Raw genomic sequence first — 57,671 nt, 5'->3', positions numbered from 1 at the left:
AAGAAGTCTTCCAATGAAGGCAAAGTGGTAGTTATACGTATGGGCAATCTTCAGGATGGAGAGATTGATTGGAATAAACTCGCCTATTCAAACGATGAAGAAGATATAGGTAAGTATTTACTTCAGCCTGGAGATGTGCTTTTTAACAGAACGAACAGTCCAGAGTTAGTAGGGAAAACATCGATCTATAGGGGGGAATACCCTGCTATATTTGCTGGTTACATTATAAGGCTAAAATACGACAACCAGATCAATGGCGAATATCTGAACTATGTTATGAACTCAGTTCGAGCAAAAGAATACTGTAATGCTGTGAAAAGCGATGGTGTCAATCAGTCGAATATTAATGCAAAAAAAATAGCAGCTTTTACTTTGCCTGTCCCATCACTTGAAGAGCAACAAGAGATAGTACGAATATTAAATAGACTATTTGACAGTGAAAAGTATGCTAATGGAATTATAGATGTTATTGATAAAATAGAACAAATGAAAAAAGCAATCCTTGCTCGTGCTTTTCGTGGTGAACTGGGAACGAATGATCCAAGCGAGGAAAATGCACTGGAATTGTTAAAAACAGTAGTCGTGACCCAGTAATTCTTGATGAAGGAGTATGGGGTTAATCGAGTTTACTACGGGCGATCCTTCAGGTGACATTAATATGTGCCTACGACTGTAGAGCGAATGTATTTGTGCCGCAGCAGAATCTTGTGATAACAATTATGATCACGAACCTTAGATTATCATCGGAAATTCAAGGTAACATCAAAACAGAACGAAGTCCGAAAACCCGCACTACAGCAGGCTTTCGGACACTTTGGTGCATTGCAGGACACTGCACATACCACACTGTCAGTGTAGGAGTCTGAAGATCAACCCAATAACTTAAACAATGGAACATCCATCTGTGGAGTCCCCCTGATTAATAATGGACATAGCGTATTTGTTTATCATGACTGGGGACACAGATTGAGTCATAAAACATCGTTGTAGGGCGCATCACTACTGGCTTTGGAGGGCCTTTTGTTGGTGACAAATTTGGTGCCAAGTCCTAGTTTTCCTTGGTGCCATTTTGGTGACACCCGCTAAACTAGGTTCAACCTATCGTTTTGGTTATTTTGCAAAATGGCTCTACAATGCGGTTTGTACGAAACGTATGGTTGTACCATCACGGACTGAATGAGCGGATTTTACGACTCCCACTGTTGACAGGGTGGGGGTCGCTGGTTCGAACCCAGTCCGGATCACCATAACAGAAACGTTAAAAGCCTTGATTATCAAGGCTTTTTTTGATGTAACAGGGTTGTTTAATTTACTAGTACAGGCTCTAAAAAATACTAACTTGGGGATAGATTGGGGACGAAACTTTTTTGTCCTCTTTTTGTTGTCTAAAATTTGAGTTATTTCTTCGGTAAAATATATATGGAAAGTATTATATTTTTAAAGGATTTTCTCACTAAAGGCATTTTCATCTCTGTAGAAAGACACATGCCGGATATCCCATCTCAGGGATTGGCTGTTTTACTTAAGTGATAGGTATAATTTAAGCAGAGGAATAACCCGGTGCCTTGGGATAAAAAATGCCTGGAATTTTAAAATAGCTCTCTTATTAAATAAACCTATGTTTATTTAATCGTTATTTCCTTTGCCCAAAGAAAAGACGCCCTTTTATTTAGGAGCGTCTTTTTACGTTTATAAAGTGAAAGCTTGAGCTCTTTAAAAATTCCATTTGAATGTAGTAGTGATGCACTTATAGTACGATGATTTGCAATTGCTTCATTCATTAGATTTTTTGAAAAAATATATTGTTATCTAATGTTATGTATTATATTCTATAAATGTAATAAAATGTAAAATATAGGAGGGCATGAATATGAAAAAAAGAGCTTTCAAAGGCTTGGTAGCCGTAATGATGGTATTCGCATTAGTTCCTTCTGTACAAGCAGCGCCTAGTAAATCAGTTGAGGCTGTTCAACAACAAAAAGTGCATCCATTCGAAAATTATTTGTTTAATTTTTGGCATAATGGCTTAGAAGCTAACAGCTATTGGAGAGATGCACCAATAAGGGCGACTGTTGGTTCTACATTATGTGGGACGCTCAATGTTAATCAAACTCCATCCGATCCTCAAAGAAGTGGCTCTTTTAACACATCTGTTAATATAATAGGGGACAATGGACAAATTTATTTTTTTGATGGGATATATTCAATGGGAACTACTTCAAAACAATTTTGTCTACAACCTGGAACATACACTGTAAAGTATATAAATAATGCAGGTTTTCCAATCAATCTTCTTGGATATTTTACCTATTGAGAATCTGAGCTTTTGGCTCTGTAGACACCTCAAAAAGTGATTCAAATGATGAGGAAAGTCCTCTTTTGAGGGCTTTTTCTCAACTTCTTGAAGGCTTGGGGCTAGCTGTTTTATTGAATCTTCCGAATGACAGGGTTAACGACTATGTTCAACGTATTCAACAATAGCTCCATCAAGATGCTGGACAGTCATGTTTTTTCCTGTTGGCACCTGTTTAGGCTTTCGAATGAATGGAAAACCGTTTTCTTTAAAATATGCTGCAAATTCATCCAGAGAATCTATAACCAAGGTCGCTATTGTAGCTTTAAAAGGAGCAAGGGCTTTCTCCGATCCGGAAAGTAATAAAAAATTCCCTACTGAAGCAATTTCCAAATTCATTTCAGGATATGTAAATAAGATGAGGCAGCGAAGAAATTGTTATTGTGCATGCTCGGGCGTTCAGATAAGAATGAAAATGGAATGAGCAGTGGGGTCAGAAATTTTTTGCCAAGAAATAGACAAGCAGTGTGTAATAATGATACAAGAGGGATTAGAATTTTGTCCGTCGTGCAATGGACTGGGAGAGACGGGCAAAGAGAGACATGACCAAGACGTAAGATTTGAGATTGATTGTTTTTTGAGGAGGAAGGAAGAGTGAAGGCAATTACGATACATCAACCATGGGCTACGCTTATTACCCTAGGAGAAAAGGAATTCGAGACCCGGGGCTGGCGCACGAAATATCGAGGAGAATTAGCAATCCATGCTGGCAAGAAGGTGGATAAGGACGCATGTAAGCAGGAGCCATTTCGATCTGTTTTAGCCAAATATGGATTAACCGCGGATGACCTGCCGACTGGAGCTATTGTTGCGACATGCCTGATTACAGAGTGCTTGCAAGTGAAAGCACATTCTGGCTTTTATGCCTTAGCTGGAGATTCAAACCACCGGATAGAGGGAAATGAATACGCTTTTGGATGGTATGAACTAGGGCGATTCGCTTGGAAATTGACGAATGTAAAGCAGATAGAACGAATCTCAGTGAGAGGAAGACAAGGATTGTGGAATTGGAATGAATAAAAAAGCTTCCTTCTAATACATGTTCTTTAGCGGTAAGAAGATGTAAAGACAGCTATTCAGCAGCAATCCCTGAATCTGGATCAGGTGATGAAGACTACATATTTTAAGTGAAAAATCCAACCGCTTACATGAGGGGAAAATGGAGTTTTACTTTTTATCATAATGGATGAAAACAAACAAGAAAGCTCTCTTTACATGTAAGAGAGCTTTTTCTATATGACTACTGATCATACTTAATATTTCTGGAATAACTCTTGTTGCCCCACCAGTACCATTCATCCTCAAACAACTGTTGATCGACAGGATCACCGTTTGCAACCGTTTGACTGAAAACCTCGTTTGCATAAGCATAGAAAAGATTTTTCTTATTCGTTAGAGCCGCTCCACCTATGTTTGCCTTCTTATTTTTCACATCATAGGTAACATATAAGGCTCGATTATAGTTCCCTTTGGCAAAAGTGCTTGCTGCATCTGAAGTAGCTTTATGATCCATATGATCCCCAGGATTATAATTACTATCGTTATCTGCCACATTTACCCAAGGATGCTTTGCTCCGACTACATTTGTTTCATAGTCCATGATTTCCTTTAACGTATGGGTAAAGTCTGACCAGCTAGTGTATGTGGTTGATTTATCCACTGCTGTTATTGATTGATTGCTGTCTCGTAGCTTACTTAATGATTCGTTATTATATTCTTTAGACCCAGACCCATCCATTCCATCTGGTAATCGTAAAAAGTAGCTTACGGAATTGCCGGATGTATAGCGGACGATAGGATGATCATTAAATTGGGCGATATCTATTGTTAATGGAGTTGGCTTAAGTGCTTTTCTAATAGATGCGACTGCCCCGCGTTCCCGGGCTTCCCACCAACCTTTTACAGAACCAGCGTCACCTGCTGTAGTATAAATAAATACTACTTTGGTTTGTGGGGCATGCAAATCGTTATAAGCATATTCACCGCGGAATAACTGCCAGTCATCAGGATGAGCTTGTAAATAGAAGGATATCGATTTGTAATCAGAGGCTGCAAAGGAAGCCTGATGCGGTAATGCCGTGCAAATAAGAGCGAACAAAAAGAAAACTTTTAAAATGAGCTTTGACTTAACAAATCTTTTAGAATCCCACATAGCAATTCCCCTCCTAGCTAGCGCTTAGTAAAACGATGTAATTTTTTACCAATAATTTACTTTCATAATATCACTACTTATTTCATAGGACAACAATTATTTATATCTATACTCGTAACTTCGTTCGGAAGAAACACTTGGATTGATACGTACAGGTCTAAATTTTTTGAGTTTAGGCCTATTGAGATTTTCAGTATATGGTATTTTTTTATATTGTAGTGTCACAAATCGACGGCCTCAGGGTTTATACATTGTGAGAGGAGGCAAACAAGTGGACAAAGTAGAGCTAGAGAATCTGATCGTAGAGATCAAAAACGGTTCTCTTGATAAATTCGAAATCATCATTGATCATTTTCAACAGCCCATTTTTACCTACTGCTATCATATGCTTGGTCACAAACAGGAAGCAGAAGATGCTGTTCAGGATGTTTTGTTCAGGGCATATAAGAATTTGGATCGGTATACATACTCCTTGTCCTTTTCTGCATGGCTGTACAAAATCGCCTATAACTATTGTGCGAAGCAATTGAGGCGTAGGAAGTTAAATCGCTTGCTACCTTTTTTCTACAACAGGGATCAGGAAGGTCGCAACTATGTGGAGGAAGAGATTGATCATCATTACCTTGGCGAACCGTTATCCAGCATCTGGAGAAGGCTATCGACGGAAGAGCGAACCCTTCTGATTCTAAGGGTGTTGGAGGAAAAGGATTATAAGGAGATTGCAGAATTGATGAACAAGAATCCTGCAACCCTACGCAAGCAATTTGAGCGGGCTTTGAAGAAATGCAAGCATTACTTTGTCAAAAAAGGAGGGATGCTCGATGAAGGACAGAGAACCATATGAGCAAATACAGGAACTGCTTACATCGCAGCCAGTCCCCAAAATTGATGTTAAAAAGAAGCTAATGAAGGCGATATATGCAGATCAAAGACAGGAGGAAAAGAAAGTGAAAAAGAAATTAGGCCTATTGTTGACTGTAGGATTGCTGGTAGGGGCATCATCCGTGTGGGCGGGCATCCAGACGATTGAGCTGAAAAACGATAAGGGTGAAGTAGTGTCCCAAGTCACAAAACGAAGTGAATATCAGCAAGAACAAATGATGAAAAATTTGCAACCAGAGGTTAAGGAAAAACTCCAAAATAGATCTGAAGAGTTATATAGGCAGCTTGATATTGGCAACGAGATTCTCACAAAAGTGAAACCTGGATCGGCAGTTGCCATCTATTGGCCTATTACAGAACTTCAAAAGCAAAACGAGTTGAACCCACGTCCTTTTATTGACGTAAAGTCCAAACCATTCACCTTTACAACGTGGAAGAACATGGAACAAAAAGTAGGGAATCTGTTCAAGCTACCCTCCGAGCTAGGTAATGGTTTTCTTTTCACAAAGGGGGAAGCAGTCTATGACCCGAGCGATAAATATGATCAAGCATGGATGAAAGCAGAACAAGAGAAAACGAAAAAAGAATATATCGTTCAAGAAATTCCGATAACAGATAAGCTTCATGATGCAGAGGCGGAGTACAAAGGGGAAAAAGGAAGCGTATATGTACAGGTAAATATTAGAAAAGAAGGGAAATCCAGCAGAGGAACTTTTGCCAATACCTTGGAAAAAGTAAAGGTGGAGGATAATGAAGCGGTTTACTCCGTCTTTTCCTCGAAAAATGGGGACAGCAGTCACAGCTTACAGTGGGTAAAAAATGGAACAAAGGTGGAATACTCTCTTAGAGCCAAGATGAATCTAGTTACGAAAGAAGAGTTATTCACAATGGCAAAACAGGTGAATCAGGCGAAGTAATAAGAGCAAGGCTCATCATCAAGCCTACGTCAGAGGGACTTGCTTATCGTGTAGACATTGCAACAATAGAAAAGCAGAAGAAAGGGCGAAACTTGTCGTTTCGTCTTTTTTCTTTACATTTTGTAAGCAAAAAATGTCGTAGGATGAAGGAATATGTAGATGGAACGAGAACTTCTATTCAATAGGCTGAATTTACCAGCCATAATGAATCAAATAGAGAGGAACGAGGTTCTTGTTTTTACGTGTATATACCATCTTGATAGCTGTTTGTTTCCTGCTTTTACTAATGCCTCAATTGTCTGCTCAGGCGGCCACCCATGTGGAGGTAACTGTTGATAAACTAAATATTCGCAGTGCCCCAGGTACAACTAACCAGATAGTCGGAACCATCAACAGAGCTGCACGGCTACCGATCCTTACGCAGAAGAATGATTGGATACAGGTGAAGCTCGCCAACGGGAAACCAGGCTGGGTACTAAATAAATATGTTAAAAAGATTGAGATTCCGCAGGTGAAATATGTAAAGAGTAATGTAGATATGCTAAATGTTCGGGCTGAGCCGAATGCAACTGCCCAAATCTTGCAGATCATCGACCAAAACGGTGTATTTTTGCAAATGAAAAAACAAGGGGATTGGACTCAGATCAAGCTGTCTAATAATGTTAGCGGCTGGGTAAATGCACGTTTCTTGACGGAAACGGCTGCACCAGCGCCCAAACCGATTCCTGATCCAGCCCCTAATCCAATAGCTGTTTCAGCTCCAGTCTCATCCTTAGCACCTTCTGAACCGGTTGTTCCTTCACAGCCTTCTGTTACAGAGGTGGGACAAGTAGTAGGGACAATTGTGTTATCGGAAAGCTATAATGTCTATGCTGAGCCAAATGGTCTAAGTACAGTCATTGGTCAGCTACCTGTCAATACAACAATCAACCATTATGGATATGAAAATGATTGGTACAAGATCAGCTTCAACGGCACAGACGCATTTATTTTTAAACCAGCTTCTCAGGAGATGGCGGTTCAGGTACAGCTAACTGATATACCGGGGGCGCCTACTCCTAGTACAGGACAGGCTGCTGAAGCAATGATACGTGTAAGAAATCCCGATACTAATCTGCGATCTGGGCCTGGAACCAATTACGCGGTCGTCGGAAATGTTCAGCCAGGGCAAGTCTACCCGGTTGTCCAGAACGAAGGAGACTGGTATGTCATTCGATTGGCAGACAACTCGACCGCCTATATTGCTAGCTGGATAGTAGATCTCGTCCAGCCAGGCACGAATCAGCCAGTAAATGTACCTAATACCTCTGGAATAGAGTATAACACTGGCATGGTCGGAAATGAAAAAGTCTATATCTATCACACGCATAACCGCGAGTCGTGGCGAAATGTCGCCAGAAACACAAGCGGTAGCTCAGTAGATGATCCCGAAATCAATATCACATTGGTCGGAAAACGGCTAGGTGAGCTGTTGCAAGCACAAGGGATTCAAGCGATGGTGAATCAGGATGACTTTGCCAAAAAGCTGGCGGAGCAAAAGAAAAGCTATTCGCTTTCCTATGCGGAATCATACAAAGCAGTAAGCGCAGCGGCAGCAATGAATCCAAACCTACAATATATTTTTGACATTCATCGGGACAGTAACGAGCCTCGCAGTAAGGTAGCCTTGACCTTACATGACAAGTCGTATTCACGAATTTTGTTTGTCATTGGCACAGCTCACCCGAACTATTTGCAAAACAAGAAGCTCGCGGAAAATCTGCATGCCCGTTTGGAAGCCGCGTATCCCGGCTTATCCCGGGGAATTATCCTGAAAGGGAAGAACCAAGGGAATGGCGTGTATAATCAGTCTATCTCCGAGGGAAGCCTGTTGCTTGAATTTGGCGGCACTAACAATACATTGGAGGAATGCTACAATACGGCAGAAGCATTTGCCAATGTGCTTGTCAATTATATGTTTGAATCGCAAATTGCAGTAAAGTAAAAGAATAATGCTTACAGGGCAATGGGTAAAGAAGCATGTTTTATGAGATATGTTCCGATCAGCGGTATGATATACCGGAAGTAAGGGACTGTATCCTGTGAAAAGTTATTCATTGTCTCGTAGGTATAAGAGAAATCACAAGAAAAAATCCTCCATAGTGAGGATTTTTTCATTTTTTGTTCCCTGTTGCCAAAAAATTTTTAAAAAGGTGTGACACGAACCGCAGCTCATGGATCAATATAGGTGAGCGGACAGAGGAGTAACGCCATGGAATTGGAATTGCATGAAACCAACGAAGCCATCATGGAAAGAATTATGAACGAATATGGAAGGAGAGTCGTACATCTTGTTTATTTAATTGTAAAAAATCGGACATCTGCTGAGGATATTGCGCAGGAGGTATTCGTAAAAGTATATCGTCACCTGCCTTCTTTTCGAGGGGAATCAAGTATTCAAACATGGATTTATCGAATCGCCATAAACGAAGCCAAGAAGCATGTCCGATCCTGGTACGTTAGAAACATCTTCCCATCTTTGTTTGGAGAATATCTGCATACACAAAAAGAGCAGGATGAGACAGAGCCATTGGTTATGAAGCAAGTGGAACGGAAGGAATTCGTACAGCTCGTACTGAAATTGCCGCTCTCCTACCGTCAAGTCATCATTCTTCATTATTATCAGGACTTATCCATTGAGGAAGTAGCTCATGTTCTGGAAACCTCTCAAGGTGCAGTGCGAAACAAGCTTTACCGGGGACGAAAAAAACTAAAACAAATGCTTGAGCGGGAGGGATTGTCATGGACATCGATCAAGAATTAAAGGAATTTCAATATAGTGATAAAGGTCCGATCCTTTCCGAGCTAACATTTACCCATGAAATGAAAAATCATGTACGGGAGAAAATGATCATGACATCAAAACCAAAGCGCAGAATCTGGTACTGGACGACCTCCATTGCTGGATTCTTGATTATCCTGCTGGCAATAACGGGAATGCCTAGTGCGGACACCATAAAAAATCTGTTTCCCACACTTACCAATACTCCGCGTATCAGTGCCTTTGTGGCATACGGTGATGAAGAGCTGAAAGCCTTTCATGAAAAAGGGTTGACTGTTCCTTATCATGTAAGCAAAACCGATCAAGGAGTGACCGTCACAATAACCGATTTATTCTTTGACGGACACCTATTGGCCATTGGGTATCTGGTTCAAATGCCGCCGGAGAAAGATCTCAATAGGGATTTGTTTTCTGATTATCTTGCTGATTTTAAGGAACTTACTTTGAATGGAAATGGAGAATCTTTTTTAAACGGTGGAAGTAAAGACGTAACACGAATCGGGGATCATTTGTATGCAGGGATTAACTCTGCTTATTTAAAAGAAGGGGTACCAAATGATTTTAAACTCCACGCACAGATAGAACGAGTGGGTTTAGTAGGAGGAAGCGGAAAATGGCAGTGGGATCTTGAATTTAAAATGCCCGATTCTCTAAAAGCCTTGCAACGAACAGTTCCTCCACATTTTGAAAAGGATCGGAACGGACTCCAGTTCAAAGCTGAAAACATTAGGAGAAATGCGACAGGAACCACCTTACAACTTAAAGTGAAGGGTCCTAAAGAGAAGCTGGAAAATCTTCTACTCAGGTTCTATGATCAATATATGACTGAACTATCATTTTCTTCGAATTATGGTTACTTAAATGAGAATACCTTAGAACACTTACTTTCATTATCTTACCTAAATGGAGAAGATCCATTTATTTACATGGATCCCCGTGTGTTAGCAAAGAAAGATCCAGAGCTGGAGAAGTCAAAAACTAACAAAAATCCTCCAAAGGATGCAGAGATTGATCTATCACAACCATTACCGTATGTACTATCCGAACAACAAGGAGACTTTATTCTAAAAAAGGTGGATTTCCTTTCCACAAAAACGGTTATACATTATGAGGTTAAAAATCCCTTCAATCAAAAACCTTTATTAACAATAAAAGATGAAAAGGAGAACGAATACAAAAGTTTACCAGAAAAAGATGCAAAAAGAGAGTTTACTGACTCCTATTCGTTCATAGAAGAATTTCCACCCTTTCCATCTCCAAAAAACTTGAAGCTAGTCGTTCCTACAGATGTTATGAACAAAGAAGAGCAAAAGATTCGTGAACAGAATTTAATCAAGATTCCTTTACTTTAAATGATACCAGGCATGGTGAATAGTGATTGTCATTCTGATTGGAGCAGTACAGCTTGCTGGAAGAACCGGAGAGAAATTCCAGCAGTATCCTCTTTTAATAACCACTTATGTTTTATAGATTTGAAGCGAGAAAAAAGTCCTGAGGCTAAAAGGCTGTCAGGACTTTTTTGCATGTTTATATACGTGAAATGAAACATTCAGTACATAAAAAAGGGGAGGTTTTCCAGATAATAAACATCCCGTCCCACTTCTAATAATTGTGGAACGGGATATCTTTATGTTAATTTTTATTCTTATAGAGTCATTACCTTAGGTAGTCGACAGAAATTTTAAGTTAATTTACATAAACATCATGTATTCTTTCAAGATTTCCATTGTAATATTCATATAGGTATCCACGCGTAGCACTCTTTGAGGCATACAAATACCATGTTGAGCCAACTTTCGAAACCGCTAAACCATCACCACTAACCGTATAAGAAGTTGCTGGTGAAGAATACAATGCTGTCTTTCCGCCTCCAGTTACATCAACATTTGGTTGAACCTTTAATACTTGAGAATTTGTTTCTTTTGCAGTGTTCTCAGTGGCTGCAAAAGTAGGAACAGCTAAAGCACCAGTAAGAACCGCGAAAGTAGATAAAGATGCTAACAGTTTCTTCACAACAAATCACCTCAAAATTTATTTGGTAATATTTACCATATTCTTATGTTAGCACCCCGAGTCCTGTGTGTAAACTGTTTTGGTAATTTTTGTAATAATCAATTTATTTCTTTAAACTAAAAATTAAAATACCAGTCATTTGATCCATCGGGTAGTTCCAGCGATGGCTGAATTTGGCTTCGATTTGACGGGAGCTTCTTTCAAATCGAATCCCATCTATAGCAATCTACTGGAAGAAGCAGAATACGTAGCAAAGTGGAAAAAGGAGAGATTGAGGTTATAACTGAAAATGGATTTCTTGGTAATTTTTATCTAAGGACTCCTGAGCAAACATCAAGTTAGGAAAGAACTTACGGAGCAAGAGTTAGAAGAAAGAGCGGTGACTTATCTACAGACATACTTTTAACTGTTATATGGGGTAAAGGGAGGTCAAAAGGTGATAAAAGCAGAGATTTAAGGCCTAGACGAATTAAATTTTCTAGTCATGGTTTGTCTTCCAACGACAGGAGCGAAGCCTTGGCAAATCTTTCCCATCTGCAAGGCTTCGCTCTCCTATTAAAAAATTCTATACATCTAGGTAAAAACTTGTTATCAAAACTGCTTCGACGAAAAACATATGTAGCATATAAGCAGTGAATCCACAAAAAGCCTACTTATACTTACTTTCCAACATTCATACCTAGCTTAGCAATTATTTGGGTTAAGCGGATCTGTGCATTCATAAATAATGCTGATGTTAGCAGCCGGGGACGCAGCAAATACAGAAGTAGAAACTGAAAGAAGCATAAGCGCAGTAAGTCCCATTACCAACCACTTTTTCATATAATCACAAATTTTTCTGAATAATATGATAATAATGCAGCATAAAAAGTTCAACTTCGGTAGTTTAATAAATTGCTTACTTATATAAGGATTTAATCTAGTAATTGATCAAGGCATTAGTCTAGAAGTAGCTAAATGATATTGAAAAAGGAAAGAGCTAAAAAGAGCGAGAGATATAGAACTGCATGATCTCTCATACTAAGTGGGACAAGGCACTTTTTGATCGAAAAACTACACAGTAAATTCGCAACACAAATCTATTTTGATCAGGACCTTGTTCAAAATGGATTTTTTATTGTCCAATACTAATGGAAATGTAAAAACAATTTGATATTTATTGTTTCTGTATTACAATGATAATGTAAAAGGTTTTTGATATTTGAAATAAGAGTCATAGGAAATATGAATCTCGATAACAAGAAAAGCTATAGTGGTACTTTCCTGAGAAAAATGCAGAGGAAAAAAAGCGCAATAATCCTAGCGGTTGTATAAGTGTTGAAGGAATTTATTACACGCTTGGGTTATTTCCTTTTATGAGGAGGAAAAAATATGAGAAAAAGATGAAATGGAAAAATCTCATAATGAGAAATCAGCAAGAAATACCTTTATGTTTTATACGGTAGCTTTATTAATTTGGTCTTTATATGATCTTGTTAAGACTGGAAGTGCTGGAATTCAATTTACAATTTTACTTATTGGTACGGCAATATTTTATTGGACAAGAGTGTACTTACATCGTAAAGTTCAAGAGTAGAACAGGTCTTTATTGCGAATATCCTTTCAATATTTAAGTTTATCGTTTGACCGTGAGGATGCTGTAGCATCTTACGGTCATTTTTGTTAGAGCTACAAGAGAAATCTTCACGGAAAGGAGTTAAGATGCGGCTACTTATGATAGGTAGTGATTAAATAAGGAAATATTTACTTTAAATGTAAAAATTTATATAATACAAATTGTAAGCTATGTATTAGGAATAATGGGATACTATATATTTCTTTTCAGAGCTTACACATACATTGGTAAAGGGGTAGTTAGCGTGAGTAGAGCACTATTATGCAAAGCTTTTATAGCAGCGGTATTAACAATTCCACTTGCATCTTCTGTACAAGCAGCACCAGTAGAGCCTGTGAAGCAAGTAAAGCAACAAGATTTGAGATATATCGGATGGTTTAAATTTGAGAAACTCACGAGTATTGTAGGGTTGGAGGACTATTTAAAATTTTCAGTCGGTCCTGGTCAAACAGTCAGAATTGTACTCAACCAAACGAATCATTCTTCAATCGAGCCACTTGTTGAGTATAGATTTTACGAAATAAACGCCCAGGTTTCACCTGACAAGATTTTTGAGATATCCGGTAATGGAAGTCATCAACGGTCTATTACTTTGCAACCTGGTACGTATAGCATCGCAGCTAGATTGCATTCTCTTGACCCTTCTCGAAATCCAGTTGATATCTCAGGATCCATTTATTTTGAATAATTAAATAAATATGAATAGAAACAAGTCTAACATTCTGCTGTAGGTGCTAGACTTGTTTCTTGTTTTATTTTATCTTATTTGACCTGACCTAGTGATAGCTTACTAGGATATGTGTAATTGCCAGCTAAACACTGTCTGATTAATTTATAAACTGACATGGTAGCTCTTTTTATTTTTTCGAAGCTGGGGAACCTGCCAATAGGTAACGATACGCCATACCCATTCCATCGGTCCCATTGTAAAGAAGTTCATCCAAATTACACTAAAGAAAATTTGAATGACATAGACAAGGACACAGAGGTACAAGGTTTGTATATAGGTAATCTGCCCAAATAAATGACATAGATGCCCAATAGCCAAAAGTATAAAGGTTTGGCCCAGATAGTTTGTTAATGCCATACGTCCATAAAGCTTCAGGGGATGAAGCAAAACTTGAGCGAATTTACTTTGCAGGGATAGGATAATGACACCGACATAGACACTGGATATAATTGGTCCAATCATAATGCCTATCTGTAAGAAATGATTTGCTTGTTCGATAGTAGGATCTCCTGTACCACCTAAAATCATAGGGGGAAAAGGGAGGGCAGGTACCTGTGCGTATTGATATAGAATGCCAGCTATGCTAATAAGCAACAAAAAACCTGTACCTATAGCGATTTGCTTCGTTTTTTCTGTAAGGCATTCAAAAAAGCGGTATTGACCGGCTGCCAAACCCAGTAGCATAAGTGGCAGTGTGATCAATGCTTTTATGGCAAAAAAACAGGAAATAGCTAATCCTATCAGCCCGATAACGATGTTTATCTGTTTCTTTACTTTGAAACATAATAATAAAATGAATCCGTAGATGGCATATTCTCTTAATACTTCTCCACCTAGAAACAGTCCATGAACATATCCAATAGCAAATAAGGCTAGAAGTCGTCGTAAAAATAAGAGATATCCATTGTTACCTTTGGCATTTGCCCTTGTCATAAATAGATAAAAGCCAACACCAAATAAAAATGAGAAGATGGTAAAAAATCTACCTTCTACAAATAAGAATAAAAATCGTTGGTAGGAAGCATCTTTCGTGTTTGCAATCGGATCGCCAATCGTAAGTACAGCAATAATGTTAATAAGTAAAATACCTACTAAAGCAAATCCACGTAAATAATCTAAAGTATCAATTCTCTTGTAGCTTTGCAGTTGCTTCATTTCTCTGTCTTTCTCCTTTGTACATAATGATCTCTTGTAGCGTACAAAAAATATGCAGTAGTTAGTATGACATTACCTAACAAAAAGCTTACAGTATTGTAAGATTCCTGAAAAATTACATACCAAGAGAAGCTCGAATCCACTGAATGAATGTGAGCTGAGTGGTAATCTGAAGGAGTAAAATGAATAATGAAAATTGTTGGGGAAAAATTATTATTATCTTCGGTATCAAACAAAGATTTGGACTTTATTTGCAGGATAGAATGCGATCAGAGCTTATGTGCAATTCCCAAAATAAACGTTCAATAGCGTTAATGGAGCGTATAGGAATGACAAAAGAGGCTGTTTTTAAAGAAGAGCTCTTTTGGCAAAATGAATGGGTTGATCAATACTTTTTTTCTGTTCTGGAAAAAGAATTTTTACAAATAAAAGGCTAAAAAAGATAGCCGGGAACAGATGTGCAATAGGATGGATAAAGCCCGCTCAGAGTAGAAAGAGCGGGCATAGATATGCTTTTGCAATTATTCTGCTTCATGTCTAACGATAAGAAAACATCCATTCAGCGACCATCTCGGCATTAGGCGGTGTAGAATATTCAAAGCCATAATATTTTCCATATTTCGGGCGGAGGGTGTCGGTGGCTTGTTTAGAGACAGCGTTTAACCAGGCTGGTAAGAAGGCAGCATGAGCACCTTTGTTAGGGTCAACAAAATCGCCAAATTTCTGGGTTTGTATAGCATCTCCTACGGCTTTTTTAAGATCTTTGATAAAGGCTAGATCAGAGTCAAAGTCTTTCTTTTCTCCAACGTTTCCATGTCCACCATTAACCCATTTCCATGGTAGCTTACGTGCATCTTGAAGATTTTGCTCATGGTAAAGGAAGGTATCTGAGCCTCCAAATCTCCAAAATGGAGGCTGATCTGGGTTTATTAAGTCAGGTGCGTGAAGCACACCCTCGTCCTTAAGCAGCCAAACCGAATGATCATCCGAATGACCTGCTCGCTGGAATCCATGTAATTGAACAGTTAGATCCTCGAATGTAAATGAACCCTTTGGCCAAGAGACGACCTCTGTCGGGCGAGGAAGCTTACTCTTTAAATAGACTTGTTTGTCGAATGTAGCCTTACTTGCAATAATGCCCGGTTTTACGCCTGATTTCTTTAATGCAGCAAGCATCTTAGAAGCATCACCTATGTGATCCGCATGGTTATGAGAATAAACAACGCTGGTAATAGGTAATTTGGTCACCTTGCGAACAGCAGCTAAGAGTTGATCTGTACGATCTTCTAATGGATCGAACAGTAATACCCCTTTTTTACCAACAAAGAAGGTTGTACTGTAAAAATTACTCTGAACCCAATACGTACGAGAAGTAAGACGCTGCAAGATATACTTATCATTTAAATTTCGATTATATAGCCGATTTATTTTCTCACCAGAATGCAGTACTTTTTTGGCAGATGGCTCTACATACCGTGCATTTACTGTTGACGGAGCTTCCTTGATAGCTGTAGCCACAGTAGCTCCATTGTTCATTTGGCGTACATTTGAGGAGTTATTCGCCGCCCCGTTGTTTTGAACTGTTTGGTTACGTCTTACATCCTGATTTGTACCTCCGATGTTAGCGCAAGCTGTTGCAAATAATGCGATACTAATTCCTATACTCATGATATGAAATTTGTTCATGGCGCACCTCCTGTGAGTAGTATAGCCACTAGAAATTTCTATTATGTAGAGGCAGAGATATGGGGCAGGGGAGTGCATGCAGGGTGTTATGTATGGATTTTTTATCGTTTAAGTAACTTTTTCAAATACTTGGAATAAGATAACCATGCATAAAGCGAATGAACAATGGTGCTGTCGATAAAAATCGGCGTGATTTTGCTTATGCCAAATAAAGAATGCCAGGCTTTATTTGTAAAACAAAAAGCTCTTCAGCAGTTCATCTGTTGGGGGCTTTTTGTTATGTGATTCTGTGTCTTTTTTTATGCATCCTAAAGTAGATTTTTTATGCATATCATCCTTTAAAGCATAAGCTTTGTTCTTTTATTCTGACGAAATGACAAGGTACGAAAATTGTGCAATACAATAATTAGCGTTCCTCTGCAACCTTGAATAATCGTTCCTCGTCAAGAAATCGCAAGCGAATATTCATACATCTTGAGAGGAGAATGAACAATGAAAAAATTGATGTCTACATCCTTGGCTATTGCTCTTATGGTAACCGCAGTACCCGCAGTATTAGCGAAAGAGGAAGATAACGGAAATGCAAATTGGAAGGGCAAGGTAGAAGTTGAAGTTTCAGTAGATAGCAAAAAGAATGAAGAGAAAGAAAAAAAAGAAAAAAAGGAAAAGACATCCGAAACAGAAGAAACAAAGCAGAATAGCTCTCCAGCTAAACCAGTACTGGAAAACGTCAAGCTAAAAAAAGAATTGATCGAGCTACGTCAGGAATTGAAACATTCTACAGAGATTAGCGGCGAACAAAAATCTAAATATGAAACACTGGTATCCGAATTAGAAAAGCAAGCGGACATTTCCCAAGCAGTAGAGGTTCAACTGGAACTAGTGGAGCGTTACTATAACAAAGCGGACCGCTCTTCTGTTGAAAAGCTGGGTAAACTTTTAAAGAAAAACGGCAGCGATGAAATTACTACTCTTGTAGATGGTAAGCTTATTACGTCAGATGTAAAGCCTTTCATGCAGGGAGGACGAGCTCTGGTTCCGATTCGCGTTATCAGTGCGGCACTTAAAGCAGACGTGAAATGGGATGAAAAAACACGTTCGGTAGCAATTACTCGTGGTAGTCAGTCCATTACTCTATATTTGGATAAAAAAGAAGCAACTGTAAACGGAAAAATCATCACGTTAGAAACTGCACCTGTCCTAAAAAATGGACGTTTGTTCCTGCCGCTACGTTTTGTTAGTGAACAATTAAAAACGAGCGTAGATTGGAAGGAAGAGGGAAAAATTGTTTTGATTGACGATTTGCAGGCTACGTAAAGATTAGATAAACGAATAAAATTCCTATATGATGTGGGTAATTGATATGCATTCCTCGCTTTGGCGAGGGATTTTTTTATATGGGGGTATTATGAGGGGGCAATGCGTCGATAATTGACGTTTGTTATAGACTTATTTTTTTGAGGGAAAACATAGGCTCAGAGTCAGCTTAGGGGAATTATTGTTCTATATAAGTAAAATGTCTCGAAAATAGGCTCTGGAAATGAAAAAAAACAATACACACTCATTATGTGATACATATCCTAAAGATATAACGAAAGAGGGGAGGATAACTATGAAAGATAAATTAAAATATCATCTGGAGAAGGCAAACTTATACGGAATGCTGGCTAAATTTTACGAACATATGAATCCTGATAAACATATTTATTACTACAAAAAACATTTTTACCATGAACAAAAAGTAGTGGAATACCATAAATGTATGGAATCATCTTATTCCAATTATATGTATGAAAGCTGTTAACTTACTTGTAGTAACGTGATAGTTACATTTAGTCTCTTCGTTAGGAAGAGATTCGTTACATTAGGATTCAGTATTTCATAACAGGTAATTCTGGTTGGCGCAGGGCCGCTTTGTTAATCATGTAAAGTTGTGATACTTGATCGAATCAATTATTCTAATGAAATGAATCGGCAGTAATTTAGTCTATGTTTATAGCCATTTTACAGTAAAAACTGAGTTTACTACTTAAATCGAAGAAAAAAGTTTAATCCTAAACCAATCATCCTATTCTTGACTATGCTTAGGAATGTAGCGGTTTAATATTAATATCAGATGAATGAGATCCGGCGAAATTATTAGTATTAATAAACATTCAGAACCAGGATTGTTCAATAACAGATAAACGTGTTAAGAAAAAAATGCACTCTTTTAAAGTAAACATTGGAAAAAGCCTTGAGGTTAGCCGATGAACTTTAGAGGGTGTATTTTTTATGACAGCATACAAGTTAAAGCTTTAGCTAGTATTTTTCGAATCATTTGGAGGTGTACGTGTTGAAAAGAAACATCTTGCTAGTCATTATCATGGCTATGTTTATTCTACCCATTGGCCTGTCTGAAGCGCATCCTGGTAAGACAGATGCCAATGGTGGGCATATTTGCAAAACGAACTGCAATAAATGGGGATTAAAGGATGGAGAGTATCATATTCATCGGGATGGTAAGCTAATCCGTCCAAATCAACCGAAGCAAGCCCCAGTGTCACAAATCAAAAAACAAGCTGTCCCTGCTGGTAAGCAAGCACCTGCTCCGACCGTTCCAGTATCATCAGCTACAAATGATCTAAAAGTCTACTTCCTCGATGTCGGTCAAGGCGATGCTACTTACATAAAAACACCTAAAGGTGAGGATATTCTAATTGATGGCGGGAATACGGACAAGGGCGATTTAATGGTCAAATACTTAAAGGACCTCAAGGTCGATGACATCGAGGTTCTCATCATGACTCATCCAGATGCAGATCATATTGGTGGCTTGCACAAGGTCATGCAGAACTTTAAAGTTAAATCTGTATATGCACCCAAAGTAGCTCATACAACCGAGACATACATAACCCTGTTGAAGCAAATCAAAGCACAAGGCTTATCCATTAAACCAGCAACAGCAGGTACAACGATACCACTACAGGGCGTTTCAGCTAAATTCGTTGCTCCGGTTGGTACATACGAGAAGGAATTAAATGAATGGAGTGCTGTTTTACACCTTACTTATGGAGCAACCTCATTTTTATTTACTGGCGATGCTGAGCACAAATCAGAGGCAGACATGCTTAAGAGCAAGCAAGTTCTCAAGGCTGACGTGTTAAAGGTTGGTCATCATGGATCAAATTCTTCTACATCACCTGCTTTTCTGAAAGCAGTAGCGCCTAAATACGCAGTGATCAGCTCCGGGAAGGACAATAAATACGGGCATCCAACCCAAGGCACGCTACAAAAATTACAACAATCAAAAATCATTACATACCGTACAGATCAAAAAGGAACAATCTTAGCTGTCAGTAACGGAAAGACGGTCACATGTAAAACGGCGAGGTAGAAAGGGGAAAAATCGGTAGAATGCTAATCTATTGTTCTGCCGATTTTTTAGGGGATTATCTATTGCTTTTTGCAAGTGTAGAGTTATTTTCCTTACACCAATAACACTTTTTAAAAATCCATATCTTTTACATTCGGCGTTTCTATGGTTTTGCTACTATTGACTTATAATGAATGCAAAGTCTTACTGTTACACCCCATAGTAGACTAGTATATAAAGACTGAGAGGTAGCGAGTATGAAAACAACAAAAGGAATTATTGATCGCTTTGAGGAGGGCATGGTTGTTGTGGAGATTGATGGTCAGACGTATGATCTTCCTAGAGCTATTTTTCAGGCCGATGTGCAGGTTGGTCAAGTGATACATATTTCTACTGAAGTAGATCAAGCAGAAACGGAGGCTAGAGAAAAAGAAGCTAATGATTTGATGGATGATTTGTTTGAATAAGACATACAGGCAATATGAAGAATACTAGGCTTATATCTAAGAAATTCCTGAACAAGAATTACTGAATTCAAAAAATGTAGCAGAGGATAGTTTATACCCTAGGAAGCCTTAGCACCCATTTGCGGTGCTTTTTTTCTTGTCCAGATCACATATTAAAATAGGGAGTGGAAAGTCATAAAAAAAATGTCCCAACAGCAGTCGGGACATTCGTGTACGAATCTTGTTTTACTCGAAGAATCTTTCAGGATCGGCTGCCCCTGCGAATGTGGATACAATTCGCTCGCCCACAGCCATATCGTATGTGCCTTGATCAGATTGGAATAAGGTACGTCCATGATGACTAATCTTGCATTGATGAAAGGACAGAAGCAATATCTTGCCTTCTTGACGAACGATTTCTTCCAATCTTCCTTCTACTGTCATTCCGCCTTCAAGCATCAGCTTCACGTGTTCATTCATTCTGATGCCATGTGCTTCTAGGTCTCCATCTGTAAACAGCTCCAGTGGAAGTGACACACCTTGCAGGCGACCAATTGGAGAAGAAAAACCTTCAGCATGTGTAGATTTGCTATGTCCGTTCAATTCCTGATTATTCCAGGCAAGAGCAGTCGGACCCTCCATGCGGAAGAAAACAATCTCACTATTTTCAGCGTACACCATTGACTCTAAGGTTCCTGTTACCTGTAAACCAGAGCTGTAAACTACTGTGGAGGTAGCACCTGAACGAAGGGCCTTTTCCATAGCCACCTTCCCACCTGTATGAAAGGCCATGCGATGCTTGAAACGTTCAACAGAATCAAGCAACTGGTCAAAGCTTTCGCAAACAAATAGCTGCGGCTGCATTTTGGTTATGTCAAATGCTGTGTGAATGGTTTCTTCTAAAGAGAATGGGCGCTTGATTACAGCATCGGTTAAACAGTGTCTGCTCTCCTCAATAGAAGAAAGTAATCCAGCACCGTATAGCAATGGCTGTTCTAGTTTGCCGAATAACCCGTATTCTACAGTCCACCAGTATAATCGAGCAATCTCTTCTGCTTCTGATACACCTGTTACTGCGCTCTGCTTGGCATCAAGAATTTCTTTGGCTAACTGAACCTCTTCTTGTGTCGCCAGCGGGTCCTCCATTAATTTGGAGTATGCACGAATCGCTTCAAAAACCTCATGCTCTTCTCTGGTAGCAAATGCTTTAGCGCCAATCTGGCCAAAACGTTTAACATAATCGGCATACCACTTATCGCTTAGAATAGGAGCATGACCGGCCGCCTCATGGATAATGTCAGGTGCCGGAGTGTAGTCGATATGCTCAGGCTTACGGATATCAGTAGCGATCGGAAGAATCCCACGCGATTGAAAATCAAAGAAAACTACGGCAGGTATAAATCCGTCTATCGTAACAGCCCCCCAGCCAGATGGCTGTAAGCATTGGTTCATTTCTTCCACACGAGGAATATGATCTAGGCTTATCCCTGTTTTACGTAATCCATCTACATATGCTGGATGAGCTACGTCCTTTAAAAAATTGTAATTTCGGTGCAATACATGACGCCACACTTGTTGGTCAACTTCTGTATATTTATCATAATTTTGCTCAACGACGTAGGGTTGAAGATGTTTGGGGATAACGAAATTTGGTTTAGTAGTAGCTTGCATAATTAATGTCCTCCTGTCCCATCCTAGCTCTTGTCAGCATAAGAGTGGGTTGCTTCACTTCTTTGCTTTTAAGCTGTTATGCTTTTAAGCTTTTAAACTGTTATGCTTTTAAGTGATAAAGTATAGGGATAAGTATATGCTGGGAAAATAAGATCGTCAATACGGTCGGAAATATTCATGCAATTTAGTTAATTTTCGGTTTGTAAATGCATTCGTTTGTAAAAGGCTAACTTAGCTAACCATAGCGTGGGAATTTACTGCCGATCGCGGGGAATGAAATTTTTTTATCAAGGCTTTATTGACGGGGAGTCATAATGAGCAAATTTGTGTCATACATTATTTGATGAAAAAAGTACCATTACTTGTAGCAGCTAAGTGAGAGGAGCGAGTGTTTATGGTAAACAGACATTTAGATGTGGATCAAGGCTCATGTGAAGGTATACCGCAGCCCATCAGAAAAGATGGTGCTGGAGCGACTGATCCCGGTCCTCGTGACATTATGCGCGATATTGAAAATCCTGATTTGCTTGTACCGCCAATCACAGATGCAGGATTAATTCCCAATTTAAAATTTTCCTTCTCCGATACACACATGCAATTAAATCACGGTGGCTGGTCGAGGGAGGTGACCGTTAGAGAACTCCCGATTGCAACAACACTTGCTGGAGTAAATATGCGGTTAACGCCTGGCGGAGTGCGTGAATTACATTGGCATCAGCAGGCAGAATGGTCTTATATGATAGTAGGGCGAGCGCGGATAACCTCAGTTGATCAAGATGGAAGAAACTTTATTGCCGATGTTGGACCGGGTGATCTTTGGTATTTTCCCCCAGGAATTCCTCATTCCATTCAGGGGCTAGAAGAGGGCTGTGAATTTTTGCTTGTGTTTGATGACGGAAGCTTCTCTGATATGAATACCTTATCCATCACGGATTGGTTTGCGCATACTCCAAAGGATGTTTTATCAGCCAATTTTGGTGTGCCAGAGGATGCCTTTGCCAACATTCCTTCTGATCAGGTTTATATCTATCAGGATAAGGTTCCTGGTCCGTTAGACAGTCAAAGGGTCCGTTCCCCTTATGGGACAGTTCCTAAAAGCTTTACATATCGGTTGCTAGCTCAAAAGCCAATTCGTACACCTGGGGGAAGCGTTAGAATTGTGGATTCCTCTAATTTTCCGGCTTCAAAAACAGTTGCTGCTGCTTTGGTTGAAATTGAACCAGGAGCAATGAGAGAACTGCATTGGCATCCGAATAATGACGAGTGGCAGTATTATTTGTCCGGTCAAGGAAGAATGACTGTGTTTGCAGGAGACGGTGCAGCACGTACATTTGATTACAGAGCTGGGGATGTCGGTTACGTGCCATTTGCCTACGGACATTATGTTCAGAATACTGGTGACCAAACATTGTGGTTCTTAGAAATATTTAAAAGCGATCGATTTGCCGATATGTCTTTAAATCAATGGATGGCACTTACTCCCCGTGATCTGGTGAAGGATAATTTACAGGTTGATTCTGAGCTATTGAATGCATTACGCAAGGAAAAATGGCCGGTTGTTTCGTATCCGGGCTTTACTTATTATCCTAAATAATAACCTGATGCAAAATTGTAAAATTGATAAATAGATAGGTAAATAGGTAAAGGTTTCCAACCGGGTGTAACGTAACACGGTTGGAAGCCTTTTTTTTGTAAAGGGTGAAAAACTAAATAGATGTTCGATTTACTGTGTAAGAATGGTAATCTTGAACGTATAGGTTTTGCTAATGTAGAGGATTAAGGTAAAAGGAGGCTATGTGATGCACAAAGAAGCAGACAACCTTTTGAAAGCGCAAACAAGAAGGTGTAATTTTCTCCAAAACTTCTTTGATAAAAAATGTGAATTCTTGTATGATTAGGAACAATTCAAGAAGGAAAGAGATGGAGAATGATGCAGAAAGAACAGAGAGGAGGAATCCTTTATGCTATAGCGGCGTATGCCATGTGGGGATTCCTGCCGATTTATTGGAAAAGTGTCAGTTTTATACCACCAGGAGAGATTTTAGCTCATCGTATTTTATGGTCACTGATTTTTTCAATTGCGTTAGTAGGACTAAGCAAGAAGTGGAGCCGAGTTTTGGAATTTATGAAAAAACCCAAGAGTCTACTGCTTTTTTTACTGGCTTCCGTCTTAATTAGCGCGAACTGGATGATTTACATATGGGCTGTCAACGCCGGTCATATTGTAGAGACGAGTCTAGGCTATTATATTAATCCTCTGCTTAATGTCGCGTTAGGTATGCTATTTTTTCGAGAACGGTTAGATTTCTGGCAACTTATCTCCTTACTTTTTGCGGCAGCAGGCGTATGCTGGATGGCGATTAATTTTGGACAGCTTCCGTGGATTTCCCTTTCTTTAGCCTTGTCATTTGGGATTTATGGGGTTGTAAAAAAACTGATTCAAACAGACTCGATTACCTCATTAACATTAGAGACGGTTCCGGTTGCCTTGATTTCGTTTGTTTATATCTGCTGGTTGCAAAGCCAAGGTGTTGGGGCGTTTGGAGCGGCGGACTGGGGAACAGATTTATTGCTGATTGGATCGGGAGTAGCTACCGCAATGCCGCTTCTTGCATTTGCTTCAGCAGCGCAACGCATTTCTCTTTCTACATTAGGCTTTATCCAATACTTAGCTCCTACGATACAATTGGCGATCGCTGTATTTTTGTATAAAGAATCGTTTACAGATAGCCATCTTTTAAGCTTTGTTTGCATTTGGGTAGCGCTTATCCTATACACACTGTCCCGAACTCCGATCATGCAAGCCTGGCAACCAGCGTTTTTTAAACAGCGGATTGAAAAGCGGACATAAAAGTTGTTCGCTTTCACTACTTCCCTACTATTTATGAAGATAAAAATGTAATATGACGAATCATGCAAAATATAAGGAGGGGTATTTTTGAAAAAGTATATAGCTTTGTTGGCAGTATTGTTTGTCGTAATTGGACTAGCGGTGTTCGGAGATAACGAAAAGTCGAATGCTTCCATTGAAAAAAACAATCTTTCGCTTTCTACTAGTCCGCAGTCAAATTTGAAACAAGAGGAAAGAAAAGAAACGGGTACATTTACACATATGACCACAGACGAGTATCTCAGTCGTTATAACAAATTGAAAGCAGAGTTAGCCAGTCAAAACATTGATATTTTGCCATTTACTCTCGAAGTAGAAAAGAAGACGAATTTTTATCGATTCTATTATCCCAAACAAGAGAAGTACACGAAGGACGAAGCTAAATGGGTAAGCGTAATGCTAAAGAGTGATGGAAAAACGATAGATGGGTTGATGTTTCAGGGGACTCCCGATTTACATACCACCAAGGCGATGATTCAAGCCACTGGCATCGTCTGGTCAAATCAGCTAGATCAACTGCTTAAAGGCGGAAGCGCTGCCAGGGCTTTTGAAGAAATAAAGGTTGAGGGAGTAAACATTTCGATAAAAAGAGATTCTAGTGATATCACTGTGATGATTGATCCTGTTAGATTAGACCCGCCCAAAAAATTGTAGAACCAGCTAGGTCTGTTTGGAAGCTTAATTGGAGCTATTCCTATGGGAGATGTTAAATGAATAGACTCGCTAAGAAGATGTAGAAAGTAGAGGTACTTATTTCTTAAGACGTGTAGAAGGACCAATATTCCATGCACGTCTTTTTTATGTAATCTGCCTGGTAGGACAGCATTTTGTCCAGTATGAACATCTGCAATGGGCGCAGCTCATTACGGCTGATATATACTTTTCATCACGTTTAATCTAGTTAGGATTGAAATTTTTAACATAATGTAAAATTAAGGTAGAATTACAGTTTCGTTAACTTTTGTGTAGTAGATCGGGAACGGTTATTATATAATATCTTTCGATCAGAAACTTCGATAAGGAGTGTGGTACATATTAATATTTACACCGAACCTCCTAAAAGATGCTCCATATGTAGAAACCAAAAGTTTCACAAAACAGAATCCCGTATACAGATATTCGATGATATTATAGACGGTGAACCAAGAAAAATTGAGGTAAAGCGTCAACGATATAGATGCCCGAATTGTCTGGCTAAGATATGGGATAAGGTTCAAGGAGCGTGTTCATATCGAAGGAAATCTTATGTCTTTATGGAAAGGGAGCAATCCTCCAAAATAAGCGCAGAAAAATCGTAAATAAAGATAGATTGTTGCGTTTATAACCCTCTAAATGATATTTAGAGGGTTTCGTTTTTTATGCAGATGAAATAGATAAATACCAGATGTAAGGTATTTGTCTTTAGTTGCTGCATGCTCTTATTTTCTTATGCTGGAATTTGCTCCAATACAAAATCGACATGGATTGGGAATTCATCATTGACGAGAATATGTACACTTAAGCTTTGCTCTTGCTGAGGTAAGGTATCGCCCGAATAAATATTTTTGAGTAGGCCAACATTCGTAAACTCAACTTGAGCATCAATTGCTTGATAGCTGGTAATGGCATGTCCTCGTACCATATCTGCGAATTCTTCAAGTACACTTCTTCTCATTTCGTCATCAACCATGTCTAGTGGGATACTAAAGGACTGAAGTAAAACACGAAGAGCATCTTCTTCCATGCCAATAATAATGTCCCCTGTAACATCACCCGTTATTTGGGAAACCACTCGATGGGACTGACTGTAGGTATAAGGTGAATTTTGTAGCTGCACATCTTGGCGCTGTATATTAATTCCTAATGAACCTAGTACAGTTGTCAGTCCTTTGAGATACGCATTTAATATTTTTACATCCACAATTCTCATCCTTTTCCGGTTTGTGAGTTCTTCCTTTATATATCGGTATTTTTGTGAAAAGATTAACAGCTACTTATCAAACAAAATTGCTGACCCATTTCCCAATCTTCAATTTCGCTCCCTCCTTTTTCCCTCAAGCAAGTAAGCTAATTTTCAAATTTTTCTATTAGGTAATTATTTCCACTCATTAGATGACTCCGTTTCTACGATATTTATAAGGATAGAATGAATGGCGATTGTAGGAAAAAAACATCCATTTTGTCATATGAGAAAGTCCCTAAAGGAGGAGAGACTGTGAAAATTCAAATCGCTTCTTTAAGAGCCAAACTTACGATTTTATGCTTAGCAATCTTACTAGTACCTACTTTGGTTATTGGAATCACTACCTATGGGTCTACAAAGCAGGAGCTAGATCAAGCAGGTCAGGCAGCCCTACAAAAAAATGTGAAAATGGTAATTGGTATGATTGACCTAATGAATGAGCGAGTTGAGGCAGGACAGCTAACCTTAGAAGAAGCTCAGGAAAGGGTACGTCAGGAGCTACTAGGTACAAAAAATTCTGAGAACAAGCGTCCGACTAAAAAAGAGTACACGACAGGCGAAACCGGCTATGTTTGGGCAATCAATGAGAAAGCTGTGTCTGTCATGAATCCAGCCAATGAAGGCCAAGATCTTTCCGATGTCATCACACAGGACGGTGTTTTATTGGCGAAAGAGTTAGTTGAAAAGGGAACTTCCGGCGGCGGATTTGTGAGGTACAAATGGCAGATCGCCAATTCTGATGAGGTTGAGACTAAAGTGTCTTATGTCGAGTTAGAGCCGCATTGGGGATGGATTGTGGGATCAGGAGCCTATCTTACTGAGTTTAATAAAGGAGCTAATAACATTTTGACCTTGGTAGCTCTGATTGGTTCCGTTTCTACGGTTGTTGGGATTATTGTGGTTAACTTTTTCTCAAGGCTGTTTACGAAACCAATTGTTGTGGTGGCCCAGCAGTTGAACAGGGTAGCCGATGGTGATCTTACAATAGAAGAATTGAAGATTACCTCCAAGGATGAAATAGGCAATTTGGCAAAAGATTTTAATTACATGATCAAAAATATACGCCATCTGATTAGTGAAGTGGACTTATCGGCACAACGAGTAGCTGGTTCCGCAAAGGAATTAACAGCTAGTGCAGAAGAGACAAGCAAGGCAAATGAACAAATTACGCTTGCTATTCAGGAAGCGGCGAGTGGTGCTGAGGAACAACAAAATGCTCTTTATAAAACAACAAGCTCCATTGAGGAAATCTCAGTTGGTATGCAACGAATAGCAGAAAGCTCGTCCTCTATTGCAGAAACGTCTACCGAAACGAGAGAAACGGCAGAGGATGGTGGACTAGCCGTACAAAAAACAGTTCAGCAGATGAATTCCATCCATAAATCTGTTAATGAATCAGATGCTGTGATTAAGCTTCTTGATAAGCGTACAAATGATATTTCCGGAATGTTAAGCGTCATTACAGATATATCTGCTCAAACTAATCTACTAGCCTTAAATGCTGCTATTGAGGCTGCAAGAGCTGGCGAACATGGTAGAGGCTTTGCAGTAGTTGCCGAAGAGGTCAGAAAGCTGGCAGATCAGTCCACGCAGTCCTCGAACCAAATTACGCAGCTACTAGAAGAGATACAGCAAGATATGAATCAATCCATTCAGACCATGAGCAAGGTCAAGGAGGAAGTACAGACAGGGATTGAGATTGCAAACGATACGGATCAGAAGTTTAAGAACATTCTTTCTTCAACAGGCTATATTTCTCAGCAGATCGAAGAATTAGCTAGCATTAGTCAACAGATATCAGCGAGCTTGCAAGAAATTTCAGCCAGTGGAGAAAATGTGTCTCATATTGCCCAACAGGCAACGGATCATTCGCAAAATATTGCTTCTTCAGCAGAGGAACAGCTTGCTTCGATGGAAGAGGTAACTGCATTGGCAAACTCTCTGTCTAGCATGGCTGAAGAGCTGCAAAAGCTTACTCGTACTTTTACGTATTAACTCTAGGTATCCAAAATAAAAAAAACACCTTCACAGTTGTGGAGGTGTCGGGCTGCCGAGAAACCTCGGCGGCTTTTTTATGCTATCAGATTGATGTGCTGGCGGATGCTACATTGCCTCTATCTTGTTAAAAAGGCTCAGAGAAAGTGATCAGAGAGAGTGCTTTCTTTCCTTTTCAATAAAGCGATCTCACGGGTTCAAGGAATAATCTATTAGGCGGTAATTCTCCAGCCATTCGTTTTGGTCTGAAGCTCCCACAGCTTCGCATATAACCCCGCGTTTTTGATAAGCTCCTCATGCTGCCCCTCTTCGACGATCTTGCCTTTGTCCAGCACGATAATTTTGTCTGCGTTGACCACGGTTTTTAATCGGTGAGCGATCATGATGACGGTACGCTTTTTAATCAGGCGATTGATTGCTCTTTGCATTTCCACCTCGTTTTCTGGATCGAGGGAGGAGGTGGCCTCGTCAAGCAGGATCACGGGGGCATTTTTGAGTATGGCTCGGGCGATGGAAATGCGTTGACGTTCGCCACCAGAGAGCGTAGATCCGCCTTCCCCGATCATGGTGTCATAACCCTGTGGCAGCTTCATGATAAAATCATGGCAGCAAGCTTCTTTAGCAGCTTCCTCAATTTCTGCTTGCGTAGCGTTCTCGCGTCCATAGCGGATATTGTTGCCGATTGTGTCCTGGAACAAGTAAACGTCCTGAAATACCATGGAGATTTTTTTCATAAGCTTTTCCGGGTCCATTTCACTTACATCGCTACCGCCAAACAGTACTTTCCCTTGCTGAGGGTCGTAAAATCGTGCAATCAGGCGCAGCAATGTGCTCTTTCCACTTCCTGAAGGGCCAACGATCGCGGTAAGCGTTCCTTCCTTCATTTCCATAGAAACATTGTCTAGCACGATGTTCTTGTCATAGCTAAAGGTCACGCTGTCAAAGCGGATATCATGACCTTCGGGTGGTTCGGCTTCACCCTTCATGACAGGCTCATTTAATAGATTAACGATGCGTTCTCCAGCCATGGCATCATATTTGAACGCTGGGAGGCGCATGATAGCAACCGATAGTGGATCAAAAACACGGGTACCCACTAACAAGAATGTAGCAAACAAAGGAACTGTAATTTCTCCGCCCAATATGAGATAAACTCCCACGATGGTCATTAAGGGCACGCCAGTTTGCATAAAGGCCATGGCAACTAAAAAGAATGGCCCTAGCACACCCTCCAGCTTAATGCTTTCCTTCATATAACGATAAAAAGACTGTTTTAATCTTGTAAAGTTCTCACCGCGCAGATTGTATGCCTTGATTATTTTCATCCCCAACAGGTATTCCTGCAAACAATTTGCCAAAACGATCTTGGCAGCGGAGTGACTCTTGCCAAGTTTTCGTTCTAGACCGGAAATACTCCATAGCAACAGCACAGCTACGGGTAACCCTGCAAGCATAGCTACAGCCATTCGCCAGTCTATAAAAAGTAGACCAAAGAAGGCCAAGATGGGGATAATCGCACCGCTTACAAGCTGAGGTAGGATATTTGTCGCGGCATTTTCTAAATGAGTAAAATCATTCATCATCATATGGCCGAGTTCTCCGGGGTCCTTTTTCATGAGAAATCCTAAAGGAAGCTTACGCATATGCTCTGCTAGCTGTATCCGTCCATCAGCAGAAGATACGTACGCACTGCGGTAGGTGGAACGGTAAGACATCCGTTCGCATAGAAACACAAGGACAAGGAAAAACAGCATGCCCCCCCATATGAGCCAGAGCGTTTGCATGTTCAAATAGGATTGTCCTGTCGAATAGTAGGCATAAATCATACTTACCGCTGCGGCCAGGCATCCGAACGGAAATATATTGACTAGGTTGGCCAAAACAGCCCAAAGGATGGGCTTCCATATTTTCTTTGGTTCACCCGCAGTAATGTTGTAAAGCTGTTCCCTTATCACACGAATTCCCCCTCCTTCTGCGAAATGTCGATTTTCCATTCTGCTGAGGATGTATAGGCGTCCCACATGCTTTTGTATAAGCCATTATGAGCAAGAAGCTCGCTATGGGTTCCGAGATCGTCGATTTGCCCTTCCTTCAGGACAATGATCTGATCTGCTTCGCATATAGTTGTCAAACGATGGGCAATGATCAATACAGTTTTGTCCTTGATAAGCTCGCGTAGCGCAAGCTGCATCTGGTATTCATTTTCCGAATCTGCATAAGCGGTAGCTTCATCGAGTACAAGAATAGGGGAATTTTTCAGTATGGCTCTTGCCACAGATACTCGCTGTTCCTCGCCGCCTGATAGATAAACTCCGCCCTCGCCAATTAGCGTATCGTAACCATTTGGCAAACGCTCAATAAATTCATGACATTGCGCTGCCCTCGCTGCTTCATAGACCTCATCCTGTGTTGCAGTTGGCCTGCCCGCCAAAATATTATTGTAAAGTGTATCGGAAAACAGAAACGTATCCTGAAAGACAAAGGACAGGGTGTCCATTAGCTCATTCATTTTCATGTCGCGGATATCCACGCCGCCAATGGTGATGCTTCCTTTTCGCACGTCCCAAAACCGCGGGATTAACTGGGCGACAGTGGATTTTCCTGAACCGGATGGGCCGACCAGCGCAGTGATTTTGCCCTGGGGTGCTATAAAGCTGATTCCCTGCAAAACCTCTGGGCTGCCTTCATCTCCGTATGAAAAGGAAACCTCATGGAAGCCGATGTCATAAGACGAAGGCTGTTTGCCGATTTCAGGCTCTTTGATGGTTGTTTCCTTGAACATACGGTCAATGCGGTTGACCCCTTCAACAATCGTGTTAAGGGTGGAGGCAAAGCTGTTTAATTTGAAAATCGGCGTAGAAATACCCGGTGACAAAACGAGAAAAAACAGCAATGTTGCGGCAAAGGCGATGTTATGTGGATCTGTGCTGATAAAAAACAGTCCGACAGGTAAAAAGAAAGTTGCTAATGATAAAAGGATGACTTTAAAGGAAACATAGCCGTTTTGAAAATTGTCTGTATAAGTCACACTAAAATTACGGTAATGCAGCATGTCTTCATGGAATTTTCGAAAAGAGTGAACGGTTTGCCCAAAGATTTTGATAGAGGGCATCCCTCGTACGTACTGGATGGATGAAGTATTAATGTTTTCTAGCGCGTCAAAATACTCCTTCAATCCCTGCTTTGCTTTTTTGCCGGCCATCATGGAGAATTGGGCGGCAAATCCAATCAGCATGGGGATGATGCAAGCCAGTGCAAGCCAAATGTTCAATGAAAACATCGTGACAATAATTGCTATGATCATGACGATCGTGTTAATCAGATCGGGTAGCTGGTGGGCGATGAACAGTTCGATTTTTTCTACATCCAGCTCAACGATTTTTTTGACTTTACCTGTAGCATTTTTATTAAAGTAGCCAAGAGGGAGCGCCCCGATATGATCTGACAGCTTGACTCTAATGCCATAGAGGATGCGAAAAGCGGCAATGTGCGAAAGCATTCCGCCGACATACATGAAGAAATAACCCAGTAGCATACCTACAATTCCCCAAATAGCCCACTGTAGTATGTACGCAGCGTTCACAGAGGAAATATCAGAAGCATGTGTTAAAAGCTCAGTCATCACATAGTAGACTGAGAGATACGGAACCAGCATCAAAAACACGCTTACGGTAGACAGAATTGCTGACCACACCATAAGTGACTTTTTTTCACCGGCAAGCTCGATTAGCCTTGAAATTCCCTTTTTTTCCTTAGCTTTCAACGGTTATCACTTCCTTCTGCCGATTCCTCAGCTCAATGACTTGATCGCAGGCTAATTCGGAAAGGATGTTGTCGTGCGTAATGATGAGGACGATTTTGCCAGCCTGCGCTAATTTTTTTACCCATGCAACAACCTTGAGTACGCTGTCGCCGTCAAGTCCGCTGGTCGGCTCGTCTAGTATGATTAATTCCGCATCTGAACAATAAGCCGCGGCCATGGTTACTCGTTGCTTTTCTCCGCCGGAAAGGGAGGCAGGGTGCCGATCTCGAAGCTCTCCTAAGCCAAAGGCATCCAATGCCTCATAGGCCTTCAAACGAAGCGAATCATCCACACGTCTCCCTAAAACAATCTCATTACCTACACTGTCCGCATAGAGCTGATAGTCAGCATCCTGCATGACAAGATAGCTGGAGGCGCGTCGTTGGCTTGCCGATAATCGGCTTCCTTGACTGAAAATCACCCCTTTTTGCTGGCGCAGAAGACCGCATAGAACCTTGCTCAGGGTGGTTTTTCCCGTTCCGTTTTCCCCTGTCAGTGCGGTAACCTCTCCTTTCAAAAGCGTGATGTCTACGTCTGTAATCCCATCGCCTTTTCTTTTGTATCGATAGGTAAGCTTCCGACCCTCCAGAGCAGGGAGGGATTTCGGCACTTCAGCTGATTTGTTTTCCGATAGGCATGTAATCATATCAGGGTGGCGCAGACCGTATGGACGTACGTCTTCGTAGGAAAGCTGAGAAAATTCTTCTTTCGTCCATGTTTGTGCGATCTTTCCTTTATCCATGCAGACAAATAGATCGGCAACAGGCAAGAGTGGGTGTAACCGATGCTCGCTGATGAAGAGGGTAGTGCCGTTTTTCTTAAGCCTACTCAGGATTTCAATGAGATTTTGCGTAGAGTGATGATCTAGATTGGCAGTAGGCTCGTCAAGCATCAGAAGCGGTGGTGAAAGAACAGACACTGCCGCAATGGCCACCCGCTGTTTCTGCCCACTAGATAGCATATGAAGAGGACGGTCGAGCAAATGAAAGATATCCAGCTCTTTCGCTTGTTTTTCAATTCGGTTCATAATCTCTTGTGGCGAAACTCCGAGGTTTTCGGCTGAAAACGCCAGCTCGTCCCGCACGGTTTCCATGAAAAACTGGCTACGGGGGTCTTGAAACACGACGCCCATTAGTCTGGTTCGTTCTTCTGGACTAAGAGCGGCAGGACTTCTTCCGCCAACATGCACCTGTCCAGTGAGGCTACCAGCATAAAAGCTGGGTGCAAGTCCGTTGATAAGGCGCATGATCGTGCTTTTGCCGCAGCCTGAACGGCCGCAAAGCACAATGCATTGCCCAGCCTTTACAGCTAAATTGATTTGCTTTACACCGTTTTCGTTCTCGGCTTCTCCGCCTTCATGTTCATAGCGGAAGGTGACGCCGTTTAACTCAATCACAAGTTCAGACCTCCTGTCCAATAAATCGCTGTCCCGATCAGCGTATAAAGCCCCACCGCCATGCCGTCTATGGCCCGAAAGCCTACTGGATGGACAGAGGTTCTGGCGCAGCCACACTCAATGCCCCGCAGTTCTGCGGACGAGGCTAATTCAGTCGATAGCTTCAGGCAACGGACGATCAGCGGCATAAAAAAGCACTCGTAGGCCATGGCTGGATGTAAGAGAGCGCTATACCACTGGGGAAAAATGCCTCTGGCCCTGATGCCATTTCGAATTGCTTTCATTTCAAGCCAAACAACCGGGAAAAAGCGGTTCAGAATGCAGATCATAATAAGCACAGCTTTTGGGACGTTTAATCGTTCAAAGGCACACATGATACTGCTTGGAGTTGAAATCATCAGCATCGTCCCGATCATGACCATCGGAACCGTTCTGGCAAACGTATAGAGAATAATAATGATTGTTCCTGCACCTTCTGGCAGAATCGTTAAAATCGTCATTAGAGCTATATATGACAGTACAAAAAAAAGCGCCTTTCTGGGCTGTTTGTTGCAAATCAAATACAATGCGCAAGTAAGCACCATCAAATGTGCCTGCAATGAACTGCTCACAAGCGTGGAGAGGATGCTTGTTAAAATCAGCACCAATAAATGCGTTTTGGGACCAAGAATGCTCATACCAGCTTTGCCTTTTTCACATGTTTTTTCATCAGCAAATTCCCGATAAAGCAACCAACTAGCCCACCGATAGCAGAGATTGTGCACATGATCAGAATCATGCTTGGCGTATCAAAATAATAAAGCATGGCTTCAAGCTGTTCTGGAGAGTAGCTTTTCTTCAAAATAGCTAAATATTGCTCGCGGAAGAAAATAAGCGGTACAACGCCGCAAAGAGACCAGCCTACATAAAAAATAGCGTATCCAATGGAATTGCGGACAGTGCTCTTATAGGCATCGCCTCCCCAAAGGATTAATTCGCAGATAATTCCGATCACAGCTAGTGTAAGCAGATAATAAGCATAACCAAAAGCTACAAAATACAAGCCTGTAATGATGCAAGTAAAGAACAGTACACCGCGTTTGTTAATTTTATTGGACATAACCATATAAATCGGCCCATTAAACAGTGCAGCGGCTCCTCCTACAACCAGATAAGAAACGACCGTAAAGATTGGACAAATCGTCATAATAATGAGCATCACCACATTGAAAATGGCAAGTGTAATGAAATCACGCATTTTCCATCTGTTTTGAGAGACTTCTGTCTGTGTTTGCATGTTAAATCCTCCTATTTTTTCACATGTAGTCTATCGGCATCTGCTGAGGCGGTTAGGTCAGGATTTCCTGTACTGCCGAATTGTTTTCTTTTGCCTCCTGTCTGTTGACATGAGCCTTTATTTCAACTCAAATCGTACCCTTCAAATCAAGTAAAATCCCCCTCTATTCCCTTTTTTGAAATGCTAGTGAAGCGGTTATGTAGCCAGTCTCACGTAAAACGTAATGATACTGGTATAGAATTACAATATTGATAATGAGAATCATCGTCAAAGTGGAAAAGCCTATATTTTGGCAGATATTCCTGCTATTTTCGCCAAATATCTCGATGTTTCTTCGTATTTCTTGATCAATCCCCAAAATTTGGACTCCAGAAACTGGAATTCAGAAAAAGGGAGACGATAGTCGAGCTATCGGCAAGAAGCGAGAAGATGAAGAAATGACGCCCTTTTTACCCGATCATGCTTGGCGACAATCAACTGTCGTTGCTAAGAAACTGGCATAATCTGCAAAAAAGTCAATCTGATTGACCTAGGACGAGATAATGGGAGGAAAACTAGGTAAATTTACAAAAAATAGATCAAATGCAGATTTTGTAAATTCAGCGTTAATATGATTATGATAATCATTATCAAAGGAATATTCATATCCACTATGGTCGAAGGTCGAAGTAGCACAGATTCCAGTGACGCTCCCTAAAGGAGCTTGTCAAAAGACATGGTGGAGCTTAGCGCCCGACTCGACTGATGGAAAGAATGGGGGAGTTATGTTGGAAACTGATCAAGCAGCCACTCCATGGCTGATTTCTCAACCTGAAGCGAAAGACACTATTCGTCTTTTCTGCTTGCCCTATGCAGGAGGAGGGGCATCAGCTTACCGAGGCTGGGCAAATGCGCTGCCCCGGGATATTGGGGTGTACCCTATCCAGCTTCCAGGAAGGGAGAACAGGATTGGGGAACAAGCTTTATGTGAAATGGAGGCGCTAGTGGAAGCAATCTCTCAGGCAATTTATCCGTATTTGGATCGCCCGTTTCTCTTTTTTGGCCATAGTTTAGGAGCGCGAATTGCTTTTGAGCTTGCACGAACTGTTCGAAGAAAATGGAAGCTCCAGCCTTGCCGCCTGATTGTTTCAGGAAGCCGAGCTCCGCACATACCAGAGCCACATCCTTTGCATCATTTGCCTGATGATGAGTTTGTCAGTGAACTGCGCCGTTTTTCCGGCACTCCCGAGGCAATTTTACAAAATAGGGAGCTCATGAACCTGTTTCTCCCGGTATTGCGAGCGGACTTTGCTGTAGACGAAACGTACGTGTATGCAGAGGAAGCACTCCTCAAATGCCCAATTTCTGCATTTTGCGGAACTGAGGACACGGAGGCGAATCGAGAGGAGATGGAAGCTTGGGAGGGTCATACCAGCTCTGATTTTACGCTTGAGATGATTGAAGGGGATCATTTCTTTTTGACAGCAAAAAGGGAGAGACTTATGCAATCCGTTACAAAAATCATTTCACAGCAAAAAGAACTAACGCTTCCAAGAAGAGACAGCTAATGAATGAGGATCGATCCAGCTAGAGAAATAAGGCGTCTTTTTTCGCCATGGCGAATAACGAAATGGCAGGGATCACAACTAACATTGTTTCAACAGATCGGGTATGCGCAAGAAGGCAATAGCCATAAAAGCGGGATAGGGGAGAATGTACGAACTACTTCCGCCCATCTTGTTTGTATAGTAGTGGCTTTTTGTCCAGAGCGCTATCGCATGCATCCCGACTGGAGGAGTGTTCAAGTGTCGGTGAAGGAATCTTCTCAGTACTCTGGTAATACAAATGCACTACGAACATGAATGTAAGCCAGAAAACCTGGCGGAATGAACGAAGGAAAAGTGAGAAATGGGAAGGGAATTCAGCGCTTTTTACCAATATCAAGAAAAATTGTGGCTGAAAACTATTGACAATGATTATCATTATCAATATCGTATTGTTAGACAAACCATCACGATCATGCAACCAGATTGACAGTACCCTGCATAATCCCGCTTTGGGTGCACAATGATTGACCCGCAGGTATTCAAGAGGAGGACATAATGAAAGCGACTACAGAATGGTTTGAGGATACTGCAAAAAAACGAACAACTCGGATTTTGGGAGCCAAAAACGCTTGGGCAGCAATTGCGCATATGGGCCCAACAATACCAGAATCGAGAAGCGCTAGTGGAAGGAGATAGCAGACTCACCTACAAAGAGCTTGACAGTCAGGTTGATGAGCTAGCTTCTGGTTTCATTCAGATGGGAATCAAGAAAGGGGACAATGTGGCTGTACAGCTTCCGAATCGGATTTCCTTCGTACTCACATGCTTTGCCCTCTTTCGCATTGGTGCTTTGCCGATATTGGTCTTACCTGCTCATAGAGAGGCTGAACTAGACGGAATTTTTACACTCGCCAAACCGGTTGCTTATATAATACCAACTACGTTTCTTGGCTTTGACTACACTAAACTGGCGCAACAATTGGTTAAAAAGCATCCGTCCGTCAAATTTGTCATGACTGATGGAGAAAGTGACATCGGCATCAATCTTGCTGATATCAGCGGGACCCCAGCAGAGCTGGATGTGCCTTCATACAAGGACACTGCTCTGTTGCTCTTATCCGGTGGAACGACCGGTACTCCTAAGCTCATTCCAAGAACCCATGCCGATTACGCATACAATGCAAAAGCAGCCGCAACGCGTTGCAAATTGACTCCGCAAAGCGTCTATCTTGCTGTTTTACCGATTGCGCATAACTTTCCTCTCTGCTGCCCCGGAATTCTTGGCACACTGTCTGCTGGAGGCAAAGTCGTGTTGTGTCAAACAACAAGCTGCGACGAAGCTTTTCCCCTTATTGAAAAAGAACGGGTGACGATCACTGCCCTTGTACCTTCTATTGTCCATGTATGGCTTGAAGTGCTGGAATGGGATACCTCCAACGATCTCTCAAGCCTTGAAGTTCTGCAGGTAGGCGGCTCCATGTTAGATGAAAATCTCGCAAAACGCGTCATTCATGAAATGAAGTGTAAGCTCCAACAGGTATTTGGAATGGCAGAGGGCCTCATCTGCTGCACATCGCTTGATGATCCAGAGTCTGTCATCACCAGTTGCCAGGGCCGTCCACTCTCCGATGCGGATGAGGTTCGAATTGTTGATGAATATGGAAATGACGTTGAGACAGGTGCATATGGGGAACTTATCGTTCGAGGCCCCTATACAATAAGCGGGTACTACAGAGCCCCGGAGCAGAACCGCGAGAGCTTTACTCCTGATGGCTTTTATCGTTCTGGCGACAAGGCAAGGATCACACCGGAGGGAAATTTCCAGATCGGGGGACGAATCAAGGAGCAAATTAACCGAGCGGGGGAAAAAATCATGCCTGCTGAAGTAGAGGCGTACCTGCGTATGCATCCAGATATCAAGGATGCTGCTCTGATTACTCTGCCAGACCCAACACTTGGTGAAAAAAGCTGCGCTTATGTCATCACTGACAATCAGGAAATCACCCTTGCTGATATTCATGCCTTTTTCCATGAAAAGGGAGTGGCGCGTTATAAGATGCCCGATCAAATCGAATTCATCGAGTACTGGCCGCTTACTAGCGTCGGTAAAGTAAATAAAGCCAAGCTCAAAGAATTAGCGACAGCGCCAAAGAGCCATGCAACGACGTGCGAGGTCTCCTATCTGGAGGAAACGATTGCTTTTGAGGGAGACGTTCATTTGGCAGCTTCACAAATTGTTGAGCAAGGTCTTTATGAAAACTATCTGCTTTATGAAAACGGAGATGAGCTGTCGTTGGGGATGGGGATTCATGCTCTTCTAACTGTAGATGGGCAACATACAACCCTAACCTATGACAACCAAACAATCCGTTTTGAAAATAACCTGCTAAGCGCAACAATTGACAAAGCATTTGCTTCTATACCGCTAAAAAACTGGCGTGCCTATGGAACTGTTAACTTTGGAATGGCCCGCTATTATCAGAATCTGCCATTACTGTCTGAAGCCGGTCGCCTTATTAAACTGTTTATTCCAGAGGTGGAAATTCGCTTTACCAAAGGCTCTATTCTGTTAAGAGCTCTACGTGAAGAAAAACGAAATGAATTCGCTGATTTACTACGAAAGCTTCGAGAGAATGGAAATGGACTCGACGACGAGAAAAATGCTCTTGTGCAAAGAGTGATCAGTCAAAAACTGGATGTTCCTGAGGTTAATACGTATGGCGCTGAAGCCTACATGCAAGGGGTAGCGGAGGCTGTTCGAGAGATTAAGGAGCGCAAATACCACAAGGTGATCCTATCTAGAAAAATTCCGATCCACCAAGAGCTTGATATGGTGGCTAGCTATATCGCAGGCAGAAGAGTAAACACTCCTGCTCGTTCATTTTTGCTTAGCCTCGATGGTTTACATGTGGCTGGCTTTAGTCCAGAAACGGTGGTTGAGGTTGATAGCAATGGATGGGTAAGTACCTTCCCGCTTGCAGGAACGCGGTCGCGTGGATGCAACGAGGACGAGGGAGACAAGCTTAAGGATGAGCTTTTAAATGATCCTAAGGAGATCGCGGAGCATGCGGTATCTGTAAAACTTGCCTTTGAAGAGCTAAAAAGCGTCTGCGATTCTACGACGATCTTCTTGAGTGATTTCATGTCTGTTGCCAGCCGGGGAACAGTTCAGCATATTGCTTCAAGATTGAAAGGGAAAATAAAGCCTGAGTTCAACTCATGGGATGCGTTCCGTGCACTGTTCCCTGCCGTCACTGCTTCTGGTATTCCAAAAAAAGAATCCATCGATGCCATAGGCAGACTTGAATCTGAACCGAGAAATCTCTACAGCGGTTGCGTCATGACCTTTGACAGCGATGGTGCAATGGACGCTGCTCTGGTGCTACGAACAATATATCAACAAAACAACAGTGCATGGCTACATGCCGGAGCAGGCGTGGTAGAGATGTCTTTACCAACCAGAGAGCTGGAAGAAACACGTGAAAAATTGAGCAGTTTTTCCAGGCAGCTGGTTGTATCCAGCCGTGAAGTGGAAAAAGTAAAACCAGTATAGGCATTGCCTGGGAAGGTGGTAACTCTGATGAAACATCTGCGCATTGACAGCCAATCCACAAGCCCTGCCTCCTCATTAAGCTATGAGGAGGTGCGGAGGCAGATTCAGGCTATGCTGCCTGCGCCTGTCGAGTTTCATGATGATCAGAATCTGATCGAGCTGGGATTGGATTCGTTACAAATGATGAGAATGGTCAATAAATGGCGAAAGGAAGGCGTGAAGGTTACGTTTGCTGAGCTGATCGCTTCCCCTCACCTGAGTGATTGGTGGGCGCTTCTGCAAAAAAACAGTCCGGCGCCTTCTTCCATAAATGACAATAATATAGCAGTCCAAGAACAAACAGTCCAAACACAAGAGGAGACGAATAGTCCTTTTGCGCTGACGGATGTGCAATATGCTTATTGGATTGGACGCCAAGATGATCAGCCTATGGGCGGAGTTGGATGCCATGCCTATCTGGAGATTGATGGATCAGGCGTGGAGCATGGACGTCTGCAAGCCGCATGGGAACAGTTATTCATGCATCATCCGATGCTTCGGGCAAGATTTTTGGCTGATGGACAGCAAGAGGTGCTGAGCACTCCTTATACAAAAACAGTGCCTGTTCATGACCTGCGTTTATATGCCGAGGATGAGCTCACCCTGAAGCTGGAGAGTATACGTGGCCGTCTGTCACATCGTCGTCTGGCGGTGGAGAAGGGAGAGGTAGCGGGTCTGGAGCTGAGTTTGTTGCCAGAGGGGCGTACCCGGCTGCATTTTGATATTGATTTGCTTGTAGCTGACGTGCAAAGCCTGCACATTCTGTTACGCGATCTAGCAGCGGCATATGCACGTGGCTGCCAACCAGCGGCACCTGCTCATTGGAGCTTTGCCAGCTATCTTCAGCATGAAACACAGCACCGGGCCTCAGACAGAAAGCAAGCCGCCCACTATTGGCAGGAGAGGCTGTCCACGCTACCAGGAGCGCCGGGCTTACCGTTGAAGGAAAAGCCGGAAATGATTAAGGCACCTGTTTTTACAAGAAGGAACTATTTCATGAAAGCTGAGGACTGGAAGCTTTTACAAAAACGATCCGCAGCCAAACGAGTCACACCGGCGATGGTACTGTTAACGGCATATGCAGAAATTCTTGATCGCTGGAGCACCCATTCGCAGTTTCTCATTAATATACCATTGTTTGATCGCCAAACCGGAGACGCTGGCATTGAAGAGGTTGTTGCCGATTTTACCAACCTGCTTTTGCTTGCCGTTGACCTACGTACCCGTCAATCATTCCTGGAGCGTGTTCATGCGGTGCAAGCACAGTTTCATCAGGATGTCGCTCACGCAGCTTATTCGGGCGTACAGCTTCAACGTGATTTGGCGAGAGTTCGCCCGGGAGAGCGGGATTTTGCCCCTGTGGTTTTCGCATGCAATTTAGGTACACCGCTCATCAATGAGGAATGCCGTCAGACTTTAGGACAGCTCTCCTATATGATTTCGCAAACGCCGCAGGTATGGCTTGATTTTCAGTCCTATGAAATGGATGGTGGCTTATTGCTGGCGTGGGATTCCGTCGATCAGCTATTTCCGGACGGCATGATTGACCAAATGTTTGCTGCTTTTGGCCAACTCATGGACTGGCTAGTTGCCCATGACAATGATTGGCAAGCTACACCAAAGCTTCTGCCTAATCTGGAGCAGCAAAGGCAGAACCAAGACAGTGAATCGTTACTCGCACAACAAGGTCAATGCCTGCACAGTGCATTCTTTACTCATGCTGCTACGAATCCGCAAGAAACGGCGCTGATTGATAGTCATACAGATACAAATATTTCGTATGGCGAACTATCTAGGTACGCGTTGCAGGTGGCGGCATTCCTTAAGGAACAGGGAATAAAATCGGGAGATCCTGTTGCCGTTACCATGCCGAGGGGAATCGATCAAATCGCTGCGGTGCTTGGCATTATGGCACTTGGTGGCTGCTATGTTCCGATTGGCACCGGACAACCGGCTACTCGTCGCGAGCGAATTCATAAAAAAGCAGACATTCGATACGTACTAACCGATGATGAATGGGCTCAAGCTTTGGAATGGCCAGAGGATGCCGTTGTATTGTCAATCGCGAACGCGGTAAGCATAGCTCCCTTGAGTGAGCCTGTCTCAATTGCTGGGGATAGTCCAGCTTATATCATCTTTACTTCAGGTTCCACTGGTGAACCAAAAGGGGTAGAAATCAGTCATTTTGGAGCATGGAATACGGTTGCTGACATTAACACGCGCTATCAGGTTGGTTCAACTGATCGTATCTTAGCGGTTTCCGCTCTTGATTTTGACCTTTCTGTCTATGACATATTTGGACTATTAAGCGTGGGCGGCTCTCTTGTGCTGATTACCGAGGAGACACGCCGTGATGCTGTCCATTGGGTTAAGCTGGTTGACAAGTATCAGATCACACTCTGGAATTCCGTCCCAGTACTGCTCGATATGCTATTAATCGCCGCGGAAAGCGGACAGTACGACAGCTTGCCGATTCGCTTAACAATGCTGTCCGGTGACTGGATTGGCCTTGATTTGCCACCGCGTCTGAAACGTGCAGCCCCGCATAGCGAGCTGGTAGCGATGGGGGGAGCTACAGAAGCATCCATCTGGTCTAATTTCTTCCATGTTACATTGCCGCTGCCAGCACATTGGACATCGATTCCTTATGGGCGTCCGCTGACCAATCAGGCGTATCGAGTGGTGGATGTCAAAGGAAGAGATTGCCCCGACTGGGTGGCAGGCGAACTCTGGATTGGAGGAGCCGGTGTCGCATTAGGCTATCGGGGTGATCCGGTGCTTACCGAAGAACGCTTTGTCAATTGGAATGGTTCCCGTTGGTATCGAACCGGTGATCTAGGACGATATTGGCCTGATGGCACGATTGAATTTCTCGGACGCCAGGATTTTCAGGTCAAAATCAGAGGACATCGCATTGAGCTGGGTGAGATCGAAACAGCCATGAAGCAGCATCCAGGTGTACGTGATGCAGTCGTCACAGCAGTGGGCGATTCTAGGGAAAACAAGCATCTGATTGGCTATGTGGTTCCAGAACAGGCAAACGAATCATCCTTGTATGACAGCGTAAGCGCTGATCTGAAACAGACCGAGGTACTTTGGGACCATGTAATGAAGGCAGGACGCGAACAAGAATGGATCAATGAGATTAGTCCAACAGATTTTCCTGTGTTTTGGGCCTATATGGAGCGCCTTGGTGTTCGCTATATTTGCCGTGCGCTGAGACAAGCAGGGGTAGATTTGCAGACAAATCAAAGCTACACGCTCGATTCTCTGATGCAGTATTGTAGCATTCAGCCTCGTTACTGCGAGTTGATCCGACAGTGGCTTCAGATATTGGCTGACGAGGGCATTGTCAGAATACAAGCACCGGACACATTCGCGATCGTTCAGACAATATCGGAAGAATGGCTTGAGGGGACACTGGAAAGCCATTTGCCTCCTGCATGGGAGGAGCATGCGCAAGCACTTTTGCGTTATCTCCAGCAAATGGACAACGCCAATGTTGCGCTTTTGACAGGAGAGCTTGATCCGCTGGCTTATTTCTTTTCAGATGAGCTGAGTATGACCCCAAATGATCTGATGCAAGCACTTCCTGGCACAAAGCACAGAAACAGCATTGCACAATCAATCATTGAAGATATTCAACATGGCCTGCAAAACAGATCTGAACCGCTGCGTATTTTAGAAATTGGGGCAAGGAGCGGAGCGTTAACCGAATCGTTACTAGCTTTACTGGGCTCTGATGCAGCCCTTTATACATGCACGGACAACTCGACCTTCTTTACAAGTGCGGCAAAAAATAGATTCAGGGAGTATTCGTTTGTGCATTATCAGTTGTTGGATATCGACCAGAATCCATTGGATCAGGGCTATGATGCGCATCAGTATGACGTCATTATCGCCTCGGATTCTCTGCATCGTGCACGTAATATTGAAACGGCTCTTTTACATATGCAATCCCTTCTCGCTCCTGGAGGCTTGCTGATTTTGCTGGAAATGACGCGCAATAGTCGTTTGCAGCAAGTAAGTACAGGGTTCCTTGAGGACGGATTTATCCATTTTGAAGACGAAAGACATGCAGAACAGCGACCGCTTTTATCTGTTGAAAAGTGGCAACAATTATTGCAGGAACAAACCTTCACGCAGGTTGCCTCCTTCCCAGAGCAGAATGATCCGGCAAGTGTCTTTGGCCAGCATGTAATCGTAGCGCAGGCGCCGCTTCATGTTACACAATTCAATCCGGTTAAGCTATCTGGTTTTTTGAGCCAAAAGCTGCCTGATTACATGGTACCATCAGCTTTCATACTATTGAGCGAAATGCCACTCACTTCCAATGGCAAGGTGGATCGACAAGCACTGCCGACCCCTGACAAGCTGATCAAGGCTAAGGCGGAAAAAGCTTATACAGCTCCGAGGACGCCAATTGAAACAGACCTTGCGGCGATCTGGTGCCAGCTTTTTGAAATGGATCGTGTTGGTATTACGGATAACTATTTTGAATTGGGCGGAGATTCTCTTTTGGCTACCAAATTAGGTGCTCTGGTACGCAGCAGGTTTGAGGTAGAGCTGTCATTGGGGCGGATTTTTGAAAAGCCTACGATTGCAGGGATGGCAGGGCAAGTCCAGACGCTTATGGACCAGAGAGGGCAGCATGACGATTCGGCGGAAGCCCTACCACAAATCGTCCCGATGCCACAGGATCGGAACCAGCCTTTCCCATTGACCGATATCCAGCAGGCGTATTGGGTTGGTCGAAGCGGTCTTTACGCATTGGGCAATGTCTCCACTCATTGTTATTTTGAGATTGAAGGACAAAATTTAGACCTTGAGCGGATCAATCGTGCTTGGCAGAGACTGATTGATCACCACGAAATGATGCGGGCTGTCATCATGCCGGATGGCTGGCAGCAACGAATTTTAGAGGATGTTCCAGCCTATCTGATTACTGTCAATGACTTGCGAGGCAAGGCCCCTGAAGAGGTCCAAGCCGAATTGAAGCAGATTCGGGAAGAAATGTCGCATCAGGTGCTTTCTACAGACGTGTGGCCTTTGTTTGACGTAAGGGCTTCCCGCTTTGGAGAAGAGCGCGTTCGTCTGCATATCAGCTTTGACAACCTGATTTTTGACGGGTGGAGCATGTTTCATCTTCTGAGCGAATGGACTAGGCTCTATCATGAGCCGGATGCACCGTTGGCGACATTAGAATTGTCATTTAGGGATTATGTTCTTGCCTTGGAAGAGCTTAAGGCATCTGAGCTGTATCAACGCGATCTCGATTATTGGATTGCGCGATTGCCTGATTTGCCTCCTGCTCCTCAGCTACCTTTGGCTCAAAGTCCAGAATCTCTTACTGAACAACGATTTAGCCGTTTGGAAGCAAAGCTGTCTAAACAAGCGTGGCAGAAGCTTAAAAAGCGGACGGCGGAGGTTGGACTTACACCTTCAGGAATTCTACTGACAGCTTATGCTGAAACGCTTGGGGCTTGGAGCAAGAGCTCCCGCTTTACAATTAATCTGACACAATTTAACCGACTGCCGCTTCACGCACAAGTTAATGATATCGTAGGAGATTTCACTACATTGACCTTGCTGGCTGTGGAGCTTTCCAAAGGCAAAACATGGTTGGAGCGAGGACGGAATTTGCAGCAGCAGCTTTGGAGCGATTTGGATCACCCGTATGTTGGAGGTGTTCAGGTACAACGCGAATTGGCAAAGCAAACGGGTGAGCATCATGGTGTCACGATGCCGGTTGTCTTTACGAGTGCTCTTGGGGTTAACCAGTGGAGCGGTAGCGAGACAGATGGAAAATGGCTGGGCAAGCTCATGTATAACATTACGCAAACACCGCAAGTATGGCTCGACCATCAGGTGGTTGAGCAAGACGAGGAACTGCTCCTGATTTGGGATGCGGTAGAGGGTCTGTTCCCTGAGGGAATGCTTGCTGACATGTTCAGTGCTTATTGCCAATTGCTACAGCGTCTGACTGACGATGAGGCGATATGGCAGAAAGAGACGTCTAGTCTTATTTCTGTTCCGCGTTTAGAGGCAAGGATTGAGGCCAACGATACAGATGCGCCTGTATCTTCAGAAACGCTCACTGGACGATTTGCAAAACAAGCGGTTCAGCAATCGAACCATCCAGCCGTCATTTCTGCCAATCGGACTTTGACGTATGAGGAGTTATCCCTCTCTGCCGATACAATAGCTAATTTGTTGCAGGCAAAGGGAGCCAAGCCCAACACATTGGTTGCTGTTGTGATGGAGAAAGGCTGGGAGCAGGTTGTGGCAACGCTTGGGATTCTGAAGTCTGGTGCGGCGTATCTGCCTATCGATCCAGCGCATCCTGAGGAGCGTCGTTCACAGCTATTGCGTGACGGACAAATTCGCATTGTGCTTACTCAGTCTTGGCTGGATGAGCAATTGAGCTGGCCTGAGGACGTTGAACGACTGTTAGTAGATCAGATGCCAGCAAGGGATGAGGCAATGAGCCTACTGCCGTTTGCAGGGCAGCCGGAAGATTTAGCCTACGTGATTTACACCTCAGGGTCAACAGGTTTGCCAAAAGGGGTTATGATCGACCATCGAGGCGTTGTTAACACGATTGAAGATGTGAACCAACGTTTTTCTGTAGGACCACAAGATCGTGTACTGGCCCTTTCCAATCTGAATTTTGACCTATCGGTGTACGACATTTTCGGCATGCTGGCAGCAGGTGGAACGATCATCATGCCGGAAGCAGACAAGTCCAAAGATCCTGCCCACTGGATTGAATGGATGAAGCAGGAGCAAGTGACAGTCTGGAACACGGTTCCAGCGCTGATGCAGATGCTGATCGAGTATGCTTCCGGAAGAAATGTAGAACTGCCACAAACATTGCGTCTGGTTCTGTTGAGCGGTGACTGGATTCCATTAGATTTGCCAGACAAGATTAAGGCTTATTTCCCGCAAGTACAGGTGATCGGTTTGGGTGGAGCCACAGAGGCGTCGATCTGGTCGAATCTGTATCCGATCAAAGACATTGACCCAAGCTGGAAGAGCATTCCTTATGGTCGTCCGATGATCAATCAACGCTTTTATGTGCTTAACGAATGGATGGAAAATTGTCCGGTATGGGTGCCAGGACAGCTTTATATCGGTGGAATCGGCCTTGCAAAAGGCTACTGGCAGGATGAAAGCAAGACGAATGACAAGTTCATCAATCATCCTCATACAGGTGAACGTCTCTATCGTACAGGCGATTTGGGTCGTTACTTGCCTGATGGCAATCTAGAGTTTCTTGGTCGGGAAGACTTTCAGGTGAAAATCCGCGGTCATCGGATTGAACTAGGAGAGGTTGAAACGGCTCTGAAGCGTCATGACGGAGTGAAGAACGCGATCGTTGCAGTACCGGACGCATCAGGCGAGGAGAAACGCTTGGTGGGGTATGTGGTACTTGATCAGCAAAGAGGAGCGGAGTTGTTGGAAACCGAGCAGGCAGATCCGGCTGATTGTGAATCACGCTGGCAGGAAATCAGCAGTGCTGGTCAGCTACAGGCCGCCCAAGTCCCTGATTCTATGGATGCTGAGGCAATCGCGCGGTTCCTCCATGAGGCAGACCGTGTAAGCTCTGCCTTTATATGCCGCATGCTGGATGAGATGGGGATGTTCTCAAGTCAAGGAGAGCGTTATTCCATAGGTGATCTGGTGCGCCAATGCAAGATTCATCCGCGTTACAAGACCTTGCTGCTTCACTGGCTTAATGTGCTTATGGAAGAAGGGCTACTCGTAAAAAATGAGGACGGAACATACCAAAGTCTCCGTTCGTTACGCGAGGGGCTAGCTACATTCACTCAGGATAACGCGTTGTCGGTTTCACCTGTAGGTACGGAAGCAGTACAGGCTCTAGAAGATCATTTTTCGCGAGACTCTTCATTGTTTATGAATCTTTTAACAGGCAAGCTTGATCCACTTGAGCTTTTCTTTACAGAAGATGCTTCGTTGACACCAGCAGGCCTGAATAGGTTTGACTTTACGCGCGAGTATTACGGCAATCTTGCTAAAGAGGTGTTTTGCACGATAGTGAACAGCTACCCATCTGACAAAGAGCTGCGGGTGCTAGAAATCGGTACACGAGTCGGAGGTTTGACACCAACGCTTGTTTCCGCTTTGCCTGTGGAGCGTACTCGATATGTCTACGCTGACGAGTCTGCCTTTTTTACAGATAGGGCAAAACTGGAGTGGGGAGAGCAGGCGCCACTTGAATACGGATTGTTTGACATGAATACAGCGCCGCTATGGCAAGGCTATGAGCCGCATTCTTTCGATGTAATTGTCGCAGATAATACTCTCCATCGCTCACGAAACCTGGACAAGACACTTGAGTACCTGAGAGGAATGCTGGCACCGGGTGGAGTTCTGCTCCTAGTAGAGTCAACTCGCAATAGCCGACTTATGCTGACCACTGTCGGGTTCTTCGAAGATGGATTCAGTCATCTAGAGGATGAGCGTAAGGCGAATTATCTTCCTTTATTAGCGCCGGATCAATGGTGCACGAGATTGGAGAGACAGGGCTTTTCACATGTACGGGCATTCCCGCAAAACAATCAGGTCGCAGCAAAATTCGATCGACATCTCATCGTGGCACAGGCACCTGAATCAGGTAAGGTGTTTAGACCAGAAAAATTGTCCGATTGGATGCAGAAAATGCTACCTGACTACATGGTGCCAACCGAGTATGTGCTGCTTGATAAGCTACCTCTTTCAGCCAATGGAAAAGTAGATCGTAAAGCACTTGCAAAGCTCGGCGGGAAGAAGGAAAGCTTGCCGAAAAAAGCACATGTTGCACCTTCCACACAGACTGAAATCAGCATAGCCAGTGTTTGGGAAGAGGTGTTGAATTGTAGCCCGATTGGGATACATGACAGTTTCTTCGCACGGGGCGGGGATTCGTTACGTGCCATTCAATGCATCAATCTCCTAAAAGAGCGATATCAAATTGAATTGTCTATGCAAACTCTTTTTGAGTATTCCACGATTTGCATGCTTGCTGAGTTCATTGACGCAAGTGCTTCAGCGACTGAACAGCTTGCAGCAAATTATGACGAGGGAACCATTTGATTTACTAGAACTGACCTGCGTTGTCTTCAAGGAGAATGAACAAGGAAACAGCGACTTTTTGGCAATCGTCAGCCTTGTCTTCTCTTTGAAGGCTAGCGCAAAGAATCAGGCTGGAAAGGGAGAGAGACCATTGGATAAAAAAACGATTGGCATTCTGGGAGCTAGTGGAACCGTAGGCAAAGAAGCCGTTCAGACCATTCTTGCGTTTACGAACCATCATGTAGTGTTAGGAGGCAGAAATCCGGAAAAGCTTGGTGACCTTTTTAAGGGGATGGAAGAGAGGATTGAATGCCTGCAAGTAGATGTTTTTAACGAGGAACAGCTTCATCGCTTTTGTAGCCCATGCGATATCGTCATCAATTGTGCTGGGCCTTCCAAGCAAATTGTCGATACAGTCGCCTCTGCGTGCATAGCCCATGCCGTCCATTATGTAGATGTTTCAGGAGATGAGCATCTCTATCGTCAATTGCTAAAGAGACAGAATGAGATCACTGAGAAGGGACTGCTGTTTATCATTTCAGCAGGGGTTTACCCCGGGTTAACGGAAATCTTCCCGGCCTACATCGCTGAAAACGATTTTGAAGAAGTCGATTTTCTGGAATTGTTTTTTGCGGGTCAGGGCGATTTTTCCTTGAATGCAGCCTACGACATTGTGTGTAGCATTGAGGAAGATACCGGGTTAGGTATGACCTATTGCAAGCATGGGAAAGCCCATAAAATAGATGGCTCGTTTCATCGAAATTATGAATTGCCGCTTCCGGCAGGCAAACGTGACACTTATCCGGTCTTAACTCAGGAATTCCGTCAAATGGCTAAACAAAAGAATATATCATCCGCCTATTTTTACAATAGCTTTCAAAACAATTCTGTCCTGAATCAATTTGTGATGATCAAGGCTTTGCAGCAATACAAAACAGAAGAAGAGAAAAAGGCTTCAGCCAAACTGCTGGTTGAGCAGTTCAATACAAAGAAACAGGGTGTTGAGGACTTCACTATGTTTCATCTGATTGCCACCGGTAACCGTAGCAGTAAAAAAATGCGGCTGGTTTCAACCCTTTTGTATCCGGGAGATTGGAATCGGTTATCGGGCATCATTGCCGGAACGGTAGCTCGTTTGATCGCAAAAGATAAGAGTGCCAACTCAGGTTGCTTCTTTGTGGCAGAAGGCGTATCGGCGACAAGTCTGATCGATGCTTTATGCGAGCAGACGATTGACCTTACGCATTCATTAATCGAAATAAAGTAGAGGTGGCATATGATAGAGAATCGTAGGTTGCGTACCGTGGTATGTGGTTCCCGATTTGGACAGTTCTATCTGGAGGCTGTTAAAGCATTGCCAGAACAGTTTGAATTGGTAGGTTTATTGGCAAAGGGCAGCGAGCGCTCCCGAAATTGCGCAGAACGTTACGGTATTGAGTTATATACAGATATTGAACAACTTCCTGACGATATTGATCTTGCTTGCGTTGTAGTACGCTCCACAGTCATGGGCGGCAATGGCACTGAAATGTCGCTTAAACTGCTGGCTCGCAACATTCACGTCATTTCTGAACAGCCAATCCATCACAAAGATTTAGCTCTTTGCCTCAAGGTAGCACGACAGCATGGCGTACATTTCAAGACGGGAGATCTCTATGTGCATTTGCCTGCTGTGCGCCGGTTTATTGCGTGCGCCCAGACAATGCTAAAACAACAACCAGCCCTATACATTGATGCTGTGTGTGCCACTCAGGTTTCTTTCCCTCTGATGCACATCCTGCAAGAAGCATTGCCGACCATTCGTCCATGGAAAATCAGTCATGTCATCAAGGATGAGGGACCGTTTCAAGTGCTAACCGGCCTGCTTGGAAAAATTCCGATTACCCTGCGGGCCCATAATGAGGTTGATCCACATGATCCGGACAACCATCTTCATTTACTGCATCGGGTAACAATTGGCGTGGCAGGTGGCAGTTTGTCACTTACAGATACGCATGGTCCTGTTGTGTGGCAGCCGCGTTTGCATGTTCCGGATCTTCCGAACATTCATGAGCAACTGTCAGCGGCACCGCCCGAACACCTGCTTGGAAATAGCACGCAAATATTGGGACCAGCAGAGCCTACCAGCTATAAGGACATTCTTATGACACAGTGGCCCCGGGCCATTGGCAGGGATTTATTGGCAATGCGGGAGATGATCTTTGGGCAGGTTGACAAGTCTTCTATGGATACGCAAGCGCAACAGGAGCTTTTATGCTCTCGTCAGTGGCAGGATTGGACTCAGGCATTGGGATATCCAGTGCTGCGCTCCAACAGCAGTCATCAACCGTTGTCGATAGAGTCTTTACAAGAAGCTGCCTTGAGTATTGCAGAAGATGCATGCGATCATACCGAGTCATCAATCGAACCTTTGACTAAAAACGATGTATTTTCTTGCACAGCGTATGCTGAGAAAGAATTGAGAGGGATTGATGCTGAACAAGTGAGAATGTGCGTTGAACGACTAGATGAAGCAACTTTATCTTCCATGCTGTTTGCCTTGCAATCGCAAGGAGCGCTTATAACAGATGAACAGGAATACAGAATCGAAGACATTTTCTCTGCCGCGAAGGTAGCTTCACGTCATCAGCCTGTTATTATGCGTTGGCTACAGATATTGACGGATCGCGGTTATATAACGCAGTCCGATAGAAAGTATCAATGCTCGATTCAGATGACAGCAGATGAGGTGCAGCGTCGCTGGGAGTTAGTTAAGGAAGCATGGAACGGAAAACTTGGCTCTCCGATGGTCGTCGACTATCTCATGGCTAATGCAGATAAACTCCCGGAGCTGATGAACGATAGTCAACAGGCCGCACTGTTATTATTTCCCGAGGGACGCATGAATGTTGCTAATGCTCTGTATCGGGATACGCTTATAGCAAGGTATTTAAACAAATCGGTAGCAGAAGCGGTGATGCGAATCGCTGCTATCAAACAGGCTACTTCCTCTTCTATGTCTACTGCCTCTAAGGCTTCCCTCCGCATTTTGGAGGTAGGCGCCGGGACAGGAGCAACCACTGATGTAGTTGTGGAACGGCTGAATGCATCTGTTTTCAAACAGCTGAATCTGGATTATCTGTATACAGATGTGTCTCACTTTTTCTTATCAACAGCTCGTGAACGCTTCAAAGATTACCCTTGGATGCGATTCCAGACTGTCGATATTGACAAAGATCTGTTTGAGCAGGGATTGACACCAGAAAGCATCGATATCGTTATTGCGGCAGGCATGCTCAACAATGCGCGCGACACGGATCAGGTCATCCGCAATCTCATGCAAAGTCTTGTTCCGGGAGGATGGCTGGTCATTACAGAGCCTACTCGGGAATTTGTGGAGATGCTGATTTCACAGGCCTTCATGATGACTCCTCCCGAGGACGATCGGAAAAACACGCAATCAACCTTCATGTCTGTTCAGCAGTGGACTGATGTCATACAGGGCGCAGGTGCCAAGGAATTTGTCATACTGCCAAACGAAGAGCATCCGCTCGCTCCTCTGGGACAAAAGCTATTTATTGTAAGGAAGGAAGCGGATGCTGACGTATAGCAGCATTGCTGTAGCGTCATCCATCTATAACGAAATGGTCAAGCTCAAAAAATAGGAGTGTGTACATATGCCCCAAAACCTCAAGACGAATTGTGCCGAGTTGCTGACGCGCCTTCGCAATGAAGGAATTTTTCTATGGGAAGAAAATGGAAGTCTGCGCTACAGAGCACCCAAAGGAACGCTTGCAGCCGGCGATTTACAAGCGCTAAAAGAGCATAAAGGAGATATTTTGGCTCTATTGCGTGCCGAAAAACGACCAGTGACGGTCATATCTGATCCTCAAGCCCGGTTTGAACCTTTCCCGCTGACAGATGTGCAGTCAGCTTATTTGCTGGGACGCCATGATCTGTTTGGTTACGGAGGTGTGGCATGCCACATCTATTTGGAACTAGACTATCCCATGCTCGATCATAAACGAACGCAGGAAGCTTGGAATCTGCTCATAGCACGCCATGATATGCTACGGGCAACGATCGATCAAAATGGAGAGCAGCGCGTCCTGGAGAGTGTACCGCACTTCGAAGTGGCTTATACCGACACCAGCGGCTTGACTGAACAGGAGGCAGCAGCCAGACTTGGGGACATTCGTGAAAAAATGGGGCATCGTATTTACGATACAGCTCGTTGGCCCTTGTTTGATATTGGCGTGACCAAAATGAGTGATAATACCGTGCTTCATGTATCCATGGAATTTCTCATCGCCGATTGGGCGAGCATCTGGCTACTATTGGCGGAATTTGAGATGCTCTACAAAGAGTCAGAACGAACGTTGCCTGAGCTATCCCTTACATTCCGTGATTATCTACTCGCCGAGCGCAGCTTAAAGGAAACAACGGCGTACGTCAGGGATAAAGAGTATTGGCAACAACGAATGGATACTTTGCCCCAAGCTCCAGACCTACCTTTAACTAGACAGCTCGAAAACGCAGGAGAGGCACGCTTCCATCGCCGATTCATCCGACTGGACAAAACGGCCTGGGATAGGTTCAAGCAACGAGCTCAAAAACGTGGATTGACACCAACAACTGCTGTGATGACTGCCTATGCCGCTGTGATTGAACGATGGAGTCGAAACAGTGCTTTTTGTCTGAATCTAACGTTATTAAACCGGCAGCCCTTACATAAGCAAGTCCATGATATTGTCGGTGATTTTACATCGGTCAATTTGCTTGCCGTAGACTGGAATGCGGAGCGCTCCTTCCAAGAACGAGCGCGTACCATTCAAAAACAGCTATTTGAAGATTTGGATCATCGCTTGTTTTCTGGTGTAGAGGTTATGCGAGAAATGGCACGCAGGCGGGGACGTGAAGCTGCTTTGATGCCTGTAGTGTTTACTAGTGCGATCGGGCTTGTTGAACCCTCGGAAGGCAGCCAGCTAACAGGTAAAATCTCCGGGTACGGCATCAGCCAAACGCCGCAGGTTTTCATTGATTGTCAGGCTATGGATAGCTCAGCAGGGCTGCAGGTCAACTGGGACGTGCGAGAGGGTGTCTTCCCAGATCAAATGGTTGACGACATGTTTGATGCGTTTGCAGAATTGCTTCATGCGCTGGCTAGAACCGAGCAAGTCTGGGAGACAGAGGATGTGATTACATTACCTGTCTGGCAGATTGCAGAACGCAACAGTGTCAACGCGACAGCGGCTCCCTTGCCGGACTATTGCCTGCACGAGCAAATCGTAAAGCAAGCATTGGCAAATCCAGACCGCCCTGCCGTGTTTGACAGCGAAGGTCACATGACATACGAAGAGCTGGTGAAACGTGCTTTTGCTGTGGCTAACAAATTAAAAGAGCATGGCTGCAAAGATCAGGATCGCGTTGCTATCGTGATGGACAAATGCGCACATCAGGTTACAGCAGTGCTGGGTGCTTTACTAGCTGGGGCTGTTTACGTTCCATTTGACATAAAGCAGCCGGAATTACGTCGTCAGGCTATGCTGGAGCAAGCGAATGTCCGCTTCGTCTTAACGATGTCCACAATACAACTGCCATTGCCAAGCAACCTGCAAACAATTGAAGTGGATAACGTTGAGCCATATCAGGATAAGCTGATCCAATCACCAGCAAATCCGGACTTACCAGCTTATATCATCTACACCTCTGGTTCCACTGGTCAGCCAAAAGGGGTTGTCATTAGTCACCGCGCAGCAGTCAATACCATTGCGGACATCAATCGCCGCTTTACTGTCAACAATGAAGATCGTGTGCTGGGGCTTGCTCAACTAAGCTTTGATCTGTCCGTCTATGATATCTTTGGCCCGCTGTCCGTTGGTGGTGCATTAGTTTATCCGAGTGCCGATCGACAGACCGACCCATCTCACTGGGCCGAGCTAATGGTTGAGCATGGGATTACCGCGTGGAATTCGGTACCAGCCTTAATGCAAATGCTGGTCACTTATTTAGATTCTGAACCTAGCATACATGTACCAGCATTGCGTCTGGCCCTGCTTTCCGGTGACTGGATTCCTCTGACGCTGCCTGACATGATGCAAAAAAGAATGCCTTCTGTACAAATCGTCAGTCTGGGTGGGGCTACAGAGGCCTCCATTTGGTCAAATTACCATATATATAAAGGTCTTGAAGCTGACTGGAGCAGTATTCCTTACGGTCTGCCGCTCGCAAATCAGGGATTCCGTGTGTTAGATTCACAAATGCGTGATTGCCCCGTGTGGGTGACGGGAGAGCTGTATATTACTGGACATGGCTTGGCCGAGGGCTATGCGGGTGATCCGGCACTTACACAGGAGCGATTTTTGCTGCACCATGCGGATGGAGAGCGGCTTTATCGTACCGGAGATTTAGGGCGCTACACCCCCGGCGGTGAAATCGAGTTTCTGGGCCGCGAGGATAACCAAGTCAAAATCAGAGGACATCGGATTGAGCTTGGTGAAATTGAGTCCGCTCTACGTAAGCATCCTGCCGTCGCCGCAGCTGGCGTCGTGCTAGATAGTACGAGCGATGAACAAGTGTTGCTGGGCGTTGTGGAAGCCGAGCGCCAAAAAGACCGGAATCCTGAAGCAGAAAATGCCGAATTTACAATGCTGGTAAACGGGATCGGCGAGCAAGCTAGCGCTGTAGCAGATCGACTAAGTAAAGCGGAAATCGAGTCGGCGATGGCTGACCTTGATCAGGCAGTGCTCCATTCCATGCTAGCCGCGCTGCAAAAATTAGGATTCTTTACCAATGGTGAAAAGTATTCAATGGAAGACATTCTGCAATCTGACCGAATCCTTCCCAATTATCAGTGGATTGTGCGACGCTGGATCGCAAAGCTGACAGAAGCTGGCATGCTGCTTGAGCACCCTGAAAAACAGTTCAGTTGCTCGATACTGCAAAACGCTAAGACGGTAGATGAGTATTGGACACAGGCAGAGACAGCGTGGACAAACATGCTTCAAACAGCGGGCTTTACTGCCTATGTGCGAAAAAATGCAGAAAAGCTGCCGGAGCTTCTAAGTGGTCAGCAGGATGCGGTTTCCTTACTATTCCCTGAGGGTAAGCTCGACCACGTACGCTCCTTGTATGTTGAACATGTCATGGCTAACTATCTCAATCAGTGCATGTGCGCACTTTTACAACGCATCGCCCAACAGCAGACCGGCAAGACCTTGCGGATTTTGGAAGTCGGAGCGGGTACCGGTGCAACAACAGAGAACGTCTTAAAGGCGCTGGAAGGCTTTGATGTCGAATATGTATTTACAGATGTTGCTGCCTTTTTCATTCCGGGAGCTAAAGCCCGTTTTGGACAATACCCAAAAATCCGCTTCGGAGTTTTTGATGTAGACAAGGATTATCGAGCACAGGGATTGGTTCCTAACAGCTTTGATGTGGTGCTGGCTGCTGGGGTATTGGAAAACGCACGTGATATTCCGGCAAGCATGAACAGGCTGAAAGAACTCATTTGCCCTGGAGGCTGGCTCGTATTTACGGAACCAACTGTGGAGCACTTATGGATACTGGCTTCGCAGGCGTTTATGATGATGGAGCCGGGCGATCTGTTGCGAGCCGAGACTTCTTATCTGGACCATGGAGGATGGATGCAACTGCTACAGGAGGAAGGGGACGAAAATGTTTTATCGTTGCCTGAAGAAAATGACAAGCTCTCTTCTCTAGGCTTCCATCTATTTGCCAAACGTTTTAAACAGGACAGATTGCCAGTGAGAGCGGAAGAGCTGGAAAGCTTCCTTTCCTTGCATCTTCCCGCCTATATGCTTCCTTCCCATCTGCAAATTGTAGATGCTCTTCCACTTACCGGAAACGGCAAGATAGATCGGCGTGAATTGGCAAAATGGCGACCTGCATCGACTGTACAAAATACCATAGCAGAAACAGAAGAGGCTGGTCTGGACATGCTGGAGGAACAGCTTGCTCAAGTCTGGGCGGAAGCATTGGGTATTTTTAGAATCGGCAGAACGCAAAGCTTTTACAAACACGGCGCTGATTCACTCATCATGGCGCAAGTCGCAGGAAAGCTACGTGACAAATTGGCTGAGGACCCAACACACGAGGAAATTCCTTTTGATGCCCTGCTCAGACAAATGCTGAACTATCCAACCGTGGCTGCATTGGCAGAATTCATACGCTTACGCAGTTCAGAAGGAAAACAAAATCATAATCAGGAAGTTTCTTGGCCAAAAATTCAGGGCAATTCAAGCAATGCTGTCATTATTCCATTTGGGGGCGGGGAGACAGGACCACTGAGAGTTGTGTTCCACGCTGTCTTGGGTATATTGAGCGATATTGCGACCTTGATCCGTCCGAACTCATCGAGGCAGTTGCGGACGATTATGCGG

General features: G+C 43.5%; 36 protein-coding genes and 1 pseudogene (1 of these 37 running past the window's edge). 25 read left to right on the top strand and 12 right to left on the bottom strand.

Features of this window, described 5'->3' with window-relative positions; translation table 11 throughout:
- Positions 1–594: the 3' portion of a restriction endonuclease subunit S gene (locus tag AYJ08_RS16180; RefSeq protein ID WP_064018582.1), read on the top strand. Its footprint begins 744 nt before the window's first position; only the last 594 of its 1,338 coding nucleotides appear in the window; its start codon lies beyond the left edge, outside the window; its stop codon occupies positions 592–594.
- Between the two features lie 1,276 nt (positions 595–1,870).
- Positions 1,871–2,314, top strand: coding sequence for a hypothetical protein (locus AYJ08_RS16175; RefSeq protein WP_064018581.1), 444 nt, complete (start codon positions 1,871–1,873; stop codon positions 2,312–2,314).
- 135 nt (positions 2,315–2,449) lie between these two features.
- On the opposite strand, the gene AYJ08_RS16170 is transcribed toward AYJ08_RS16175, so the two are convergent.
- The gene (locus AYJ08_RS16170) at positions 2,450–2,692 is read right to left on the bottom strand and encodes a VOC family protein (protein ID WP_157452878.1); all 243 of its coding nucleotides are present in this window, start codon (positions 2,690–2,692) and stop codon (positions 2,450–2,452) included.
- A gap of 255 nt (positions 2,693–2,947) precedes the next feature.
- On the opposite strand from AYJ08_RS16170, the gene AYJ08_RS16165 reads away from it, so the two are divergent.
- Entirely contained in the window at positions 2,948–3,373 is a 426-nt protein-coding gene (locus AYJ08_RS16165; RefSeq protein WP_064018579.1) for an ASCH domain-containing protein, read from the top strand.
- 220 nt (positions 3,374–3,593) lie between these two features.
- On the opposite strand, the gene AYJ08_RS16160 is transcribed toward AYJ08_RS16165, so the two are convergent.
- Complete coding sequence (locus AYJ08_RS16160) at positions 3,594–4,505, bottom strand: PIG-L family deacetylase (RefSeq protein ID WP_064018578.1); 912 nt, start codon at positions 4,503–4,505, stop codon at positions 3,594–3,596.
- A 271-nt stretch (positions 4,506–4,776) separates the two neighbouring features.
- On the opposite strand from AYJ08_RS16160, the gene AYJ08_RS16155 reads away from it, so the two are divergent.
- The 5 genes from AYJ08_RS16155 to AYJ08_RS16135 all read left to right on the top strand — a co-directional run bounded on the left by AYJ08_RS16155 (position 4,777) and on the right by AYJ08_RS16135 (position 10,477).
- Positions 4,777–5,349, top strand: a complete 573-nt coding sequence (locus AYJ08_RS16155; protein WP_064018577.1) for an RNA polymerase sigma factor — start codon at positions 4,777–4,779, stop codon at positions 5,347–5,349.
- The gene (locus tag AYJ08_RS16150) at positions 5,327–6,304 is read left to right on the top strand and encodes a hypothetical protein (RefSeq protein ID WP_064018576.1); all 978 of its coding nucleotides are present in this window, start codon (positions 5,327–5,329) and stop codon (positions 6,302–6,304) included. The genes AYJ08_RS16155 and AYJ08_RS16150 overlap by 23 nt, the downstream gene beginning before the upstream one ends.
- A gap of 232 nt (positions 6,305–6,536) precedes the next feature.
- Positions 6,537–8,288, top strand: a complete 1,752-nt coding sequence (spoIIP, locus tag AYJ08_RS16145; protein WP_064018575.1) for a stage II sporulation protein P — start codon at positions 6,537–6,539, stop codon at positions 8,286–8,288.
- Between the two features lie 267 nt (positions 8,289–8,555).
- Positions 8,556–9,107, top strand: coding sequence for a sigma-70 family RNA polymerase sigma factor (locus AYJ08_RS16140; RefSeq protein WP_064018574.1), 552 nt, complete (start codon positions 8,556–8,558; stop codon positions 9,105–9,107).
- Entirely contained in the window at positions 9,086–10,477 is a 1,392-nt protein-coding gene (locus AYJ08_RS16135; RefSeq protein ID WP_064018573.1) for a DUF4179 domain-containing protein, read from the top strand. The genes AYJ08_RS16140 and AYJ08_RS16135 overlap by 22 nt, the downstream gene beginning before the upstream one ends.
- Positions 10,478–10,811: 334 nt before the next feature.
- Here the strand turns inward: AYJ08_RS16135 and AYJ08_RS16130 are convergent, their stop codons facing one another.
- Positions 10,812–11,138, bottom strand: a complete 327-nt coding sequence (locus tag AYJ08_RS16130; protein WP_064018572.1) for a hypothetical protein — start codon at positions 11,136–11,138, stop codon at positions 10,812–10,814.
- A gap of 1,387 nt (positions 11,139–12,525) precedes the next feature.
- Between AYJ08_RS16130 and AYJ08_RS24540 the strand changes: the two genes are divergently transcribed.
- Both AYJ08_RS24540 and AYJ08_RS16120 read left to right on the top strand, forming a co-directional pair.
- The gene (locus tag AYJ08_RS24540) at positions 12,526–12,714 is read left to right on the top strand and encodes a hypothetical protein (protein ID WP_064018571.1); all 189 of its coding nucleotides are present in this window, start codon (positions 12,526–12,528) and stop codon (positions 12,712–12,714) included.
- Positions 12,715–12,997: 283 nt separating this feature from the next.
- Complete coding sequence (locus tag AYJ08_RS16120; RefSeq protein ID WP_064018570.1) at positions 12,998–13,441, top strand: hypothetical protein; 444 nt, start codon at positions 12,998–13,000, stop codon at positions 13,439–13,441.
- A 144-nt stretch (positions 13,442–13,585) separates the two neighbouring features.
- On the opposite strand, the gene AYJ08_RS16115 is transcribed toward AYJ08_RS16120, so the two are convergent.
- Complete coding sequence (locus AYJ08_RS16115) at positions 13,586–14,638, bottom strand: DUF418 domain-containing protein (RefSeq protein ID WP_064018569.1); 1,053 nt, start codon at positions 14,636–14,638, stop codon at positions 13,586–13,588.
- A gap of 182 nt (positions 14,639–14,820) precedes the next feature.
- Between AYJ08_RS16115 and AYJ08_RS24055 the strand changes: the two genes are divergently transcribed.
- Complete coding sequence (locus tag AYJ08_RS24055; protein WP_064018568.1) at positions 14,821–15,075, top strand: GNAT family N-acetyltransferase; 255 nt, start codon at positions 14,821–14,823, stop codon at positions 15,073–15,075.
- Positions 15,076–15,175: 100 nt separating this feature from the next.
- Here AYJ08_RS24055 and AYJ08_RS16105 read toward each other — a convergent pair whose 3' ends face one another.
- A complete protein-coding gene (locus tag AYJ08_RS16105) occupies positions 15,176–16,324 on the bottom strand; it encodes an MBL fold metallo-hydrolase (protein WP_064018567.1) in 1,149 nt (382 codons plus the stop codon).
- Between the two features lie 492 nt (positions 16,325–16,816).
- Between AYJ08_RS16105 and AYJ08_RS16100 the strand changes: the two genes are divergently transcribed.
- The 3 genes from AYJ08_RS16100 (at position 16,817) to AYJ08_RS16085 (ending at position 20,146) form a co-directional block, all read left to right on the top strand.
- Entirely contained in the window at positions 16,817–17,641 is an 825-nt protein-coding gene (locus AYJ08_RS16100) for a stalk domain-containing protein (protein ID WP_064018566.1), read from the top strand.
- Between the two features lie 1,018 nt (positions 17,642–18,659).
- Positions 18,660–19,700 (top strand): MBL fold metallo-hydrolase, encoded by a 1,041-nt coding sequence (locus tag AYJ08_RS16090; RefSeq protein ID WP_064018565.1) that lies wholly within the window; start codon positions 18,660–18,662, stop codon positions 19,698–19,700.
- 236 nt (positions 19,701–19,936) lie between these two features.
- On the top strand, positions 19,937–20,146 hold the full coding sequence (locus AYJ08_RS16085; protein WP_031412297.1) for a DUF3006 domain-containing protein: 210 nt from the start codon (positions 19,937–19,939) through the stop codon (positions 20,144–20,146).
- Positions 20,147–20,371: 225 nt separating this feature from the next.
- Here AYJ08_RS16085 and AYJ08_RS16080 read toward each other — a convergent pair whose 3' ends face one another.
- Positions 20,372–21,796: an aromatic amino acid hydroxylase gene (locus tag AYJ08_RS16080; protein ID WP_064018564.1), complete on the bottom strand. Its 1,425-nt coding sequence runs from the start codon at positions 21,794–21,796 to the stop codon at positions 20,372–20,374.
- Between the two features lie 394 nt (positions 21,797–22,190).
- Here AYJ08_RS16080 and AYJ08_RS16075 point away from each other — a divergent pair, with 394 nt between their 5' ends.
- The 3 genes from AYJ08_RS16075 (at position 22,191) to AYJ08_RS16065 (ending at position 25,340) form a co-directional block, all read left to right on the top strand.
- Positions 22,191–23,390 carry an oxalate decarboxylase family bicupin gene (locus AYJ08_RS16075; protein WP_064018563.1) on the top strand — a complete coding sequence of 400 codons (1,200 nt, stop codon included), beginning with the start codon at positions 22,191–22,193 and terminating at the stop codon, positions 23,388–23,390.
- Positions 23,391–23,723: 333 nt separating this feature from the next.
- Positions 23,724–24,647 (top strand): EamA family transporter RarD, encoded by a 924-nt coding sequence (rarD, locus tag AYJ08_RS16070; protein WP_231929126.1) that lies wholly within the window; start codon positions 23,724–23,726, stop codon positions 24,645–24,647.
- A gap of 87 nt (positions 24,648–24,734) precedes the next feature.
- Positions 24,735–25,340, top strand: a complete 606-nt coding sequence (locus AYJ08_RS16065) for a hypothetical protein (protein WP_064018562.1) — start codon at positions 24,735–24,737, stop codon at positions 25,338–25,340.
- A gap of 772 nt (positions 25,341–26,112) precedes the next feature.
- Here the strand turns inward: AYJ08_RS16065 and AYJ08_RS16060 are convergent.
- On the bottom strand, positions 26,113–26,595 hold the full coding sequence (locus tag AYJ08_RS16060) for a hypothetical protein (RefSeq protein ID WP_231929125.1): 483 nt from the start codon (positions 26,593–26,595) through the stop codon (positions 26,113–26,115).
- A 285-nt stretch (positions 26,596–26,880) separates the two neighbouring features.
- On the opposite strand from AYJ08_RS16060, the gene AYJ08_RS16055 reads away from it, so the two are divergent.
- Positions 26,881–28,623: a methyl-accepting chemotaxis protein gene (locus AYJ08_RS16055; RefSeq protein ID WP_064018560.1), complete on the top strand. Its 1,743-nt coding sequence runs from the start codon at positions 26,881–26,883 to the stop codon at positions 28,621–28,623.
- Between the two features lie 212 nt (positions 28,624–28,835).
- On the opposite strand, the gene AYJ08_RS16050 is transcribed toward AYJ08_RS16055, so the two are convergent.
- Genes AYJ08_RS16050 through AYJ08_RS16030 form a run of 5 tightly spaced genes read right to left on the bottom strand, consistent with a single transcriptional unit; the run spans position 28,836 to position 35,097 of the window.
- The gene (locus AYJ08_RS16050) at positions 28,836–30,617 is read right to left on the bottom strand and encodes an ABC transporter ATP-binding protein (protein WP_197490710.1); all 1,782 of its coding nucleotides are present in this window, start codon (positions 30,615–30,617) and stop codon (positions 28,836–28,838) included.
- The gene (locus AYJ08_RS16045; RefSeq protein WP_082890989.1) at positions 30,575–32,386 is read right to left on the bottom strand and encodes an ABC transporter ATP-binding protein; all 1,812 of its coding nucleotides are present in this window, start codon (positions 32,384–32,386) and stop codon (positions 30,575–30,577) included. Before AYJ08_RS16045 ends, AYJ08_RS16050 begins: the two co-directional genes overlap by 43 nt.
- Complete coding sequence (locus tag AYJ08_RS16040; RefSeq protein WP_064018559.1) at positions 32,376–33,821, bottom strand: ABC transporter ATP-binding protein; 1,446 nt, start codon at positions 33,819–33,821, stop codon at positions 32,376–32,378. Before AYJ08_RS16040 ends, AYJ08_RS16045 begins: the two co-directional genes overlap by 11 nt.
- The gene (locus tag AYJ08_RS16035) at positions 33,818–34,498 is read right to left on the bottom strand and encodes an energy-coupling factor transporter transmembrane component T family protein (protein ID WP_064018602.1); all 681 of its coding nucleotides are present in this window, start codon (positions 34,496–34,498) and stop codon (positions 33,818–33,820) included. The genes AYJ08_RS16040 and AYJ08_RS16035 overlap by 4 nt, the downstream gene beginning before the upstream one ends.
- Positions 34,495–35,097 carry an MptD family putative ECF transporter S component gene (locus AYJ08_RS16030; protein WP_064018558.1) on the bottom strand — a complete coding sequence of 201 codons (603 nt, stop codon included), beginning with the start codon at positions 35,095–35,097 and terminating at the stop codon, positions 34,495–34,497. The genes AYJ08_RS16035 and AYJ08_RS16030 overlap by 4 nt, the downstream gene beginning before the upstream one ends.
- Before the next feature lie 764 nt (positions 35,098–35,861).
- Between AYJ08_RS16030 and AYJ08_RS16025 the strand changes: the two genes are divergently transcribed.
- From AYJ08_RS16025 to AYJ08_RS15995, 7 genes and pseudogenes are all read left to right on the top strand, one after another.
- Positions 35,862–36,644 (top strand): thioesterase II family protein, encoded by a 783-nt coding sequence (locus AYJ08_RS16025; RefSeq protein WP_064018557.1) that lies wholly within the window; start codon positions 35,862–35,864, stop codon positions 36,642–36,644.
- Between the two features lie 3 nt (positions 36,645–36,647).
- Entirely contained in the window at positions 36,648–36,938 is a 291-nt protein-coding gene (locus tag AYJ08_RS16020; protein WP_064018556.1) for a hypothetical protein, read from the top strand.
- 240 nt (positions 36,939–37,178) lie between these two features.
- A pseudogene (locus AYJ08_RS16015) lies at positions 37,179–40,176 on the top strand (salicylate synthase).
- A gap of 27 nt (positions 40,177–40,203) precedes the next feature.
- Entirely contained in the window at positions 40,204–49,311 is a 9,108-nt protein-coding gene (locus AYJ08_RS16010; protein WP_064018555.1) for a non-ribosomal peptide synthetase, read from the top strand.
- Positions 49,292–50,557: a saccharopine dehydrogenase family protein gene (locus AYJ08_RS16005; RefSeq protein ID WP_231929124.1), complete on the top strand. Its 1,266-nt coding sequence runs from the start codon at positions 49,292–49,294 to the stop codon at positions 50,555–50,557. The genes AYJ08_RS16010 and AYJ08_RS16005 overlap by 20 nt, the downstream gene beginning before the upstream one ends.
- 9 nt (positions 50,558–50,566) lie before the next feature.
- Positions 50,567–52,879 (top strand): bifunctional Gfo/Idh/MocA family oxidoreductase/class I SAM-dependent methyltransferase, encoded by a 2,313-nt coding sequence (locus AYJ08_RS16000; RefSeq protein WP_064018554.1) that lies wholly within the window; start codon positions 50,567–50,569, stop codon positions 52,877–52,879.
- A 67-nt stretch (positions 52,880–52,946) separates the two neighbouring features.
- Positions 52,947–57,671, top strand: a 4,725-nt coding sequence (locus AYJ08_RS15995) for a non-ribosomal peptide synthetase (RefSeq protein ID WP_231929123.1), incomplete at its 3' end; no start/stop codon positions are given.

It is taken from the genome of Brevibacillus sp. SKDU10 (assembly GCF_001645205.1).
Classification (GTDB): domain Bacteria; phylum Bacillota; class Bacilli; order Brevibacillales; family Brevibacillaceae; genus Brevibacillus_B; species Brevibacillus_B halotolerans.
This window is presented reverse-complemented; position numbering and strand designations above follow the sequence as displayed.

Excerpts from the sequence above, each read along its gene's own strand:
- AYJ08_RS16175 (WP_064018581.1), top strand. The coding sequence starts at position 1,871 with ATGAAAAAAAGAGCTTTCAAAGGCTTGGTAGCCGTAATGATGGTATTC.
- AYJ08_RS16170 (WP_157452878.1), bottom strand. The coding sequence starts at position 2,692 with ATGAATTTGGAAATTGCTTCAGTAGGGAATTTTTTATTACTTTCCGGA.
- AYJ08_RS16160 (WP_064018578.1), bottom strand. The coding sequence starts at position 4,505 with ATGTGGGATTCTAAAAGATTTGTTAAGTCAAAGCTCATTTTAAAAGTT.
- AYJ08_RS16150 (WP_064018576.1), top strand. The coding sequence starts at position 5,327 with ATGAAGGACAGAGAACCATATGAGCAAATACAGGAACTGCTTACATCG.
- AYJ08_RS16140 (WP_064018574.1), top strand. The coding sequence starts at position 8,556 with ATGGAATTGGAATTGCATGAAACCAACGAAGCCATCATGGAAAGAATT.
- AYJ08_RS16135 (WP_064018573.1), top strand. The coding sequence starts at position 9,086 with ATGGACATCGATCAAGAATTAAAGGAATTTCAATATAGTGATAAAGGT.
- AYJ08_RS24540 (WP_064018571.1), top strand. The coding sequence starts at position 12,526 with ATGGAAAAATCTCATAATGAGAAATCAGCAAGAAATACCTTTATGTTT.
- AYJ08_RS16115 (WP_064018569.1), bottom strand. The coding sequence starts at position 14,638 with ATGAAGCAACTGCAAAGCTACAAGAGAATTGATACTTTAGATTATTTA.
- AYJ08_RS24055 (WP_064018568.1), top strand. The coding sequence starts at position 14,821 with ATGAATAATGAAAATTGTTGGGGAAAAATTATTATTATCTTCGGTATC.
- AYJ08_RS16105 (WP_064018567.1), bottom strand. The coding sequence starts at position 16,324 with ATGAACAAATTTCATATCATGAGTATAGGAATTAGTATCGCATTATTT.
- AYJ08_RS16100 (WP_064018566.1), top strand. The coding sequence starts at position 16,817 with ATGAAAAAATTGATGTCTACATCCTTGGCTATTGCTCTTATGGTAACC.
- AYJ08_RS16085 (WP_031412297.1), top strand. The coding sequence starts at position 19,937 with ATGAAAACAACAAAAGGAATTATTGATCGCTTTGAGGAGGGCATGGTT.
- AYJ08_RS16080 (WP_064018564.1), bottom strand. The coding sequence starts at position 21,796 with ATGCAAGCTACTACTAAACCAAATTTCGTTATCCCCAAACATCTTCAA.
- AYJ08_RS16075 (WP_064018563.1), top strand. The coding sequence starts at position 22,191 with ATGGTAAACAGACATTTAGATGTGGATCAAGGCTCATGTGAAGGTATA.
- rarD (WP_231929126.1), top strand. The coding sequence starts at position 23,724 with ATGATGCAGAAAGAACAGAGAGGAGGAATCCTTTATGCTATAGCGGCG.
- AYJ08_RS16060 (WP_231929125.1), bottom strand. The coding sequence starts at position 26,595 with ATGAGAATTGTGGATGTAAAAATATTAAATGCGTATCTCAAAGGACTG.
- AYJ08_RS16050 (WP_197490710.1), bottom strand. The coding sequence starts at position 30,617 with ATGGAAAATCGACATTTCGCAGAAGGAGGGGGAATTCGTGTGATAAGG.
- AYJ08_RS16035 (WP_064018602.1), bottom strand. The coding sequence starts at position 34,498 with ATGAGCATTCTTGGTCCCAAAACGCATTTATTGGTGCTGATTTTAACA.
- AYJ08_RS16030 (WP_064018558.1), bottom strand. The coding sequence starts at position 35,097 with ATGCAAACACAGACAGAAGTCTCTCAAAACAGATGGAAAATGCGTGAT.
- AYJ08_RS16025 (WP_064018557.1), top strand. The coding sequence starts at position 35,862 with ATGTTGGAAACTGATCAAGCAGCCACTCCATGGCTGATTTCTCAACCT.
- AYJ08_RS16020 (WP_064018556.1), top strand. The coding sequence starts at position 36,648 with ATGAGGATCGATCCAGCTAGAGAAATAAGGCGTCTTTTTTCGCCATGG.
- AYJ08_RS16010 (WP_064018555.1), top strand. The coding sequence starts at position 40,204 with ATGAAACATCTGCGCATTGACAGCCAATCCACAAGCCCTGCCTCCTCA.
- AYJ08_RS16005 (WP_231929124.1), top strand. The coding sequence starts at position 49,292 with ATGACGAGGGAACCATTTGATTTACTAGAACTGACCTGCGTTGTCTTC.
- AYJ08_RS16000 (WP_064018554.1), top strand. The coding sequence starts at position 50,567 with ATGATAGAGAATCGTAGGTTGCGTACCGTGGTATGTGGTTCCCGATTT.